42 protein-coding genes and 1 tRNA gene (2 of these 43 running past the window's edge) are annotated in these 57671 nt (G+C 65.8%); 21 read left to right on the forward strand and 22 right to left on the reverse strand.

The window, feature by feature from the left end; genetic code table 11:
- The 4 genes in view from tssM to tssA are tightly spaced (at most 51 nt apart) and all read left to right on the forward strand, a layout consistent with a single transcriptional unit that may run on beyond the window.
- Positions 1–1399: the end of a type VI secretion system membrane subunit TssM gene (tssM, locus tag YQ44_RS16740; RefSeq protein WP_071326566.1), read on the forward strand. It extends 2390 nt beyond the left edge of the window; 1399 of the gene's 3789 nt are visible here — the last part of the coding sequence; its start codon lies beyond the left edge, outside the window; it ends in the stop codon at positions 1397–1399.
- The gene (gene tagF, locus YQ44_RS16745; protein ID WP_071324361.1) at positions 1396–2376 is read left to right on the forward strand and encodes a type VI secretion system-associated protein TagF; all 981 of its coding nucleotides are present in this window, start codon (positions 1396–1398) and stop codon (positions 2374–2376) included. Before tssM ends, tagF begins: the two co-directional genes overlap by 4 nt.
- A 2-nt stretch (positions 2377–2378) precedes the next feature.
- Positions 2379–3191, forward strand: coding sequence for an OmpA family protein (locus tag YQ44_RS16750; RefSeq protein ID WP_071324362.1), 813 nt, complete (start codon positions 2379–2381; stop codon positions 3189–3191).
- Between the two features lie 51 nt (positions 3192–3242).
- Positions 3243–4280 carry a type VI secretion system protein TssA gene (gene tssA, locus YQ44_RS16755; protein WP_071324363.1) on the forward strand — a complete coding sequence of 346 codons (1038 nt, stop codon included), beginning with the start codon at positions 3243–3245 and terminating at the stop codon, positions 4278–4280.
- A gap of 35 nt (positions 4281–4315) precedes the next feature.
- Here tssA and tssH read toward each other — a convergent pair whose 3' ends face one another.
- The 8 genes from tssH to YQ44_RS16795 form a co-directional block, all read right to left on the reverse strand.
- Positions 4316–6994, reverse strand: a complete 2679-nt coding sequence (gene tssH / locus YQ44_RS16760; RefSeq protein WP_071324364.1) for a type VI secretion system ATPase TssH — start codon at positions 6992–6994, stop codon at positions 4316–4318.
- Between the two features lie 53 nt (positions 6995–7047).
- Positions 7048–8127, reverse strand: a complete 1080-nt coding sequence (tssG, locus tag YQ44_RS16765; protein WP_071324365.1) for a type VI secretion system baseplate subunit TssG — start codon at positions 8125–8127, stop codon at positions 7048–7050.
- The gene (tssF, locus tag YQ44_RS16770) at positions 8091–9935 is read right to left on the reverse strand and encodes a type VI secretion system baseplate subunit TssF (RefSeq protein ID WP_071324366.1); all 1845 of its coding nucleotides are present in this window, start codon (positions 9933–9935) and stop codon (positions 8091–8093) included. The genes tssG and tssF overlap by 37 nt, the downstream gene beginning before the upstream one ends.
- A gap of 2 nt (positions 9936–9937) precedes the next feature.
- A complete protein-coding gene (tssE, locus tag YQ44_RS16775; RefSeq protein ID WP_071324367.1) occupies positions 9938–10429 on the reverse strand; it encodes a type VI secretion system baseplate subunit TssE in 492 nt (163 codons plus the stop codon).
- Between the two features lie 101 nt (positions 10430–10530).
- On the reverse strand, positions 10531–11022 hold the full coding sequence (locus YQ44_RS16780; protein ID WP_071324368.1) for an Hcp family type VI secretion system effector: 492 nt from the start codon (positions 11020–11022) through the stop codon (positions 10531–10533).
- 33 nt (positions 11023–11055) lie between these two features.
- A complete protein-coding gene (gene tssC, locus YQ44_RS16785; protein WP_071324369.1) occupies positions 11056–12540 on the reverse strand; it encodes a type VI secretion system contractile sheath large subunit in 1485 nt (494 codons plus the stop codon).
- A gap of 1 nt (position 12541) precedes the next feature.
- Complete coding sequence (gene tssB, locus YQ44_RS16790) at positions 12542–13051, reverse strand: type VI secretion system contractile sheath small subunit (RefSeq protein WP_071326567.1); 510 nt, start codon at positions 13049–13051, stop codon at positions 12542–12544.
- A 73-nt stretch (positions 13052–13124) separates the two neighbouring features.
- Complete coding sequence (locus tag YQ44_RS16795; protein ID WP_232250925.1) at positions 13125–13649, reverse strand: tetratricopeptide repeat protein; 525 nt, start codon at positions 13647–13649, stop codon at positions 13125–13127.
- 396 nt (positions 13650–14045) lie between these two features.
- Here YQ44_RS16795 and tssK point away from each other — a divergent pair, with 396 nt between their 5' ends.
- From tssK to YQ44_RS16815, 4 genes are read left to right on the forward strand one after another with little or no spacing between them, the layout of a single operon-like run.
- Positions 14046–15392 (forward strand): type VI secretion system baseplate subunit TssK, encoded by a 1347-nt coding sequence (gene tssK / locus YQ44_RS16800; RefSeq protein ID WP_071324371.1) that lies wholly within the window; start codon positions 14046–14048, stop codon positions 15390–15392.
- Positions 15393–15407: 15 nt separating this feature from the next.
- The gene (gene icmH / locus YQ44_RS16805) at positions 15408–16190 is read left to right on the forward strand and encodes a type IVB secretion system protein IcmH/DotU (protein ID WP_071324372.1); all 783 of its coding nucleotides are present in this window, start codon (positions 15408–15410) and stop codon (positions 16188–16190) included.
- Positions 16190–20035, forward strand: coding sequence for a type VI secretion system Vgr family protein (gene tssI / locus YQ44_RS16810; RefSeq protein ID WP_083411908.1), 3846 nt, complete (start codon positions 16190–16192; stop codon positions 20033–20035). The genes icmH and tssI overlap by 1 nt, the downstream gene beginning before the upstream one ends.
- A gap of 41 nt (positions 20036–20076) precedes the next feature.
- The gene (locus YQ44_RS16815; RefSeq protein WP_071324373.1) at positions 20077–20532 is read left to right on the forward strand and encodes a hypothetical protein; all 456 of its coding nucleotides are present in this window, start codon (positions 20077–20079) and stop codon (positions 20530–20532) included.
- 5 nt (positions 20533–20537) lie between these two features.
- Here the strand turns inward: YQ44_RS16815 and YQ44_RS16820 are convergent, their stop codons facing one another.
- The 11 genes from YQ44_RS16820 to cysS form a co-directional block, all read right to left on the reverse strand.
- The gene (locus YQ44_RS16820) at positions 20538–21734 is read right to left on the reverse strand and encodes a tryptophan 7-halogenase (protein ID WP_083411909.1); all 1197 of its coding nucleotides are present in this window, start codon (positions 21732–21734) and stop codon (positions 20538–20540) included.
- A complete protein-coding gene (locus YQ44_RS16825) occupies positions 21734–23920 on the reverse strand; it encodes a LodA/GoxA family CTQ-dependent oxidase (RefSeq protein WP_071324374.1) in 2187 nt (728 codons plus the stop codon). The genes YQ44_RS16820 and YQ44_RS16825 overlap by 1 nt, the downstream gene beginning before the upstream one ends.
- Positions 23921–23967: 47 nt before the next feature.
- Positions 23968–24327, reverse strand: a complete 360-nt coding sequence (locus tag YQ44_RS16830) for a hypothetical protein (protein ID WP_071324375.1) — start codon at positions 24325–24327, stop codon at positions 23968–23970.
- Positions 24324–26024, reverse strand: coding sequence for a tyrosinase family protein (locus tag YQ44_RS16835; RefSeq protein ID WP_071324376.1), 1701 nt, complete (start codon positions 26022–26024; stop codon positions 24324–24326). The genes YQ44_RS16830 and YQ44_RS16835 overlap by 4 nt, the downstream gene beginning before the upstream one ends.
- A 73-nt stretch (positions 26025–26097) precedes the next feature.
- A complete protein-coding gene (locus YQ44_RS16840) occupies positions 26098–28164 on the reverse strand; it encodes a multicopper oxidase family protein (protein WP_198043732.1) in 2067 nt (688 codons plus the stop codon).
- Positions 28165–28612: 448 nt separating this feature from the next.
- Positions 28613–28705: transfer RNA gene (locus YQ44_RS16845), tRNA-Ser, on the reverse strand.
- Positions 28706–28815: 110 nt separating this feature from the next.
- Positions 28816–30063, reverse strand: a complete 1248-nt coding sequence (locus YQ44_RS16850) for an aspartate kinase (protein WP_071324377.1) — start codon at positions 30061–30063, stop codon at positions 28816–28818.
- Between the two features lie 196 nt (positions 30064–30259).
- On the reverse strand, positions 30260–31678 hold the full coding sequence (gene tilS, locus YQ44_RS16855; protein ID WP_071324378.1) for a tRNA lysidine(34) synthetase TilS: 1419 nt from the start codon (positions 31676–31678) through the stop codon (positions 30260–30262).
- A gap of 155 nt (positions 31679–31833) precedes the next feature.
- Complete coding sequence (locus YQ44_RS16860; protein ID WP_034756951.1) at positions 31834–32808, reverse strand: acetyl-CoA carboxylase carboxyltransferase subunit alpha; 975 nt, start codon at positions 32806–32808, stop codon at positions 31834–31836.
- 54 nt (positions 32809–32862) lie between these two features.
- Positions 32863–33573, reverse strand: a complete 711-nt coding sequence (locus YQ44_RS16865) for a DNA-3-methyladenine glycosylase family protein (RefSeq protein ID WP_071326570.1) — start codon at positions 33571–33573, stop codon at positions 32863–32865.
- Positions 33573–34967 (reverse strand): cysteine--tRNA ligase, encoded by a 1395-nt coding sequence (gene cysS / locus YQ44_RS16870; protein WP_071324379.1) that lies wholly within the window; start codon positions 34965–34967, stop codon positions 33573–33575. The genes YQ44_RS16865 and cysS overlap by 1 nt, the downstream gene beginning before the upstream one ends.
- 278 nt (positions 34968–35245) lie before the next feature.
- Between cysS and YQ44_RS16875 the strand changes: the two genes are divergently transcribed.
- From YQ44_RS16875 to YQ44_RS16890, 4 genes are all read left to right on the forward strand, one after another.
- Positions 35246–35884, forward strand: a complete 639-nt coding sequence (locus tag YQ44_RS16875; RefSeq protein ID WP_071324380.1) for a peptidylprolyl isomerase — start codon at positions 35246–35248, stop codon at positions 35882–35884.
- 83 nt (positions 35885–35967) lie between these two features.
- Positions 35968–36459: a peptidylprolyl isomerase gene (locus YQ44_RS16880; RefSeq protein WP_071326571.1), complete on the forward strand. Its 492-nt coding sequence runs from the start codon at positions 35968–35970 to the stop codon at positions 36457–36459.
- 86 nt (positions 36460–36545) lie between these two features.
- The gene (locus YQ44_RS16885) at positions 36546–37301 is read left to right on the forward strand and encodes a UDP-2,3-diacylglucosamine diphosphatase (RefSeq protein WP_083411912.1); all 756 of its coding nucleotides are present in this window, start codon (positions 36546–36548) and stop codon (positions 37299–37301) included.
- 69 nt (positions 37302–37370) lie between these two features.
- Entirely contained in the window at positions 37371–38120 is a 750-nt protein-coding gene (locus tag YQ44_RS16890; RefSeq protein WP_071324382.1) for a DUF72 domain-containing protein, read from the forward strand.
- Here YQ44_RS16890 and YQ44_RS16895 read toward each other — a convergent pair.
- The gene (locus YQ44_RS16895) at positions 38117–40399 is read right to left on the reverse strand and encodes a hypothetical protein (RefSeq protein ID WP_156894888.1); all 2283 of its coding nucleotides are present in this window, start codon (positions 40397–40399) and stop codon (positions 38117–38119) included. The two genes, YQ44_RS16890 and YQ44_RS16895, sit on opposite strands and share 4 nt — an antisense overlap.
- 215 nt (positions 40400–40614) lie before the next feature.
- Between YQ44_RS16895 and YQ44_RS16900 the strand changes: the two genes are divergently transcribed.
- The 9 genes from YQ44_RS16900 to YQ44_RS16935 all read left to right on the forward strand — a co-directional run bounded on the left by YQ44_RS16900 (position 40615) and on the right by YQ44_RS16935 (position 56823).
- Positions 40615–40995: a GntR family transcriptional regulator gene (locus YQ44_RS16900; protein ID WP_071324384.1), complete on the forward strand. Its 381-nt coding sequence runs from the start codon at positions 40615–40617 to the stop codon at positions 40993–40995.
- Positions 40992–41864, forward strand: coding sequence for an ABC transporter ATP-binding protein (locus tag YQ44_RS16905; RefSeq protein ID WP_071324385.1), 873 nt, complete (start codon positions 40992–40994; stop codon positions 41862–41864). Before YQ44_RS16900 ends, YQ44_RS16905 begins: the two co-directional genes overlap by 4 nt.
- An 11-nt stretch (positions 41865–41875) precedes the next feature.
- Positions 41876–42862 (forward strand): hypothetical protein, encoded by a 987-nt coding sequence (locus YQ44_RS16910; RefSeq protein WP_071324386.1) that lies wholly within the window; start codon positions 41876–41878, stop codon positions 42860–42862.
- 376 nt (positions 42863–43238) lie between these two features.
- Positions 43239–43388, forward strand: a complete 150-nt coding sequence (locus YQ44_RS29040; protein ID WP_156894889.1) for a hypothetical protein — start codon at positions 43239–43241, stop codon at positions 43386–43388.
- Between the two features lie 235 nt (positions 43389–43623).
- A complete protein-coding gene (locus tag YQ44_RS29045) occupies positions 43624–50640 on the forward strand; it encodes a hypothetical protein (RefSeq protein WP_071324387.1) in 7017 nt (2338 codons plus the stop codon).
- A gap of 215 nt (positions 50641–50855) precedes the next feature.
- Positions 50856–52079 (forward strand): TolC family protein, encoded by a 1224-nt coding sequence (locus tag YQ44_RS16920; RefSeq protein WP_071324388.1) that lies wholly within the window; start codon positions 50856–50858, stop codon positions 52077–52079.
- A gap of 28 nt (positions 52080–52107) precedes the next feature.
- Entirely contained in the window at positions 52108–54255 is a 2148-nt protein-coding gene (locus tag YQ44_RS16925) for an ATP-binding cassette domain-containing protein (protein WP_198043736.1), read from the forward strand.
- Positions 54252–55421: an HlyD family type I secretion periplasmic adaptor subunit gene (locus YQ44_RS16930; RefSeq protein ID WP_071324389.1), complete on the forward strand. Its 1170-nt coding sequence runs from the start codon at positions 54252–54254 to the stop codon at positions 55419–55421. The genes YQ44_RS16925 and YQ44_RS16930 overlap by 4 nt, the downstream gene beginning before the upstream one ends.
- Positions 55422–55674: 253 nt before the next feature.
- On the forward strand, positions 55675–56823 hold the full coding sequence (locus tag YQ44_RS16935; RefSeq protein ID WP_071324390.1) for a GGDEF domain-containing protein: 1149 nt from the start codon (positions 55675–55677) through the stop codon (positions 56821–56823).
- 65 nt (positions 56824–56888) lie between these two features.
- Here YQ44_RS16935 and YQ44_RS16940 read toward each other — a convergent pair whose 3' ends face one another.
- Positions 56889–57392, reverse strand: coding sequence for a DUF2199 domain-containing protein (locus YQ44_RS16940; protein ID WP_071324391.1), 504 nt, complete (start codon positions 57390–57392; stop codon positions 56889–56891).
- A 13-nt stretch (positions 57393–57405) separates the two neighbouring features.
- A protein-coding gene (locus tag YQ44_RS16945) for a YceH family protein (protein ID WP_071324392.1) crosses the window boundary here: on the reverse strand, positions 57406–57671 show its end. It continues 433 nt past the right edge of the window; 266 of the gene's 699 nt are visible here — the last part of the coding sequence; its start codon lies off the right edge, out of view — the gene reads right to left on this strand; the stop codon is at positions 57406–57408.

A 57671-nucleotide genomic window follows, 5' to 3' on the forward strand; every position in this document is an offset into this window, starting at 1 on the left:
CGTCGAACTGTACAAGAACGACTATGCGAAGGAATGGCAGAAATTCCTCCAGGGCGTCAGCATCCGCGAATTGAACGGCTTCGACAACGCGGCGCAGGCCATGAACCGCCTGGGCGACCCGCAATCGTCGCCCATCAACAAGCTGATCGAGACGGTGTACCAGGAAACCTCGTGGGACAATCCTTCGCTGCTGGGCCAGGGCTTGCAGCGGGCGCAGCGCGGGGTGATGGACTGGTTCAAGGAAACGGTGCTGCGCCAGAAACCGGCCGTGGCCGGCGGCCAGGCCGGCAGCGCCCTGCCGATGGGGCCCGTCGGCCGCGAATTTTCCGGCGTGGCCCGCCTCGTCGTCGCCCGGGACAAGGATGCCTCGCCGATGCGCGGCTACCTGGCCACGCTGTCCAAGCTGCGCGTGCGCCTCAACCAGATCAAGAACCAGGGCGACACGGGGCCGGGCGCCAAGCAGCTGATGCAGCAAACGCTCGACGGCAACGGTTCGGAACTGGCCGATGCCCTGAAATATGTCGACGAACAGATGCTGACGGGCATGAGCGATCCGCAAAAACAGGCCATCCGGCCGCTGCTGGTGCGCCCGCTGATGCAAACCTTCGCCGTCATCGTCAAGCCCACCGAAACGGAAATCAACAAGGTCTGGCTGGCGCAGGTGCTCGAACCGTTCCAGAAAACGCTGGCGGCGAAATACCCGTTCGCGCCCGATTCGCGCACCGAGGCGAGCAACGCCGACATCGGCCAGGTCTTCGGCCCGGAAGGCGCCATCGCCAAGTTCTTCAATACCGCCATCGGGCCGCTGGTGGTGCGCCGCGGCGACAGCATCAGCGCCAGGACGTGGGCATCGATGGGCATCAGCCTGGCGCCGCCCGTGGTGGCCAGCCTGCCGGGCTGGATCGCGCCGCTCAGCGCGAACGGCGTGGCGACGGCGGCCGGCGCCGCCGAAGCGCAGACGCGCTTCGACTTGCAGGCGCTGAGCGCGCCCGGCGCCAGCGAATACACGATCGAGATCGATGGCCAGGCGCTGCGCTGGCGCGGCCAGCCGCAGCCGTGGATACACATGGTCTGGCCCAACCCGGAAGGCGTGCCCGGTTCGCGCATCAGCGCCATCACGCCGGAAGGGCGCAACGTGGTGCTGCTGAATGAGCCCGGCCATTTCGGCCTGAAGAAAATGATCGATTCGGCCAAGCGCACGCGCAAGGAAGGCGGCGTATTCGAACTGAGCTGGGAAAACAGCGGCGTCACCGTGACGGCCAACCTGAAGATCGTCACCACGCCGGCACCGGCGGCGGCCCCCGCCGGCGGCCAGGGTTTCCGCGGCCTGAAGCTGCCGGAAACGGTGGTCAACAGCGTCCCCGACACGGGCGCCGCACTCGCGGGGAACACGCCATGAGCCGCCCGACACCCACCGCGATCGGCTATTTCGGCAAGATCCCCAGCCGTGGCGACTTCGTCAAGAGCGGCGACAATCCCGCGCTGCTGAAGATGCTCGACGACTGGCTCGCCAACGCCATGGACCTGATGAGCGCCGACGCCCGCTGGAAGCTCACGTATGACGCGCTGGCGCCGCTGCATTTCGCCTTCATCGGCCCGCGCCGCGGACGCGCCATCGCCGGCCACATCGCCGCCAGCAGCGACGCCTCGTCGCGCCGTTTCCCGTTCCTGATGATGAGCGCGATGGAAGTGGGCAACCCGGCCGGCTTCGTGCCCACCAGCCCGCTGGTGCTGTCGCGCCTGTGGAACCGGCTCGATGCGCTCAGCGGCGGCCTGCGCGGCGCCGAAGCGGCTGCCGCGCTGCAGGCGGCAGCCAGCGCCAGCATCGAGCTGGACTTGCGCAGCAGCGCCTATGACGCCGCCTTCGACGACTTCCTCGACCTGCAGACGGTCGGCGCCCTCGACGCGCTGCTGGCGCCGACGGGCTTTGGCGGCTCGGTGCGGCAAGTCCTGCTGGCATTGGGCATGCTGCTGCAGCCCGTCATGGCCAGCAGTTCCAGCCGGCTGGAAAAAAGCCTGGAACTGCCGCTGCCGGACGACCCGCTGTACCGCAACCTGGTGGCGGCGTTCTGGATGCACCTGATCGCGCCCTTCCTGGCGCGCGCCGATTTCGAACTGGCGCTGTTCCTCACCCGCATCCGCGGCCGCCACGCGCTGGTGCTGGGCTTTTGCGGCGCCTCGGCACAGACGCTGCACGCCATCATGGAGCCGCAGGCGGCGCTGGAGCACCACATCGCCTTCGACGACCTGGCCTGGGTCGAGGAACACGTGGGCGCCGACTACGCCATCAAGAAGGTTTCAACCTACCTCGCGCAGGCAAACCTGTCACTCAAATCGGCGCACGACTCGTTTCGCGCCGCCTTCATCGGGACCTGATCATGCGCCAACTCCGGATTGCCCTCCTCGCCTGCCTGGCGCTTGCCGCGTCCGGCGCCCGCGCCCAGGCGGCCGCCGCCCCTGCCGCCATGCCCGCGATACCGGCGGCCGCCACGCCGCAGCCTGGCCAGGTGCTGGCCAGCGGCACGGTGCCCGACGAGGCGTCCAAGGCCGCCGTGCTGGCCCGCCTGCGCGACCTGTATGGCGCCGACAAGGTGGTCGACCAGATCGCCGTCGGCCAGGTCGCGCTGCCGGCCAACTGGAACGCCTACGTGCAAAAACTGCTGACGCCCGACCTGAAGCAGATCCGCCGTGGCCAGCTGACGATCGACGGCAGCGTCGTCAGCGTGCGCGGCGAAGTGGCCAACGAGGCGCAGCGGCAAAAGATCGCCAGCGATATCGCCACCAGCCTCAATCCCACCTACACCGTCAACAATGGCTTGCGCGTCTCCGCGGCGGACCAGAATATCCTCGACAGCACGCTGGCCAACCGCACCATCGAGTTCGAAAGCGGCAAGACCACGCTGACGCCGTCCGGCCGCGCCATCCTCGACGAAATGGGCGCGGCGCTGCAAAAGCTGGCGGGACGCAAGGTCGACATCATCGGCCACACGGACAACCAGGGGCTGCGCGCCAGCAATCAGCACCTGAGCCAGGCGCGCGCCGAGGCGGTCAAGGCCTATCTGGCGGCCAAGGGCATCGATGGCGACTTGCTGAGTGCCTCGGGCCAGGGGCCGGACCGGCCCATCGCCAGCAACGACAGCATCGACGGCCGCGCGCGCAACCGCCGCATCGAATTTCGCATGGTCCAGTAAGACCTGGCCGCCACACCCGCCAAGCCATCCGCCACCATTTTCGGGAATACCATGATTTCAGCCGACCAGCTTCTCCTTCCCATCAGCGCCGTACAACCGTGCGGCATCGACCTCTCCTTTTCCGCCGACCTCGATGCGATCAGCCAGGCGCGCAAGTTCGACGATCCCTCGCTCGACCAGGGCGAATGGGTCACCGACCTGAAGGAAGCCGACTGGGATTTCGTGCAGCGCCGCTGCGCCGCGCTGCTGGCCGAAAAAAGCAAGGACTTGCGGCTGGCCGCCTGGCTGGCCGAAGCGAGCGCCAGGCAAGACCATTTGCAGGGGCTGGGCCAGGGCTACCGCCTGCTGGCCGGCCTGTGCCGGCAATACTGGGACCTGGGCCTGTATCCGCAAGCCGATGACGGCGACCACGAGCAGCGCATCGGCAACCTGAGCTGGATTCTCGCGCGCACGCCCGCCCTGGTGCGCGCCATGGCCTTGACGGACAGGCAGTCCGGCGGCTGGTCGAGCATCGACTTCGACGCGGCGCGCAAGCGGGCCGCCAGCAACCAGGATGGCGTCAACGGCGTGAAACTGGCGGACATGGAGGCTGCGCGGCGCAACAATTCGGCGCAGTTCCGCGCCGCCTTCGCCGCCGACGCCCAGTTCTGCCTGGACGCGCTGGCGGAACTCGAGCAGGCCGCCGATGCGCGCCTGGGCCGGGACAGTCCCGGCTTTTCGCTGGCACGCGAAGCGCTGCAAGCCATGCAGCGCGCGCTGCCCCCGGCCGCCGTCGCTGCCCCGGGCGCGGCAGCGGCCGTGCCTCCTGCCAGCGTCCAGGTGCCTGGCGCCGGCATGCCGCCGCTGCCGCTGCCTGCGGCGGCGCCGGGCGAGATCCACAGCCGCGCCCAGGCCCTGGCGCAGCTGCGCCAGGTGGCGCTGTACTTCCGCCAGACGGAACCCCACAGCCCCGTCTCGTATTTCGCCGACAAGGCGGCCGACGCCGGCGAGCAGACGCTGCACGAATGGCTGCGCGGCGTGGTCAAGGACAGCGCCTCGCTCGCGCATATCGAGGAACTGCTGGGCGTTGCGCCGCCCGCCGGCCAGTAAGCACCCAGGGCCAGCAGGCGGCGGCCCGCTGGGGCCTACCTGATCGTGTACTTGAACTGACCCTGCTTGCCCGCGCTGACCTTGATCTTGCTGATCGCCAGCCCCTCCGCCATCCTCGCCAGCACGGATTCGGCAATTTCCGGCAGCAGGCTGCCGTTGAGGATATGGTCGACGTTGCGCGCCCCCGAATCGACTTCGGTGCAGCGCGCCAGCACGGCCTCCACCAGCGTCTCATCGTAGCTGAATTCGGCCTGGTGGTTGGCGCTGACGCGCGCGGCGATCCTGCGCAGCTTGAGATCGATGATCCTGGCCAGCACGTCGTCGCCGATCGGATAGTAGGGAATCACCTTCAGGCGCCCCAGGAAAGCCGGCTTGAACACCTTCAGCAGCTGCGGGCGGATGGCCAGTTCCAGCTGCTCCGGCGTGGGCACATCCTCGGACGCCAGGTTCAGGCATGCCTGCATCATGGTGGCCGACGCCACGTTCGAGGTGAGGATGATGATGGTATTCTTGAAATCGATCTCGCGCCCCTCGGCATCGTCCATCACGCCCTTGTCGAACACCTGGAAGAACAGCTCCATGACGTCGGGATGCGCCTTTTCCACTTCGTCGAGCAGCAGCACGCTGTACGGATTGCGCCGCACGGCCTCGGTCAGCACCCCGCCTTCGCCATAGCCGACATAGCCGGGCGGCGAGCCTTTCAGGCCGGACACGCTGTGCGCCTCCTGGTACTCGCTCATGTTGATGGTGATGAGCTTGCGCTCGCCGCCATACAGGGCGTCGGCCAGCGCCAGCGCCGTTTCCGTCTTGCCGATGCCGGACGGACCGACGAACAGGAACACGCCCTTGGGCTTGTCGGGATCGTCGAGGTTGGCGCGCGAGGTCCGCACGCGCTGCGCCACCGCCTCGATCGCATGGGGCTGGCCCAGCACGCGCTCTTCCAGCAGGTCCTTCAGCTTCAACACGGTACGGATGTCATCCTTGACCATTTTCCCCAGCGGGATGCCGGTCCAGCCGGCGACGATTTCCGCCACCACGTGGCCATCGACCTGCACCGGCACCATCGGCGTCTCGCCCTGCAATGCGCGCAATTGCTGCAGCAGCGCCTGCAGGTCGCCGGCCTGGCTGGCGTCCGGCCTGGTCTCCGGCCTGGCCGCACCGGCGTCCTCGAGCTCCTGGCGCGCCGCCCGCACTTTTTCGCTGAGCGCCTTTTCCGTTTCCCAGCGCGCCGCCAGCGCCCCGTGTTCGCCGGCGGCGGCGCCGCGCGCCGCGCGCAACGCCTTCAGGCGCGCCGCATGGCTGGCGCCGCCGCTTTCCTCGCGCGCCAGGGCCGACGCTTCCGCATCGATGCGTTCGAGCTGGCGCGCCAGGCTGTCGAGCAGCACCGGCGTGGCGCGCTGTCCCAGCGCCACCCTGGCGCAGGCCGTATCGAGCACGCTGATCGCCTTGTCCGGCAGCTGGCGTCCCATGATGTAGCGGTGCGACAGGCGCACGGCCTCGGTGATCGCCTCGTCGAAGATGCGCACGTTGAAATGCTTTTCCATCAGCGGCGCCATGCCGCGCAACATCGCGCACGCCAGTTCCTCGCTCGGTTCCTCGATCTTGACCACCTGGAAACGGCGCGCCAGCGCGGCATCCTTCTCAAAATATTTCTTGTACTCGCCCCAGGTGGTGGCGGCGATGGTGCGCAGCTCGCCCCGCGCCAGCGCCGGTTTCAGCAGGTTGGCGGCGTCGTTCTGCCCGGCGCTGCCGCCCGCGCCTATCATCGTGTGCGCCTCGTCGATGAAGAGGATGATCGCATGCGGGCTTTTACTCACTTCGCCGATGACGTTTTTCAGGCGGTTCTCGAACTCGCCCTTGACGCTGGCGCCGGCCTGCAGCAGTCCCATGTCCAGCGTGTGGATTTCCACGCCCTGCAGGATGTCCGGCACGTCGCCCTGCACGATGCGCAGCGCCAGCCCTTCGACCACCGCCGTCTTGCCGACGCCCGCCTCGCCCGTCAGGATCGGGTTGTTCTGGCGCCGCCGCATCAGGATGTCGATGGCCTGGCGAATTTCCAGGTCGCGCCCGATCACCGGATCGATCTTGCCGTCGCGCGCGCGCGCCGTCAGGTTCACCGTGAACTGGTCCAGCGCCGGCGTCTTCGATGCCGCCGCGCGGCCTTGCAGTTCGCCCACAGGGTCGCCGCCCGCGCCGTCGGCTACCGTTTCGCCAGCAGCGGCCCCCGCAAGCTCCTGCGAACCCTCGGTCAGCGACTCCAGCTTGTGTTTGAGCTCGTCGAGCTTGAACTGCTGGAACAGGGCCGAGCCGCGGTACGCGAGCTGCGCCAGTTCCGGCTCGGTCAGCAGTGCCTGCAGCAGGTGCGCGCTGCGGATGCTTGCCTGGTATCCGGCCCGCAAGTCGAGCGAGGCGATCAGCCAGGCATGTTCGAACAGTTTCGGCAGCCGCGGCGAAAACACGGGCGTGCGCGCGTTCCCCGTCTGCAGCCGGCCTACCTCGGCCCGCAGGTCCGCTTCCAGCATGCCGACGCTGATGCCGCTGCGGCGCGCGATCAGCACGAAATCGCTGCGCGGCTGTTCCAGCAAGGCCAGGAATACGTGCTCCAGGTCGACCTCGTACTGTCCCAGGCCGACGCAGATACTGGCGGCGCGCGTGGCGGCAATGCGGCAGGTGTCATTCAGCTTGCTGATCAGCGTCTTCAGGTTGATGCTCATGGGGAAGCGGTCCTTGTGTCGGGTTGGAAGGGAGGCGGAATCGGTGTTACGGTTCAGGCAAGCGCGTGCAATTCGTAGCGGACGTCGGCGCGGTCCTGCGCTTCGCCGCCCGTGATGAGGAAACTGTCCCAGCCCAGCCTGCCGCCGCCGCGCGGCTCGTCCAGGCGCACGCCCTGCACGTCGCTGGCGCGCAGCACCAGCTGCACCTCGTACTCGAGGCACAGGCTGGTGAACATGGCGAGCATTTTCTCCAGCGCCCGCGCGGCCGCGCCGCCGGGCAGGAAGGCGTCGAAATGCGCGCGCGCCAGCGGGCCGATGGTCAGCCGCATGCGCAGGTCGCGCTGCCACACGCGCCCGCCCACCAGCGCGGTGGCGCCCAGCACGGCGTTATTCGCGCCCAGGGTGCTTTGCTGCTCGCGCGGCACGTCGTACCAGCAGCCGATGAACTGGCTGACCGTGACGCGCTGGCCGAAATATTCGGACAGCACCTGGCCCATCATCACGGCCGAAGGCGGCCGGTGGCGCATGGCGGCGGCAAAAAAACCCACCGATTCGTCCAGCACGCCATCGCCGGACAGGCGCTCGCGCAGCGAAGCGTGGCCCAGCCCCGCCAGCGACAGCAGCAGCGGCAGGAACTGGTCCTTGCCGTCCAGCTGGTACTTCAGCTCGAGCCGGTACTTGCGCCAGGCTTCGTAAAACAGGGCCAGGGCGCGGTTCGAAAACGTGTCGAGGAAGGCGCGCGGCCCCTCGTCCCTGGACTCGAACTGGTGGCTGGCGATGCGTTCCGTGTAGTGCGCCGGCAGCGCGCCGGCGACGCCGAGAAAACCCATGAAGGCGGGCGTGATGCGCACATACTTGAGCTGCGCACTGCGCAGCGCCGCGCCCAGCGCGTCGGCATCGGTCGCCAGCCCGCGCGGCTCCGGCCGCAACGCTTCGATCTGGCTGGGGGCGAAGTCGAGCGAGACGGAATTCTGGAAGCGCAGGAAGTTGGCCACCGCGCCTTCGTGCGGCATGCCGTTGCGCCGCAGCCAGAGCTCCAGCAGCCGTACCGCCTGGAAGTACTGGAAGCGGTACGGTTGCGCAAACAGGCGCTCGATTACACTAGGCTCGAATCGCCGCTTCGTGGTTTGCATCGCAACAGCTCCTCTCCCGATTTCTTCGCCACCAGCACCAGTTGCGTGAAGCTGTTCGCATGCACATACAGTCCCAGGAAACAGTCGATGACCTGGGCGAAGGCATGGATGCCGCTGCCGACGAACGCCTCCTCGTCCAGCGTCAGCCGCACTTCGATGCCGCGCACCAGGCAGGCGAAGGGATTGCCGGGCAGCCAGGCATTGACGGCCTTGTGGGCGATCGCCGTCAGGCCGCGGATCTGCCGCTGCGAGGTCGGCGAGCGCGGCAAGTCATACAGGGCCAGCATCTCCTGGAAGGCTTCCAGGCCGCTGCCGGCCAGCGACAGGTGGTTCAGCGACAGGTGCGAGATCAGGCGCCAGTGGGCGCCCCGCCCCCGTTCGAATCGGTGCGACTCGGTGGGCTTGCGCAGCAGGCTGATGCTGCGCACGCTGGAGCCGCCCTCGAGGAACAGGTCGCCGCCGTGCAAGCCATAGGTCAGCTGCGCCGGCAGGTCGCGGTTGGTGCAGCTCAGTTCCAGGCTGAGCGTATCCGTTTCCACGGCGGCCGGATCGAAGTCGATATCGACGATCGAGATCTCCGTTTCATGGCCGGGACTCTTGTGGGCGATCACTTCGTCGCGCCGCATCACCCAGTAATGTCCGTCCCTGGCCGGCGTTTCGCCGTGGCGCAGCGAGTAAAACGGCCGGAATTCGACCACCGACTCGCCTTGCGGCGTCTGCCGCACCAGCTTGACCGCCTCGATGGCGTGCACCTCGAACGCATACGCGCGGCGCGCATCGGCCAGCACCGGGTAGCTGGCGGCCGTATGCGTGATGCGTATCGGCTCGCCGCGCTGGCGGAACAAATTGACCACCGGCGTGCAGCCGAGCAGCAGGTTATGCGTCGCCATGGTGCCCAGCAGGCGCGCCGTATTCGAGTCGGTGCGCAAGCCGCTCAGGGCCAGGTGCAGGGTAACGCGGCGGCATCCGGCCGGCAGCACGGCGCACAGCGCGCCCAGGTCGATGTCGAAGAAATTGAATTTTTCGGGAAAACAGAAATACTCGGTCAGCAGCCGGTACGCCGGATGCGAGCGGGCCGCGAACGGGATCAGCGCATCGTCTTCGGCGAAACCGGCGCTGCTGACGGGATTGACGGCCAGCGCGATCCAGCGGCCGCTGTCGTCCGCCTCGGCGTACGCCTGCACGGTGCGCATGAACAGCGCATCGCGCAGCGCGGCGCAAAACGAGGGCTGGCCGTCGATGAAGACGCGCAGCGATGGCAGGCCCAGCTGGGCCAGCGAGATCTGCCCGGCAGTCGATTCGAGGCGCATGCTCACGCCCGAGGTGGCGCCGGATGGCAGCTGCGCCTGCTCCGGCGCGGCGATGATGGGGGAAAACGCCGCATGCGTGAGCGCCAGCGGCGCCACGGTGACGGCATACGCGGTGCGGAAGGTGCAGGCCACGCCCTTCACGGGACGCGTCGTCAGTTCCGTGCCGCGGGCGATTTCGGTGGCCGCCGTCAGCTGCGCCGCCGCGGCCGCATAATCCATGCGGGCGATCGAACAGCTGGGGAAAGGCCGCAGATAATGCGGATACAGCACCTCGAACAGGGCTTCGGTGAATTCGGGGTAGTCGTCGTCGAGGCGCTTCGAGATACGCGAATTGAGCAGCGCGAAGGACTGGATCATGCGCTCGATATGCGGGTCTTCGCACACTTCGCCGCCCATTAGCAAACGCCCGGCGATCTTCGGGTAGCGTTCGGAAAACTCGCGCGAATAGCGGCGCAGGAATCCCAGCTCCCGCTCGTAGTACGGTAACAGTTCTTCCAAGGTCAGGCTCCCGTCTGCGCCGCGCGGCGCCCCTTGCTGATGGTGTAGTGCAGGCTGGAAGGCTGCAGGATGGCGTCGAAATTGACGGGTTCGTGCGCCGCGTGCACCACTAGCAGCGCGCTGATGGCGAAATTGAGGCGGTTGATCGAACCTTCCTGGATTTCCAGCGAAGCGCGCACATTGCGCAGGCGCGGCTCGTGGCGGGCGATGGCCTTTTCCAGGCACTGGCAAATATGCGCGCGGTCATCGGTGCTCGACAGGCTCAGGCCGGCGAAATCGTTCAAGCCATAGGTGATGATGGACTTACCGCATTCGGGGAACTTTTTCAGCAGCGCCTCGGGCAGCACCGTGCGCGTGTTGAGCAGCGCCTCCAGGTCGCGCGCCACGGTATCCTTCAGGTCCTCGAGCGAAAGGCGCGAGATGGTGCCGCTGGAAGCCCCATGGATGGGCGTGTCCATCAGGCGGTCGAACAGGCCCGGCGTAAAACCTTTCATAGGCATCCCGCATCAAGAGGTGGGAAGGGCCCGCAACCCGCGGCCTGGACAGCCAGCGGCGGGTACGGCAGGCATGCGCGCGAGCGCGCGGTACGGCGCTGTCAGACGGTCTTGTTGGCCGACAGGTCCCAGCCGCCGGAGGTATTGCCGCCCGAACCGCCGCCGACTTTTTGCTGCGTGTATTTCCACTTGACCTTGGAATACTTGAGCGACAAGTCTTCGCCGAGAATGTCGCCGGCGGCCACCGAGGGAGCCACGCTGCTGATCATCACGTTCTCGAGTTCGATTTCAAAGTACTTGATGCGCTCGCCCTGGCCATCGGCGCGCAGAAACTCGAGCTTGGCTTTCGGTATGGTTTTGCCTGAGGAGCAGGTCTGCAGCAGCAAGGGACTGGCCAGGTCGGCCATCTTGGCGATGACGATGTCCTTGTGCTCCGTGCGTTCGGCCGTATGGCCGCCGCCCGTCGATGCCGTCGCCGACTTCGGTTGCAATACCTGCCACTGGACCGACTTGCATTCGATCCAATCTTTATGGCTGTTGTCCGTAGATTCGCCTTTGATGCCGTCAATTTGCAAGTAAACGTCGATTGCCATGTTATTCCTTTCAAGGGTAGGAAGAAAAATGCCTTACGATTTGGTCGACTGCGGAAGCTCCGCGACCAAACGGAGTGAAACGGATAATTCGTCGAGCTGGAAATGCGGGCGCAGGAAGGACACGGCGCGGTACACGCCGGGACGGCCCGGCACTTCGGCCACCTGCACGGACGCTTCGCGCAGCGGGAACTGGGCTTTCTGTTCCTGGCTGGCGTTATCGTCGAGCAACACATACTGCATCAGCCAGCGGTTCAGGAAATCCTCGACGTTGGAAGCGGCGGCAAAGCTGCCGATCTTGTCGCGCATCATGGCCTTCATGTAGTGGGCGATGCGCGACACGGCAAAGATGTATTGCAGCTGGGCCGACAGCACCGCGTTCGCATTGGCCGAATCGGTGTTGTATTTTTTCGCCTTCTGCGCCGATTGGGCGCCGAAGAACGCGGCGTAGTCCGTGTTCTTGCAATGCACGAGCGAGATGAAGCCCAGGTCGCTCAATTCCTTTTCGCGGCGGTCCGTGATGGCGATCTCGGCCGGGCATTTCAAGGCCACTTCCCCTTCATCCGTCTTGAAGGTATGCGTCGGCAAGTCTTCCACCAGCCCGCCGCCCTCCACGCCCCGGATGGCCGCGCACCAGCCGTAATCCTCGAAGGCGGCCGTGAGCTTGGTGCCGAAGGCATAGGCGGCGTTGCACCACAGGTACTTCTGGTGGTCGGTGCCGTCCACGTCCTCGACGAAATTGAAGCCTTCCACGGTGGCGCCATCGGCCGGGTTGAATGGCAGGCGCCCCAGGAAACGGGGCAAGGTCAGGCCCACATAGCGGGCATCTTCCGATTCGCGCAGCGATTTCCACTTCGCGTATTCGACCGTGTCGAAGACCTTGGCCAGGTCGCGCGGCTTGCCCAGGTCGCTGTAGCTTTCCAGGCCAAACAGTTCCGGCGAGGCGGCCGAGATAAACGGCGCGTGGGCGGCGGCGGCCACGTGCGACATCTGCTCGATGAAATACATGTCTTCCGGCTGCCGGCTGAATTCGAAGTCGCCCAGCAAGGTGCCGAACGGGGCGCCGCCAAACGTGCCGAATTCCTCTTCGTACACTTTCTTGAACATGGTCGACTGGTCGAATTCCAGCGCGCTCTGGAAATCCTTGACCAGCTCGCGCTTGGTCGCGTTCATCATCTTGATCTTCAGGTTCGTGCCGGTCGACGTGTTCTTGACCAGGTAATGCAGGCCGGTCCAGCTGCTTTCCAGCTTCTGGAATTCGGGCGCATGCATGATCGCGCTCAGCTGCTGGGAAATCAGCTGGTCCAGCTCGGCCACGCGGGCATCGATGGTCGCCGCCAGGTTGTTCGACACCACCACCGTGCCGTCCATGACCTGGCTGACCAGTTCGGAAATGAGGTCCTTGGCGCGGGCATGCTCGACGCTGGACTTGGCCACCTTGCTCTGTTCCACGATCTGGTCGAGCAAGTCGATCTCGGTGCTGGCGGAGGCGGTCAATGAGGGAGTCATCTGTGCGGACATATCAGTCTTTCCTGACGTGGGAGTGTTGTTCCAGCTGGGCCAGCTTCTCGGTACTGTTGAGCACATCGTTGAGGATGTCTTCCAGCTTGTCGTTGCCGGCCAGCTTGTTGCGCAGGTCGGCCAGCTTGGTGCGCGCCTCGAGCAGCTTGCGCAGCGGCTCCACCTGCTCCACCACCGCCTCGGGACGGAAGTCGCTCATCGAATGAAACTTGAGCTCGATGCCGAACTGGCCGCCAGCGTCGCTCAGCTCGTTGGGCACGCGGAAGGTCGCGCGCGGTTCGATGCCCTTCAGCACGGCATCGAAGTTGTCGCGGTCGATGTCGACGAACTTGCGGTCCTTCAGGCGCTTCTGTTCCAGTTCGGAATTGCCGCCGAAGTCGCCCACCACGCCGACCACGAAGGGCAGCTCCTTGTTTTCAATCGCGTCGCCGATCTCGACGTCATACGTCATCTGCACGCGCGGCGGGCGTACCTTTTGCAGGCGCTTCTGGACACTATCTTTCTTCGACATGACATCCCCTTCGAAAAGAATCGGCAACATCGGCGATGCGCCTGTTGAACTGCGGCGTTTGGCTAGTCACTGCTCACTTGAGCGCATTGAATGGATTGGCGCTGCCCTCGTCGGCGCTGCGCTTGCCTTGCTGCTTGCGCGCCGGACGCGCCGGCGCCTTTTCCGGCGGCGGCACGAGGACGCTTTCGCCCAGGCTCTCGCGCAGCAGCTTGGCCAGGTCCTGCGATTCCGCACGCAACGGGCCGGACAGGTTGTTCTGGCGGCTCAAGTCGGCCAGCGCCCGCGTCGACAGGCGCAGCCCGCTGATGGCGATCACGCTGTTGGCCAGCTTGTCGGCCGGATCGCGCACCAGCACTTCCTGCGCATTCAGGATGGCCTCGCCATACTGGCCCGCCTCGTAGCGCGTCTGCGCCATGCGCACCCACGGCTGCTTGTCGGCCGGGAAAGCGACGGCGGCCTGTTGCCACAGCCCCAAGGCCGCCTCGTTACTGCCGCTACTGGCCGCCTGCGCCGCCTTGGACATCATCTCGTCCATCGTGGGCGGCGCCATGACGGCCGGCTTGGCCGCGGGCGTGGTGTCGCAGGCACTCAGTGTCAAGGCACATGCAATTGCTGCGAGCAGCGAAACCGATCGTGTCATATGGTGCTTTCCCTCACAAAAAAGACGCGTTGACGATCAAAATAAAGTTGTAATTTATAGTTGCTAATTATTTATTTTTCGGAGCCTAACATGATTTGAATATTTATCGCGCTCAATAGAAAATACGCGAAAACTCACTATTCATGCGGCTTTCCGGGCAGCGTGCGCTATGGAAACGTACCGTACGCGCCCTTCCTCAAGATAATGTTATGGTGCTTTCAGTTGCGAAAAAAGCACCACCTTGTGCGATGCAAAGGGTGGATGATTTCAGCGGCAAGAACACGGTAGCGGCATGCCGGCGCGGACGGGTCAACCGGTCTCCACGCCTCACTTGGTCAGGCAAAAGGGCAATCCATGAGCGTTGCAAACAAATTGTTGTGGGGCGAAGGCCTGTTCTTGCGGCCCCAGCATTTTCAGCAGCAAGACCAGTATCACGAACACCGCCTGCATGAGAGCGTCAAGGCGCTGCATCCATACGCATGGGGCGTGAGCCAGCTGCAGATAGACCGCGATGCGCTCGGCAACCATACCTTGCGGCTGCTGGAGCTGTCGCTGATCTTCCAGGACGGAGAAATCTACAACGCGGCCGGCGCCGACGAGCTGCCCGAGGCCATCGACCTTGGCAACCTGCCGCCGTCGCAGCAGTCGGTGACCTTTTACGCCGCCCTGCCCGCATTCAAGCAATTCGGCGGCAACTTTGCCTCGGCCGGCCAGCCCAACAGCGCGGCACGCTACGGCCAGGCCAATCTCAGCACGCCGGACCTGTACACGCAGGCCGCGCAGGCCGAACTCACCTACCTGAAGAAATCGCTGCGCCTGGTGGCGGAATCGGATCCGCGCGACTCCTACGTGAGCTTCCCGCTGCTGCGCCTGCGGCGCCTGTCGACGGGCGGCTTCGAGCAGGACCCGGCCTTCGTGCCGCCCAGCCTGTCGATCCGCAGCGCACCGCTGCTGTTCCTGCAGCTGCGCCGCCTGATCGACGCGCTGCAAGCCAAGGTCAATGCCCTGTATGGCCACCATCGCGAGCCGAGCAAGAGCGTGATCGAGTTCCGCTCCGGCGACATGTCCTCGTTCTGGCTGCTGCATACGGCCAGTTCGGCCTTTGCCTCGCTCAGTCATTACTTCCACCATCCGGCCCTGCATCCCGAGCGCCTGTACGAGCAGTTGCTGGGCCTGGCCGGCGCGCTGATGACGTTTTCGAAAACCCATGCGCTGGCCGACCTGCCGGCGTACCGGCACGCCGATCCCGGGCCGCCGTTTGCGCAGCTGCACGCGATCATCCGCGAATTGCTCGACACGGTGATCTCGTCGAAGTATTTTGCGATCGCGCTCAGCGAAACCAAGCCGTCCTACCATCACGGCAAGCTCGATTCGGAAAAAATCGACGGCAAGACGGCGTTTTACCTGGGCGTCTCGGCCGACATGCCGGGCATGGAGCTGGTCGACGTGGTGCCGCTGCGCTTCAAGGTGGGCGCGCCCGACGACGTGGAAAAGTTCGTGCTGTCGGCCTTGCCCGGCGTGCGCCTGCAGCATGCGCCGCAGGTGCCGGCCGCCGTGCCCGTCCGTCCGGATGCGTACTACTTCACCATCGAGGCCAAGGGCCAGATGTACGAGCGCATGCTGCAGGCGCAATCGGTCCTGATTTATGTCCCCTCCGGCATGCGCGACCTGAAGCTCGAGCTGGTCGCCGTCACCTCCTGACATAGAAATGACACGATGAACCTCTCCGCTCCCCCTTCCCTGATGTCCGGCAGCCAGGCTGCCTATTCGGCCAGCGTGCTTGCCGGTCCCGGCACCGAACACACGCTGATGGACCTGATGTACGACGGCTTTTACGCGCTGTTCATGCTGAAGAACGGCAGCGGCCCGCAGGACAATGCCGATTTCATCGCCAAGATGACGCAGTTCCTGGACGAATTCGGCCGCGGCGCAAAGAAACAGGGTGCCTCGGCCGACGATATCGACGCGGCCAAGTACGCGTTCTGCGCGGCCGTCGACGAAATCATCCTGCGTTCGCCCTACAGCATCCGCGACGAATGGGCGCGGCGCCCCTTGCAGCTGGTGCTGTTCGGCGACCAGCTGGCCGGCGAGAATTTCTTCATCCGCCTCGAAGCGCTGCGCGCGCGCGGCAGCGCCCACCTGCAGGCGCTCGAAGTGTTCCACATGTGCCTGCTATTGGGTTTCCAGGGCCGCTACATCCTCGAAGGCCCGGAAAAGCTCAATTACCTGACGGCGCGCCTGGGCGATGAAATCGCCCAGATGAAAGGCAAGAAGACAGGCTTCGCGCCGCATGCGGAACGGCCGGACCAGATCATCCACAAGCTGCGCAACAATGTGCCGCTGTGGGTGCTGTGCTCCGTGTTCGCGCTGATCTGCGCGCTCGGCTACCTGGGCTTGCGCACCACGCTGGCGAAAAATACCGAGGAGCAGATGCATGCCTACCAGGATATCGTCAAACTGGCGCCGCGCGTGGCCAACCTGAGCATCACCTTGCCGTGATGGGCGACACGCCACAGGGCGACGGCGGCGCGCCGCAGGGACAGTTCGGCACCGGCTTGAGCCAGCATGCGCGGCTGATCGCGCTGGCGACGGCCCAGCCATCGGAGCAGGCGCAATCGCTGATGGCGGAGCAGTTCGACGGCCGCGAAGCCGTCAACGAACTGTTCCGCTTCGATGTCGACGCCCTCAGCACCGCGGCGTCGCTCGACCTGGCCTCGTTCATCGGCGAGGAAATGACGCTCACCCTGCTGCAGCCCGACGGCAGCCAGCGCGCCTGGCACGGCCTGTGCACGGATTGCGCCTGGCTCGGCGCCGATGGCGGCGTGGCGCGCTACCGGCTGCGCCTGGAACCGGCGCTGGCCCTGCTGCACCTGCGCCGCGACTGCTATATTTTCCAGGACAAGAACGCGCGCGACATCGTCAGCGAGCTGCTGGCCGACTATCCGCAAGCGCGCTACCGCTTCGACATCAGCCAGCCGCTGGCCACGCGCGCCGTCTGGACCCAGTACCGCGAAAGCGACTTCGCTTTCCTGGCGCGGGTACTGGCCTTCGAAGGCTTGAACTGGCGCTTCGAGCATGAGCAGCCGGGCGGCGCGCAGGACGGCGGCGCAGGCCAGGGACAGTCCAGGCACACGCTGGTGATCTTCGACAGCAAGGCCGGCGCGCCCGACACGCCTGGCGGGGCCGAGCTGCGCTTTCACGGCGTGCGCGCCAGCGACAGCGATGACGCCATCGACATCTTCGGCGCGCGCCGCCAGGTGCAATCGAACGCCGTCGGCATCAGCAGCTGGGACCCGCAGCAAGTGACGGCGCCGGCCGCCGAACACGCCTCCAGCCTCGATGCGGGCACGCTGCCGCAGCTGGCCGTGTATGACGGCGCCGGCGAGCGGCGCCATGCCGACCGGGCCGCGGCCAGTCCGCACGGCGCACGCATGCTGCAGGCGCTGGAGCTGGAAAACAAGCAGTTTGACGGCGCCGGCGCCGTGCGCCGGCTGGCCGCCGGCCACGCCTTCCGCCTGCTGCAGCACGCACAGTACGCCGATGGCGCCAACCAGTTCAGCGTGCTGTGGGTGGAGCACCAGGCGCGCAACACTGCCGGCCCGGCCGGCGACGGCTTGACGGGCGCGCTGTCGCGCCTGGCCAGGGTCGCCAGCCTCGATGGCGTGGCCGACTGGATCGCCGGCCAGGTCGAGGCCGGCACCTACCGCAACCGCTTCGGCTGCGTGCGCAGCAGCGTGGCCATCGTGCCGCGCGCCACGGCGGAAAGAGCGCAAGCCGTGGCGCTGGGGCCGCAGACGGCGCTGGTGGTCGGCCTGGCCGACAGCGTGGCCACCACGGGCCGCGACCACCAGGTGCGCATCCAGTTTGCCTGGCAGCGCGGCGCCGCCGCCAATCCGGGCGGCCTGGCGCACAACACGGACCGGCAAGGCAACGCGCCGGGCAATGAAGCGTCCGGCACCTGGGTGCGCGTGGCCGAGGCGCTGGCCGGCCCGAACTGGGGCTCGCAATTCACGCCGCGCATCGGCACGGAAGTGCTGGTCGACTTCATCGAAGGCGACATGGACCGCCCGCTGGTGGTGGCCCAGCTGTACACGGGCAGCGACACGCCGCCCTACGCGGCCGGCGTCGACGCCGATGTCAACCATGCCGGCGTGCTGTCGGGTATCCACAGCAGCAACTTCGACGGTGCCGGCTACAACCAGTGGGTGCTCGACGATACGCCGGGCCAGCTGCGCACCCGGCTGGCGTCGAGCAGCGCCGCCACCGAACTCAATCTGGGCTACCTGGTCCAGCAAGGCGCCGCATCGGCGCAACGGGGCGCCTATCGCGGCCACGGCTTCGAATTGCGCACGGATGCGTGGGCCATGCTGCGCGCCGGCGAAGGCTTGCTGCTCTCGGCCACGGCGCGCGCGCGGCAGGGCAGCGGCGTCGCATCGACCCAGCTCGACACCCGGGAAGCGCTGGACCTGCTGCGCGGCGCCTGTGAGCTGAGCAAGGCAACGGCCGCGGCGGCGGACCAGCAGCATGCGCTGGTGAGCAAGGATGCCAACCAGGCGCAGCTGGACCTGGCCAGCCAGATCGACCCGAAACAGGATGGCAAATACCAGGGCAGCGTGGGCGGCCACGAAGCCTTCAAGGCCGGCAACGGCGCCCGCGCGCCTGACACCGCCCAGCCCGTGGAACGCTACGCCAAGCCGCTGGTGCTGATGGAAGGACCGAACAGCATCAACTGGGCCACGCCCGCCTCGACCGTGCTGTTCGCGGGCCAGCACCTGCATGCGACGGCGCAGACGGACCTGCACCTGGCGGCCGGCCATACCGTGGCTTCGGTGGCGGCCAATGCCGCCACCCTGTTCAGCCAGGACGGCGGCATCTCGGCCATCGCGGGCAACGGCCCCGTCTCGCTGCAAGCCCATACCGACCAGCTGGAGATTTTGGCCGACAAGGCCATCACGGTGATCTCCGTGAGCGACGTCATCGAGATCAAGGCCAACCAGAAAATCACTGTGCAGGCGGGACAATCGTCGATCACGCTCGAAGGCGGCGACATCACCTTCAAGTGCCCGGGCAACTTCACCGTCAAGGGTGGCCAGCATCTCTTCAACGGCGGCGCCAGCGCGGCCGCCGGCCTGCCGCCGCTGCCGGACAGCCGCTTGAAACTGTTCGACGAAGGCTTCGTGCTGAAGGACCGCGACACGGGCGAACTGATGCCGCGCCAGCCCTACCGCGTGAAGCGCGCCGACGGCACGTACGAAACGGGCATGACGGACGCCAGGGGCTTGACGCACGTGGTCGCCGCAGCCGCCGTCGAGGCGCTGGTGATCGAATTGCTGAAATCGCCGGGCCAGGCGCCCGAGGCGGCGGGAGATCCCGCGCCGGCGCCGCCCGCCCCGGCGAAAACGCCGGCCGGCCGCGCCCCCGCGCCAGGCACGACGGGCAAGGCGCCGCAGCGCGTCCCGCCGGCCAGACCCGAACCGAAATTCAAGGATAGCGCCACGTCGAGCACCAGCCCGGTCGACAACAAGCAGCGCAAGGAAGTGCTGATCAAGCGGCCCGCCTGCTGGATCGCGGACTATGAAAAGGAGATCGACGTCTCCAGCGTCCCGCGCTACAACAACACCTTCGGCGCCAGCGGGGCGCCGCATAACTATTTCGACACCGTGCGCTACAAGATCTACGTGCCCGTGAAATCGAACACCAGCATCATCGCCGAATTGCGCGTCAAGGTGATCACGGTGCTCGAGCCGGCCGACCAGGCGCTGGAAGACCGCGAGCGGGGCACCGAGCAGGCCGCAACGCGGGCCAAACAGCGCGCCGCCGTCATCAAGTACGTCAAGGGCATCGCCACTGCGGGCCTGGAAGCCCACTGGAACAATAAATTCCAGATGGAAATCAGCGACCCCGAATGCGGCACGCGCATCCTGCCCATCGTCTACCGCGTCGTCTATGTGGAGAGCAACGAGCATTACATCATGCAGATCCACAAGCGCTACGACCGCGAGGGCGTGACGGGCACCGTGATCGACGTATCGGCGTCGACCAATGGCCAGGTACACGCGCATGAATTCGGCCACTGCTATGGCTTGCCGGACGAATACTCGTACGTGGCGGGCGACGACGAAACCGTCAAGTACAAGAAACCGGACGGCACCTGGGACGCGCCCGTGCCCTCGCTGTCGGACGATGAGGAACCGGAACCGGCCGCTGCCAACATCATGAACTCGGCCGGCTCCATCATCCTGCGCCCCCGGCACGCCTGGCAACTCGCCATCGAAGTGCAGGAGCTGCTGCGGACGAAAATAGGACGGAAGATCAAATGCGATATCATCCTGAACGGCTCCTAATCGCACTGCTCGCAGTGTCCCTACAACTCCCAGGAAACGCCATGCCGAACGACGTCCTCTCCATCAGCGCCCGCTGCATCGACAATCCGGCCTGCATTTTCACGGGCGGTGACATGCGCGTCGAGGTGCTCATCCAGAATACCGGCAACGGGGAAGTCGGCTATCCGCTCGAATACATGCAACTGCGGGGACCCAACATGCGCCTCATCGACAACGCCAGCGAACAAAGCCAGGTATTGAAGACGGGCCTGGCAAACCATGCCCTGAAGCGCGCCTTCACCAGAATCGCGCCGGGCCAGTCGGTTGCGCTGCAAAGCATCATCAAGAACACGGAACTGCTCATGTTCCGCAAGGAATTCGTCGACGTGACGGCCGAAATCGGCGTCTCGACCAATATCCAGGCCGGCGACAGCGAGGAATTGCTGCCATTCAAGGGCAGCGCCAGCCTGAAAATCATCGGCAAGGACACGCTGGAGCGCGAGGCGCAGCGGCGATAAGACCGCTATCGCGCCGGGACAGGGCCGCTGGCGCGGACCTGGGCGGCCGGCGCCTCCGCGCCGGCGTGCAACTGGCGCCAGAACGGCGCGTCGGGCCAGCGCTGCTCCCAGCTGTAATATTGCCGGCGCTGCGCCAGGTACTGCCCGTAGCGCTGCGTCACCGTGTGCGCAACATCGCCCAGCGTGGACTGGCCGGCGACGGCGCCGGCCGCCGCCATGCCGTTGGCGAGCGCCTTGACGATGCCCTGCGACGTGACGGGATCGTAAGCCGAGGCGGCGTCGCCGATGGCCAGCCAGCCTTCGCCATGCAGCTGGTCGAGACAGTACGATGGCGCGGGAAAGCTTTGCACGCCGCCCGCCAGCGGCACCATGCCGCGGGCCAGGGCAGCCGTGTTGGGCGCGGCCGCCAGCCATGCCAGCCAATGGCCGACTTGCTGCAGGCGCTGCGCCTTGACGGTGGCCGCATCGCCGTAAAACGCCAGCAGCAAGGTGGCGTCGGGCAGATGGGCGCCATACCACCAGCCATGTTCGACCGCTTCCAGGTGCGTCAGGCCGGTATCGGCGTGCCCGCCGCCGCCGGCGGGCGGAGCGAAGCGCATGGCCAGGCACACCAGCGGCAGGCTGTCGACCTTGCGGCTGCCGCGCTGGCGCGCGAAGACGGCGCGCGTGCCGCTGGCGTCGACCACCAGGTCGGCATGGATGCTGGCCTGGCGCAAGGACCCGGGCGCACCGAGCGCCAGTTCCAGTCCATGGCCGCCGCCAGGCACCGGTGCCGAAGCGGCCAGGCTGGCGTGCATCAGCACTTCCGCCCCGCGCAAGCGGGCCTGCCGCGCCAGGAACTGGTTGAAGCGGGTCCGCTCCAGGTGCCAGCCGTGGCCCAGTGGATTCATCAGTGCATCGTTGTAGCCGCGCTTCTCGCTGCCCCAGTAAGAACAGCTGCCATGGCAAGGCGCGTGCGCTTCCGCAAAAAAATCCCGAGCGATACCCAGCGCCTGGAACAGGCGGTTCGCCTCGGGCGGGATGCTTTCGCCGATGCGGAACTGCGTGTAGTCGCCGGCCTCGATGACGATCACCTCATGCACGCCAAGCTGCGCCAGCGCCAGCGCGCAGGCGCAGCCGGCCGGGCCGCCGCCGATGATGGCGACCCGGTAGCGCTGCCTGGCCGGCGCAGCCGAAGCGGAATGCGGCGCTGTCACCAGCATCAGGATTTCGGCTTCGGCCGCGGATTGGGCCGGTACACCTTGTCGATGGCCGTGTTGCGCCAATACTCGACCAGGTTGCTTTCGTCGCCGTCGAACAGGCTCGCCACTTCCAGGTAGTAGTCCTTGCAGATGGCCTTTTCGCCGTCCTTGCGCGCAATCGCCGTGCCTTGCACGACCACGCCGATGCGGTGCCAGTTCAGCAGGAACTGCGCGCGGTCCTGGTAGCGCCCCACATGCATGGCGGGCCGGTCGATCTCCGCATTGTCCGGCGTCGTCGATGGCACGCCATCGGCCCGCGTGCCCTGGCCGCGCACGGAATAGCGCGGCGTCGCCAGTTCGCCGCCGTTGGCGACGACGTCGTCATAGGTGTAGACGGCCACGGGCCGCTGCGCCGGCCAGGACGAATACAGCAAGGTATTGTAGCCATTGCCCTTGATCGCCGTGGCCGCATCGATCGCCTGCTGGTTATTGCGCACCGTGCCGCCGGGATTCGGATCCGGCAAATGCGTGGCGCAGGAGTTGTAATCGGTATGCCAGGGCAAGGCCATGAACTTCGACAGGTCGCCGGGCTGCACCTCGCCGCCGCGCAGCGGCACATAGCCGGCGCCAAGAAAGGGCTGGTCCTTGACGGCGGCCTGGTAATCGAGCCGCTGCCCATTGATGCGGAACGGGCCGCCGCCGTCATGGCGCCGCCATCCCTGCCGGTACAGGCCGGGGTCGCGCACGATGAAGCCCATCTCGATGCCGGGGCTGTAGCGGCCGCCCAGGCAGTTGAACAGGACGGTGCGGTCCAGCGCTTCGCCGGCGCCCAGCAGGAAACTGCCGCTGTCGGGCACGTAACGGCCATGCGCCCATTGGTCCATGAAAAAATACTGGGCGCGAGTCAGGGTCAGCAGGCTGCTGCCCGCGTCGCCCAGCGACAGCGGCATTTGCGGCCGCAGCGACGGCGCGCCCGTCTGGTCCGGATGGCGGATGAAATTCATGATCGGATAAGTCAGGCCATCCGCCTTCATCTTGCCCAGCAAGTCGTGCTGCTTGATCGCCCTGGGCGGCAGGCTGGTCGTCCACCGCTGCAGCGAGGCCGCGCGCAGGATGGGCTGGACATCGGTGCTGAAATCGCTGCGGTAGCCGGTTTGATAGGCGCCGTCCGCATAGACGGCGGGCCGCAGCGCCATCTTTTCCAGCCAGGTGCAATACAGGTCGTCCCACAAGGACACGACGTTCGCCGTTTGCGGCGCATATGACGGGTCGCTGGACACCACCCAGGCGCTGCCCTCGACGGCGCGCGCCGTGCCGTCGGCAAAGAGCAGCATGGCCGTCACGGGGCCATCGGCCACGTCGTCGAACCAGTTGTCGTTGTTGACATTGTCATCAAGGGGCGCGGCGGGCGCATAATTGCCTTGCGCATCAAAGCCGCAGGCCTTGCCATAGCCGCCCAGCACCAGCAGGCGGCCATTCTTTTCCGTGCTGATGGCGCCCAGCGAGGCGATGATGGCGCCAGGCGCGTGCGCCGGTGCGCCAGGCTGCCCGCCGCGCGGGAACGAGACGGGATAGTCGGGCAGGCTGCGCACGGCGCCGCTGGCCGCATCCGCGCACGACGGCGGCGTGGCGGCGTCGAACTGCTGCACGGACTGGCGCGATGCCTGCACGGTGCGCGGTCCGGCGTCGATGACCAGCAGCTTCAGGCGCAGCGGGTCGGCCGGCGTGCCGAAATGCGGCGAGTCGCTCTCGCCGAAGCGCGGATTGCGCAGGGGCGGCGCGCGCCTGTTTTCGAACGGCGCCACGCCGTCCCCGCCCTTCCAGCTATTGGCTTTCTTGTTGGCCAGGTGCACGGTCCAGACGATGTCCTTGACGATCTTGCCATCGACCATGCTGCCGATGGCCACTTCGGCCGCCGCCCCCCGCCGGCCGAGCGGATAGGTTTCCACGCCATCGGCTGCGTCGAACGCATACTGGTAAATCCGGAAGCGGGCGGCCTGCCGCTTGAGTTTTCCGCCGGCGTCGCGCAACTCGGTGCTGAGGATGGTCGTGTCTTCCGTGCCGGGCCGGATCGGCAAGCCGCCCGTACCCTCCTGGCCATCGAGCGGCATGCCGGCCAGGCTTTCCGGTCCCAGATAGTATTCTTCGCTGTTGCCGACGCGGGCGATGCCGATGGCCGGGTGAATTCTCAAACCTGTGTATGCCATGCTGAACTCCTGATCATCAAGGGTGTCTGTGCCGGTTGATCAACGCGTCACGGCGGCATGCCGTCCCTGACCCACTGGTCGAAGATATCGATGCCCTCCTGCGGCATCCTGCCGTCCGGCGGCATCGGGTGCGGCGCGGACATGACATACTGGCCTTCCCTGCCCCCCGGCTTGCGCAGGCGGTGCCCGGCCTCCACCAGCCATTTCTCATTGCGGCTGTCGTAGTCGTAACCGTGGATCGCCACCTGGATCTGCCAGGCAAACGCCTTCACGCTCGCATAGTCGTTCAGGTACAGCCGCTGCACGCCCGTCGATTCGGAGTTCGACAGCTTGACCTTGCTCATGTCGGCCACATAGCGCGAAAACAGGCCCTGCACATCGCGTTTGAAACTGGTCCGTTCGCTCATGGCTTGCTCTCCTCATACGTGGGTTCGGCCGGCTTGCGGCGGTCGACGATCCTGACCACCGGCGCGGAAAAATCTCCCTGCCGTATCAGGCCGCGGCCCTTGTCATTGGTGGTGATGGCCGCCGTGATGCGCCAGGCCTGGTTGCGCTTTTTCGGGACCAGGCTGTCGACGATGCCGGTGACATCCGTTTCGATCGCATACTTGTCATGCTGGTGTGCGCCGGACAAGGCCCAATGGCTGCTGCTGGTGACCAGGTAGCGGTCGCGGAACGATTTTTCGCCGATACGCGCGACCACGCTGGCGGGATGCAAATAGATATCGGCCTGAAAACTGTAATCTTCGTCGGCATGCGCGCGGTCCAGCACCATGTTGGCCCGCTTGTCGCCTGCGACCCGCCGCGCCGGTATCCTATAGGCGCTGGTCACGGTGAGGTCGGGCCTGGCGACCGTGCCATCGGCCGCATCGTCGCTGAGCAAGGCGGCGAACAGGCTTTTCTGGTTGTTGCCGAAGACAAAACCCGCCTGCTGGTGCCGGTCGATCAGGGCCTGGATGTCCTTCTTGCGGGCAAACTCGCCGCCATAGCGCGGCTGGAAGCCATAGCCCTGCCGGATGGTGTCGAAGTACAGATCCGCCCGGCCCATGTTGGCCGCGTAGTCGCCCGAATCGCTGCGCTGCTCATCGCCGCTGCCGGCGCTCCAGCCGACGGGCCGGGGCAGGCTGGCATCCTGCTCGCTGCGCATGTAGCTGGTGCGCCCGCTGCCGCGTATGCCGGCGTCCCCATGCTCGTCGAGCCACTTCTCGAAACTGTAATCGAGGAAATTATGGAAGGCATAGAACAACGGATCCAGGCCGGCCGTGACGTTGTCGCCCATATTGCCACCCATGTAGGTGGCGTGCATGTGATTGTGGATCTTCGTCTCCAGGTTGCCGCCGCCCAGGCTGCCGTATTCGTCGCCGCCGAAATCGGCCCAATCCATGTAGTAGATCTGGTAGGCCAGCAAGTTGGGCGAGGCCGTGGCCAGCGAGCTATCGAGCCCCTCTTTCTTGCGGGTCGCATCGTACAAGGGCGAGTCGACATCCTCGAAGGCTTGCGGATAGCGCACGCCGCTGGGCTTGCGGGTGAAATTCCAGTACGGCAGCGCGACATCGCGCGTGCTCGGCCCCCGTTCGCCGTTCGGGTCGGCGGCCTGCAGGGCTTGCTCATAAAAGTACAGCTGCGCCCGGTGCCATTGCAGGAAGGTGTTCTTCTGGTGCTCGCACTCGCCCGGGAATTCCTCATGGGCGTTGTCCTCGGTCGCCACCTTGTCGAGGAAGTAGGCAATGTCGCAGCTGTTGCGCGTCGGATCGCCCAGCAGCTGCTTCAGCCTGTCCCCTGGCAAAGCCGCCTGGCGGTCATTGAAGACGTCGACGGAAGTGCAGTTGTGCACCCAGGCTTGCCACAGGAAGCCGCGCCGGTCATACACGTTTTCCTGGCTCTTGCGTTTCATCTCGCTCACCGCATGCTTGAAGGCGTCGAGCTCGGCTGGGGTCAGTTCGTCGATATTCTTGCGGTAGCGCACGACGCGCGCGCCGCCCTGCTCCAGCTGGGCCCGCGCTTCAGGGGCGCAGCGGGCGACAGCCAGGGCGCCCGTCTCGGCGCCGGCAACGGCGCCAGAGCACAGCAGGCAGGCCAGTATGGGAAGGATAGAGGTTTTCATGCGTGACATGCGCCAGGCTCCAGGGACAGGTTGGGAAAGGCGGGAACGCGGCCGGCGCTCCCGCCAGGAACGGTCAGTGTCCGTGTCCGCCGGCGTCGCCGCCACCCTTGCCATCGGGCAGCACGACCTTGACGTTTTGCATCATGCCCTGGTCTTCATGCTCGAGGATGTGGCAATGCAGTACGTACTCGCCGATGTAGCGCTGATAGCGCGTGGCGATCTCGATCTTGTGCTTGGGAATCACCAGCAAGGTGTCCTTCCACGTGCCGACCAGGTCCTTGTATTGCGGATCGACCGGCGGCGGAGCCTCGCTGCCCTCGACCTTGTCGGTCCTCACGATGCTGATGATCTGGAAGGGATTGACGTGGATATGGAAGGGGTGGCTGCCATTCTTGGAAGCGAGTTCCCATATCTGCTGCGTGCCCAGCACCAGCGTGTGGTCGATGCGGTGCGGATGATAGACATACTTCAGGTCGGGCGTCGGCGAATCTTCCGGCTTGCCCTCCACCATGAAGCGGTACTCGTCCTTCACCTTCGCAATATTGAAGGTCACATACTCCTTCTTGTCGCTGCGCATGGCTTCCTGCTCCTTGTCGCTGAAAGCCTTGTGCGGGACAAATTTCGTGAGCTTGAGCCCATTGTTCAGGTCATTGAGGATGTCGGTCTTGAGGTTGCTCGGCAACTGCGCGCTGGGCAGGCGCTTGACGGCGCTGCGCAACTCGGCCAGCAGAAAGTCGCGCGGCGACTCGCCCGCCTTGGCGCGGGCGGCGGCCCTGGTGCTGGTCTCGGCGGCGATCACGCTGATCAGGCGCGTGTTGTTCACGTCATGCATCTGCGTCAAGTTGTTGAGATTGGTTTCCGCATACACGCAATACGCGCCCGCCTTCGGCAGGGAGAACAGGATATCGCTGCGGTAGCCCGGCTGCAGGTAGTTGAGGGTCTTGGCAATGATCCTGTCGTGCGTCAAGCCATCGCTGGCCACCTCGAATTGCGTGATGTCCTCGCCATCGCACAACTCCATCACGTCCTTGTCCTGGTTGGCCACGCTGAGCGCCTGGAGCAGCTTTTGCGGATCATTGGCGCGCCGGATGCGCAATACGACGGAAGCCTGGAAGCCCGTGTCGATCAGGCGCCAGCGGTACAGCCGCTGCGTATCCATCTTCAGTACCGGCTGCACCTTGCCATTGACGGAGGTATAGCGGCCCGACATCAACCAGGCATCCGGGTCTTCGACCTGGCCGAAATCCTCGAGCACGCCCACCGCATCCTTGTCGCACGGCTTCGTTGGCGCCAGGCTGTTGCTGGGGCAGTCATACGGGATTTGCTGCAACAGCATCACTTCTCCGGCGCTGCCGCTGCCATCGTCGGGCTGGAATTGCTTCAGCATGACGTCGAGGTCGCCCTGTGCGGTGGCGGTCGGATAACGGTCGCCTTCGACCACCAGCGCGCCGGCCATGCCGCTGGCAACCTGCATGGCCGTCGCGCCATGCTGATGCGGGTGATACCAGAACGTGCCGGCAGGATGGTCGATGGGAATATTGTATTCATACTCGAAATCCACGTCAGGCTTGATCGAGATCAGCACATTGTCGCTATTGCCCGAGGGCGAGACCCACAAGCCATGCGAATGCAGGTTGGTGTCGTTGAAGCAGCCGCGCGGACGCGGCGCGTTGATATCACTCGTCGCGCACTGCTCGGCTGGCAGCACCGGCAACTGGTTGTGCAGCTTGAAGCGCACGGTCTGTCCCGGCGCCATCACCACGGTGGGCGCCATGAAGGTGGCCGCATTCTCGTCGCGACCGTCGAGCGCCAGGCCGCTCGTCTGCTGGTACGAGCGCAGGCGCACCTTGTCATGCTTTGCCGTGGTCGGGTTATAGATGGTGCCGTTGGCATAGCGGATGTACAGGTCGTACGACTTCTCGTACTCGTCGCGCTTGCTCGCCGCGCGGCTGACAGGCCTGGCCCGCGCCTTCAGCTTTGGCGGTTCCTGCAGCAGGCGCAGCTCGAGGTCCGGCACGGACTTCAGGCTGCGATCGAGTGTGAGGTTGACCTTGGTTTCCGCGGCGAACGCGGCACTGCAAGCGAACGGCATGGCGGCAAGACACAGCAACACGTACTTGCTGGGAAGACGATGGGACATGGCAACTCCTCGATTGGACTCGGCAATGGAAGCATGGCTGGGCATGCATAGTTTTTATTAGTAACATTGCCATTATGCATAATGACAAAGAGTCAATACTCACACTAAATCACATGTTGTATTTATGGGTGGGGGGATTACGGGCTGGGGCGGCGGAGCTAGTTGCCAGCGCCGGATGCGAGGGGACGGCGCTGCGGACTGGAGGCTGAGGCTGAGGCTGAGGCTGATGGGGCGCTGGCCACTAGTGCCGGAGATGAGGGGACGGCGTTGGCCGCCACGCGGCCAACGTGCGCGCGCAGCGCGGCAGCATGAGGATACGGGGAGCCTTGCGCGAGTACGCGCAAGGCTTCGCATCCCACGCGCAAAGCGCGCAGGCGCTTTGCTCGTCTCCGCAAGGCGGAAATGAAAAAACCCGCTGCTTCTTTCGAAGCAGCGGGTTTTATTGTACTGGCGGAGACGGTGGGATTCGAACCCACGATACAGGTATAAGCCGTATGCATCCTTAGCAGGGATGTGCCTTCGGCCACTCGGCCACGTCTCCTAGCTGATTACTCAACTATGTCTCTGTAGCTAACTGCGCTGCAGCGACGAACGTCATAATATCGACTGCCCCCCCTTTGGTCAAGGGCGTGGGGCAATATTTTTACATTTTTAAGCTTTTTCCAGCTCGAACGCTTTATGCAGCGCGCGCACGGCCAGCTCCATGTACTTTTCATCGATCAGGACGGAAATCTTGATCTCCGAAGTCGAGATCATCATGATGTTGATGCCCTCTTCCGACAGGGTGCGGAACATCTGCGATGCGACGCCCACGTGGCTGCGCATGCCGACGCCGACGACGGACAGTTTCGACACTTTGGCGTCGCCCGTGATGCTGGCCGCGCCCAGCGATTCGCGGTTCGCTTCCAGCACGGCCAGCGCGCGTGCATACTCGCCGCGCGAGACGGTGAAGGTGAAGTCCGTTTTACCGTCGACCGACTGATTCTGTATGATCATGTCGACTTCGATATTCGCGTCCGCCACCGGTCCCAGGATGTGGTACGCCACGCCTGGACGGTCGGGCACGCCGAGCACGGTGATTTTGGCTTCATCGCGGTTGAAGGCGATGCCGGAGATGACTGCTTGTTCCATGTTTGTATCTTCCTCAAACGAAATCAGGGTGCCTGAATTGGCTTCTATTTCCAGCGGCAACATCGGGTCGGTCAGCGACGACAGCACGCGCGTGGGCACGCGGTAGTTGCCGGCAAATTCCACCGAACGCGTTTGAAGCACTTTGGAACCCAGCGAAGCCAGTTCCAGCATTTCTTCAAAGGTGATGGTCTTCAGGCGGCGCGCCTCGGAAACCACGCGCGGGTCGGTCGTGTAGACGCCATCGACGTCCGTGAAGATCAGGCATTCGGACGCCTTCATGGCGGCGGCGATCGCCACGGCCGAGGTGTCGGAACCGCCGCGGCCCAGGGTCGCGATATTGTCGTTCTCGTCGACGCCCTGGAAACCGGTAATGATGACGATCTTGCCCGCATCGAGGTCGCGTTTGACTTTTTCGTCATCGATCGACTGGATGCGTGCCTTGGTAAAGGCGGAATCGGTCTTGATCGCGACTTGCCAGCCAGCATAGGATACGGCTTGTTTGCCGATCGCCAGCAGTGCCATCGACAATAGGCCGACGGACACTTGTTCGCCTGTCGAGGCGATCATGTCAAGTTCACGGGGATCGGGTTGATCCATGATTTCCTTGGCCAGTCCAATCAGGCGGTTCGTTTCGCCCGACATGGCGGATGGCACCACCACGATTTGATGCCCAGCGTCGTGCCACTTGGCAACGCGCTTGGCGACATTCTTGATACGGTCAGTCGAGCCCATCGACGTACCGCCATATTTGTGGACGATTAAAGCCATAAGAGTGAAGTTTCCGCTCAAGAAGAATAAAAAAGGAGGGCTTTACTCTACATGCCGCAATGCAAAATAACAAGCTAAAAAGCGCATTAGCTCATACCAATTACACATATGGAAATAACCAATCCATGCAGTCCAGCTGGCTTGAACAGCCACTTGCCGGCCACCCCGGGAGTGGCCGTGGCAGCCGTCCCTGCGCTCAGCAGGACTGCCAGCGCAAGGTCACGCGTGGACGATCCAGCAGACTCAGGCAATGGCAATCGAGGCCAATACCAGCTGCATACAGCAATTGTTGCGCCGCACAGACAAGGGGCAGGCGTTCGCGCTCCCAGGCCGGCACGTCGAAGGCCTGGTAATGGTATTTCAAGCTCTTGGTGGGACGGTTCAGCGCCAGCTTCAGCCGCTCGCCGCCCTGGCGGAAATCGATGGTCAAGGCTTGAGTTTGCAGCCAGGCAATATCGATGCCCTGGCCACCCTCCGCCACGGCATCGAAATGCAGCACGCCGCCGTAGGCAGGAAACGCCAGGCTGGCCTCGCCGCGCCACGCAAATTGCTGGCTGGCTTTTTCCAGGCCCGGGATATTCGCGTCGCTCCTGTCGCGCATGCCCGCGAGGTCGTCGAGCTTCGGCGTCAAATACAGGCGGTCGCGGTGACGCCGCACATGGCATTCGGGATGCGTGACGAGCAATTGCGCATCGGGCCGCGCCTCGAGCAGTTGCGCCAGCATTTCCGCCAGCCACGCCGTCGACGGCATGCGCAAGCCGCGCGTGCCGAACCAGTGGCGCAGCAGGTTGTAGCAGCGGTCCATGCTCAGCGCGCGCAATTTCGCCAGTTCGATGCAATCGCCATCGAGGCAATCTGACAAGTCCTGCGTCGCCAGCTCCGTCAACAGGCGCTGCGCCGATTGCGCATGCTGGGCGCTGCGGGCGAAGCGTTCCTGGAAACCGGGAAACGCCTGCGCCAGCACGGGCATCACCTGATGCCGCAGGGCATTGCGGGCGAAACGCGGATCGTCATTCGATTCGTCGTGGATGTGCGCGATCGCATGTTTCGCCACGTACGTTTCGAGTTGCCGGCGCGACACGGAGAGCAAAGGACGCGCCATCACCAGGTCCGGATTGCCCAGCAGTTCGGGCGCGCTGTTGGCGCCGTCCATGCCGGACAAGCCCGCCGTGCCCGAGCCGCGCAGCAATTGCAGCAGCACCGTTTCAGCCTGGTCATCCTGGTGGTGGGCCGTCAGCAGCAGGCGCACGCCATGCGTGGCGCACAGCTCGCCCAGGGCTGCGTAGCGGCGCTTGCGGGCCGCCTCTTCCGTGCCCGTCTTCGCATTCTTTTCCAGCGCGACCTTGCGTGCCTCGAAGGCGATGCCCATGCCGGCGCACGCATGTTCGCAGTGGGCCAGCCAGGCATCCGCGTTCGGGCTCAGGCCGTGGTGCACGTGGAAGGCATGCAGGATTGCGCCCTGCTCCTGCGCCCAGGCATGCGCCAGGTGCAGCAAGGCCGCGGAATCGAGGCCGCCGCTCAGGGCAATGCCAACGGGACTGCCCGCTGGCAGCGCACAGGCGTCCAGCGCACGGGCGAAGATATCGGGCACGGTGGCGGTTTGTTGCTTTTTCAATTCGGACTCCGGGAATGCAAAGAGGGACAGGTGGATAGCCGAGTGTGTTCGGCTACCTGCCTGTCCCTGGTGTTTTACTGTCTTGTCGACTTACGTCTTGTCGGCTTACGCTGCGCTAAGCCGACCTACGCCAACCTACGCCGACCTGCGACGGCTTACTCGCTCGGCGTGGTTTCCTTGAACTTGCCGTAGCTCAGCAACTTCTCGTGGCGCGCGGCCAGCAGGTCCTTGGTTTTCATGCCGTGGAACTGGCGCAGGGTATCGGCCAGTGCGCGTTTCAGCAAGGTGGCCATCTGTTTCGGATCGCGGTGGGCGCCGCCCAGCGGTTCGTTGATGATCTTGTCGATCAGGCCCATGGCTTTCAGGCGGTGCGCCGTCAGGCCCAGCGCTTCGGCCGCGTCGGACGCGCGTTCGGCGCTCTTCCACAGGATCGAGGCGCAGCCTTCCGGCGAAATCACGGCATAGGTCGAGTACTGCAGCATCAGCACGGCATCGCCCACGGCAATGGCCAGTGCGCCGCCGGAACCGCCTTCACCGATGATGGTGGCGATCAGCGGCACTTTCAGTTCCGCCATCACGTACAGGTTGTGGCCGATCGCTTCCGACTGGCCGCGCTCTTCCGCGTCGATGCCGGGGAAGGCGCCTGGCGTGTCGACAAACGTGAAAATCGGCAAGTTGAACTTTTCAGCCACTTTCATCAGGCGCATGGCCTTGCGGTAGCCTTCCGGTTTCGGCATGCCGAAATTGCGCATGGCGCGCTCTTTCGTGTCGCGGCCCTTTTGATGACCGATGACCATGCATGGCTGGCCGTTGAAGCGGGCCAGGCCGCCGACGACGGACAGGTCGTCCGCGTAACTGCGGTCGCCATGCAATTCGTGGAAATCGGTAAAGATTTCATTCACGTAATCCATGGTGTAGGGGCGCTGCGGGTGGCGCGCGATCTGCGCCACTTGCCAAGGCGTCAGCTTGGCGTAGATATCCTTGGTCAGCTGCTGGCTCTTCTTGGCCAGGCGGTCGATCTCTTCCGAGATGTCGACGGCCGAATCGTCTTGCACGAAGCGCAACTCTTCGATCTTGGAATCGAGTTCCGCGATCGGCTGTTCAAAATTGAGGAAAGTCGTTTTAGTCATTGTACCTCCAGGTTTTACCGGCCACGGCGCCAGGGCGCGCGGCGTCATCTATGTTTATTTTACCGTACCGGCTGGTGCGCCGGGGGCTGTATCGGATGCGGCAGGGGCGGCTGCAGGGTCGAGACTGCGCCACAGATACCACGTCGCCACGGTGCGCCACGGCTCCCAATTGGCGGAAACTTCGCGCGCATCGCTGCGGGAAACAGGTTCGCCGGAGAAATAATTGACGCTGATACCCTGGATCAGACCAGGATCGTCGAGCGGCAAGACATTCGGTCGCAGCAAATTAAATATCAAAAACATCTCGGCGGTCCAGCGGCCGATGCCGCGGATCTGCACCAGCTCGGCGATGACGGCTTCGTCATCCATCTGGTCCCACTGGCTGGCGTGCACGCGCTTGGCCTTGAAATGGTCGGCCAGGTCGAGGATGTATTCGGTCTTGCGTTTGGACAAGCCACAGGCAGCCAGTTGCTCGGCGCCTGCCTTCAGCACTTGCGAGGGCGTGCATTTCGGGCAGGCCAGCAGCAGTTTTTTCCAGGCGGCATCCGCCGCCTTGGGCGTGATCTGCTGCCCGACCAAGGAACGGGCCAGGGTGGTAAACGGGTCGCTATGGCCGACCAGGTGCAGGTCGCCAAATTGCGGGATGAGCTTTTTCATGATGCGGTCGCGCTTCATCAGCTCGATCTTCGCCTCTTCCCAGTAGTGCGGCACCTGGATCACCTGCGCCGCTACCGGGGCTTCCCCGTTGTCCCTGGACGTTGGCATCATGCGCGGCGCCAGTTGGTCGAGCCGTCAGGCTTGTCTTCGAGAATGATGCCCGCAGCCAACAGATCGGCGCGGATCTTGTCCGATGCGGCAAAGTCGCGCGCCTTTTTCGCCGCGCTGCGCGCCGCGATGGCCGCTTCGATGCCTGCCGCCTCGTCCTGGCCGCCGGCGGCGCCGACGGTGGCTTGCAGGAATTGCTGCGGCGTGCGCTCCAGCAAGCCCAGCACGCCCGCCAAGCCTTTCAGCTGGCGCGCCAGGGTCGGCGACTTGCTCTTGTTCACTTCCGTTGCCAGGTCGAACAGGGCCGCCACGGCCAGCGGCGTGTTGAAATCGTCATCCATCGCTTCGCGCACGCGCACGGCGTGCGCTTCGCTCCAGTCGATCGCGCCCTCTTCCACCGCCACGTCGGCCAGCGCCGTGTACAGGCGCGTCAGCGACAGACGCGCATCGTCCAGGTGCACGTCCGAATAATTGAGGGGGCTGCGGTAATGCGCGCGCAGGATGAAGAAGCGGATCACTTCGGCGTCGTACTTTTGCAGCACTTCGCGGATGGTGAAGAAGTTGCCGAGCGACTTGGACATTTTTTCATTGTCCAGGCGCACGAATCCGTTATGTATCCAGTAATTGACGCTGGTATGGCCGAACGCGCCTTCGGATTGGGCGATCTCGTTTTCGTGGTGCGGGAATTGCAAGTCCGCGCCGCCGCCGTGGATGTCGAATTGTTCACCGAGCAAGGCACACGACATGGCCGAGCACTCGATATGCCAGCCCGGGCGGCCCTTGCCCCACTTCGAATCCCATTTGACTTCTTCCGGCTCGGATTCCTTCGACGACTTCCACAGCACGAAATCGAGCGGATCGCGCTTGCCCGTGTTGACGTCGACACGCTCGCCCGCGCGCAGGTCGTCGAGCGACTTGCCCGACAGCTTGCCGTAGTGGGGGAAATTGCGCACGGCGTAATTGACATCGCCGTCAACGCCCTGGTAGGCGAGGTTTTTCGCTTCCAGCTGCTCGATCAGGCTCAGCATCTGCGGCACGTATTCGGTGGCGCGCGGCGTATGGTCGGGCGTCAAGATGCCCAGCGCGGCCGTGTCTTCATCCATGTAGCGGGTGAACCGCGTCGTCAGCTGCGAGATCGTCTCGCCGTTTTCCACGGCGCGGCGGATGATCTTATCGTCGATGTCCGTAATGTTGCGCACATAGGTGACGTCGAAATCGGACGCCTTCAGCCAGCGGTAGATGACGTCGAAGGCCATCATCATGCGCGCATGGCCGATATGGCAATAATCGTAGATGGTCATGCCGCAGACGTACATGCGTACCTTGCCCGCTTCCATCGGGACGAATACCTGCTTCTCGCGAGCCAGGGTGTTGTAAATCTTTAGATTGCTCATCGTACTTTGCAAGTGGAGCGGCCGCCAGCCAGGCAAAACGACAGACAGGCGCGGACACCAGGGGTGCCGCGCCACTGAACTGCCGTGTGCGCCGAGACTGTACGACCCGCTATATTGTTGTTCTTGTTTGTTAGAATTAGGGCGTTAGCGGTCAAGTATAACATTGATAAAAACCATACTGGCCCGATATGAATCAGGTTTTTACGATGTTCAACCGAATTTTCACTTCTTTACAATTAAAGCAAGTTTAGAGAAAAATAACGATTAAGGACGCCTCCATGCAAGAAACCAAATCGAAACGCCTGCCATTCCTGGCCCGCTTCTGCACCCTGTTCGCCAGCCTGACCCTGGGCGGCGCCGTCGTCGCGGCCACGCCTGCAACGCCGTCGGCAGCCCTCGATCCCACGCCGCACGTGGCCCTGAAAACCAGCATGGGCGAGATCGTGCTGGAACTGGACCAGGAAAAAGCGCCGAAAAGCGTGGCCAACTTCTTGCAGTATGTCAAAAGCGGATACTACAAGGGAACCGTGTTTCACCGCGTCATCGATGGCTTCATGATACAGGGCGGCGGCTTCGACAAGAACATGAAACAGAAAGCCACCAAGGCGCCGATCAAGAACGAGGCGCAAAACGGCTTGCAAAACGTCACCTACAGCATCGCCATGGCGCGTACGGGCGACCCGCATTCGGCCACGGCGCAATTTTTCATCAACGTCAACGACAACGGCGCGCTCGACTATCCTGGCCGCGACGGCTTCGGCTATACGGTGTTCGGCAAAGTCGTCAGCGGCATGGACGTGGTCGACAAGATCAAGGCCGTGCCCGTGGCCGACAAGGGACCGCACCAGAACGTGCCCGTCACCCCCGTGCTGATCGAATCGGCGACTTTACTCAAGACAGCGCCCGCAAAACTGTAAAATAGCGTTTTTGCGGTCTCCGCATGCCGCCGTGGCATGCCACGGCCCAAATCAACTTTTCATCCAATTTATTAAGGATCATCATGACCTCCGTCATCATCACCACCAATCTGGGCAAGATCACCGCTGAACTGGACGCCGAAAAAGCGCCGAAAACGGTTGCCAACTTCCTGGCCTACATGAAAGCCGGTCACTACGACAACACGATTTTCCACCGCGTCATCGACGGCTTCATGATCCAGGGCGGCGGTTTCGAACCAGGCATGAAACAGAAGCCTGCCGACACCACCGTCGAAAACGAAGCCAAGAACGGCCTGAAAAACGATACCTACACGCTGGCCATGGCCCGCACGTCGGATCCGCACTCGGCATCGGCCCAGTTCTTCATCAACATCAAGAACAACAGCTTCCTCGACTACCCAGGCCAGGACGGCTGGGGCTATGCCGTGTTCGGCAAAGTCACCGATGGCAAGGAAGTCGTCGACGCCATCCGCGCCGTGAAAACCTCGCGCGCCGGCATGTTCGCCGACGTGCCGGTGACCGACGTGATCATCGAGAAGGTAGAAGCCGCTTAATTCGGCTCTGGCACCATGAATAACAGGCATTGCAGCGTTTGCGCCTCTCCATGTACATCACTTTTTGGGAGCGTTGAACGATGACAATGCCTGCCGCACTCTTTATTTCCGACCTGCACCTGCAGAGCTCGCACCCGCGCACCAGCGCCGCCTTTCTTTCCTTCCTGGAACACCATGCGCAATATGCGCAAGCGCTGTACCTATTAGGCGACCTGTTCGAATACTGGGCCGGCGACGATGACCTGGAAGACCCGTTCAATGCGCGCATGACGGCTGCCATCCGCGCCGTCAGCGATGCTGGCGTACACGTGTACTGGATCGCCGGCAACCGCGATTTCCTCGTCGGCTCCGGCTTTGCCGCCGCGGCCGGCGCCACCCTGCTCAGCGAACCGCACGTGGCCACCATTGCCGGCCGGCGCATCGTCCTGCTGCATGGCGACGCCGAATGCACGAAAGACGTCAAGTACATGGAGTTTCGCGCCATGGTGCGCCAGCCGGCCTGGCAAAAACAGTTTTTATCCATGCCGCTGGCGCAGCGCAAGACCATCATCGACGGCTTGCGCCAGAGCAGCCGCGAGCACAATGGCGAAAAATCCATGGACATCATGGATGTCACGCCCGATGCCGTGGCGCAAGTATTTGCCGAACACGCGAGTACCGTGATGATCCACGGCCATACGCACCGCCCTGCCCTGCATAAAGTCGACGACACCTTGCGCTATGTGCTGCCCGACTGGGAATGCGACGTGACGCCGCCGGAAGGGCCGCGCGGCGGCTGGATCGCCATCGATGCGCGCGGCAACATCACGCGCCACGACCTCAATGGCGACATCATCGACTAGGCGACCGCTGACCGCGCCACGGGCGTTTGTCCGATAGCCGCGCCCGCCCGGCCCTGCTGTAATGGCGCCATGCACACGCATTACATCGGCACGGCCGGCTGGAGCATCTCCAGTGCCGCCGCCAGCCACTTCCCCTCCGCAGGCAGCCACCTGCAGCGCTACGCCCGCGCCCTGTCCTGCGTGGAAATCAACAGCTCGTTCTATCGCCCGCACCAGCCCGCCACCTACGCGCGCTGGGCCGACGGCGTGCCCGACCATTTCCGCTTCAGCGTGAAATTGCCGCGCAGCATCACGCACGAACGGCGCTTGCGCGATGGCGCGGCGGAACTGGATCGCTTTACGGGGGAAGTGTTGCAACTGGGAACAAAACTGGGCTGCGTACTGGTGCAGCTGCCGCCCAGCCTGCAATTCGATACGGCCGTGGCCGCCGCATTTTTCAGTGCGCTGCGCCAGCGCTTCAGCGGCATGCTCGCGTGCGAAGCGCGCCACCCCAGCTGGTTCGAGGAAGGCGCGACCGGGCTGTTAACGCTGCAGCGCATCACGCGCGTGCAGGCCGATCCGCCCGCCGGCCAGCCTGGCCCGCACGTGCCGACGACGGAAGTGGCCTATTTGCGCCTGCACGGCAGCCCGACAATCTACTACTCCGACTACCCGCCTGCGTACCTGGCAAGCCTGGCTGCCTGCCTGCGCGAACCGGCGCAGGCAGGCAGCTGGTGCATCTTCGACAATACGGCCGCCGGGGCCGCCCTGTTCAATGCGCTGGACTTGCAGGCGCGGCTGACGGACTTGCCAGCCGCGCCTGCCCATAGCCGGGCCTAAGGCAAAGGCGTCTGGACGATGGCACGGGCGGTATAGCCGTACAGCGTGCCATTGCCAAAAGCTACGATGTCCACGATGGGATTGCCCCATGCCAGCTGCGGTGTGGAAATAACCCCAGCCGGGTTGATTTTGCGCACGCCATCCTGGCCGCTGACGTACAGGTTGTCGGCCTTGTCGATGGCCAGGCTGGGCATGCCCGCAAATGACAGGCTGCCCACGCCAGGCGCACCGTCGATATTTTTACTCGAGTACAAGGTGCCGGCAAACACGGTCACGCTGCCGGAACGATTCGCCTTGAATATCACCTGATGATAGTAGTCATCAAAATACATCTCCCCTGTGCTGTCAAACACAATGCTGTAGGGGAGGACAGATTGGGGGCCGGGATCGCGATCGCCGAGGGCGCGCGTGAGCGCGTCAAAGGACACGAACAAGGAAAATACGCCGCCGGGCGGGCGCCGGTAAATGCCCTCGCCGAAGATCTCCATCCATGTAATATAGCCATCCTTGTCAATCGCCAGGATATACTGCTGAAGGCTATTGGTGTCAGCCGGCAATTGCTCGATGGTCGACATGACCCCGTCGCTATTGATCTTACGTAAATTAAACGCAGGCGCATCCGGCGCCCTGTCGGCAACATACACGGCCCCATCCGCACCGCAAGCGATCGCCACGGGGCTGGCCATGGTCGCGCTGAGCCGCGCGCCGTCGTCGCTGCCGGCGCGGCCGGCAATCCCCGCATACAGCTCGAGCTTGCCATTTGGCGCCAGCCGGCGCAGCACCTTGCCGACCGCATCGAGCAGATAGACATTCCCCGCGGGGTCGCTGCACATGGTCGATGCCCTGACATTGCCCACGCGAGCTGCAGCGCCCACGCCGTCCGCCGATCCGGCATCGCTCAGCATGACAGGCACGGTCGCAATCCTGTTGCCGGCATCCACCCGGTTCAGCCGTTGCAGGCTGGAATCGAAGACCAGCATGGCGCCTGAATCCTCGCTCGATATCAGCGCCAGATTTTTCCAGTCGAGAGATTTCCCTGTCGCGTCGGGCACCACGCGCCCCGCCACCGTCGTCACCTCGCCATCGGGTGTCATGCGGCGGATGGCGTCTCGGTCGGCCAGCAACAAATTGCCGCTGCGCTCGAACATCATGCTGCGCACGCCCCGGAAGCTGGCATTCGCCCCCTTGCCATCATAGCCAGTCGTTCTCGCATTTCCAGCAACCAGGGTCGCCACGCCACGATCGAAGCGGTAGACCTTGCTGCCGCCACTGTTGCTCAAGTAAATGACGCCGTTGGCATCGACCGCTATCTGCCCCGCTAGTCCTGCCCTTGGCAGGCCATTCGGCTCGGCAAACAGGACATTGATGGAACTGACCACGCCAGCTGGCGTCACCCGGCGAACCGGCGCCGATCCGTCATCGACGAGCAGCACATCATCGTTGCGGTCCATGGCCATGCTGGTGATCCATCCGAACCGCGCCTGCGTCCCCGCGCCATCGGCGTATGCAGTATCGCCATCCTGCCCCTCCTGCGGCCCGCTGCAATTGGCGCGGCGCTTCCCGGCCAATGTACTGACCACCCCGGCAGGCGTAATTTTTCGCACCAGGCCATTGCAGCTGTCGGCCACGTACAGATTCGCCTTGCCGTCGATCGCCAGCGGTGCGCGACCGCCGCTCATGTAGAAGGTCGCGCTGGCGGCAGGCCCGTCGACGGCACCCGTCTTGCCCGGCATGCCAGCGTAAATACTGAGGCTGCCGTCGGGGGCAAGCTTGTGGATCACCTGCGTGGACGAATCGGAGAAGTAAGAATTGCCCGCAGCATCCTGCACCATGCCATCGATACGCTGGATACGCTCCTGCACGCCGGCCAGCACGATGGGCAGGCAACGCACGGCAAGCGTGCTGACATCCGCACTGCCCATCGTCGCCGCGCCTTGCGCGATGCTGCAGCCCAGGCCAGCGGAGGCGCTGTCGACCTTGCCATCGTAACTGGCACCCGCCGCCAGCTTGCCGGCAAAGCTGAACGCGCCGTTGGCCGTGACGGTCACCTTATCCGTGCCGTTCGCCAGCACGACGCTGGCGCCGGGCAGCAGGCCGCTGACCGTGCCGCCCAGCAGGTAGCGCGGCGTGTCGACCGGCGGTACAGGCGGCGGCGTGGCCGTGCCACCGCCGGAACCGCCGCCACAGGCGCTCAGTACGGCCAACAGGGCGACGCCGCAGCCGGCGCGCCTGAACAGTTTATGCAACTCGTCATATCGATTGATCATTGCTGCTTTCATGGTGACTGGCGATGATATTCGCCAGAAGTTATCAAGTAAGATTCTCAAAGACGCAACATTATAGTTTCCTCATGGATAGAAAAACATGATTTTGTTGACATTTGAATTTTCACTGTTATAGTTAACTACAACACCAACTCAATAAATCACGGAGCTTCGATGCCTACAGCACTTTTTACGCGCCGTCCCGCCCCGCCCTTGTCGGAGCGCATCCCATGAGCGCGGAATGGAATGACAATAGTCCCATCTACCGCCAGCTCAAGGCCAGGGTAGTGGGCATGATGCTCGATGGCGTGCTGCAGTCCGGCGACGCCTTGCCTTCGGTGCGCCAGGTGGCGGCCGACTATCAATTGAATCCCATTACGGTCTCGCGCGCCTATCAGGAACTGGTCGACGATGCCCTGGTGGAAAAACGCAGAGGACTCGGTATGTATGTCTTGGAAGGCGCCCGCGACAAATTGCTGGCCAGTGAACGCGAGCGCTTCATGCGCGAAGAATGGCCGGCCATGCTGGAACGCATTACGCAACTGGGCCTGAATCTGGAACAACTGCTGCTGGCCAGCCGCCAGGACGGCGTCAAGGGAGAAGGCGCATGAATGCATTGAACAACGACAGCGTCATCAGCGCGCGCGGCTTGCGCAAGCAGTACGGCAAGCAGGTGGCCGTCGACGGCATCAGCTTCGATATCGCGCCGGGACGCATCGTCGGCCTGATCGGGCCTAACGGCTCGGGCAAGACCACCACCCTGAAAGCCATCCTGGGCCTGACGGGCTTCGATGGCGAGCTGTCGGTGCTGGGGCGCGATCCGCGCCTGCAGCGAGACGCGCTGATGGACGATGTCTGCTTCATCGCCGACGTCGCCATCCTGCCGGGCTGGCTGCGTGTGCGCGACGCCATCGACTTTGTCGCCGGCGTGCATCCGCGCTTCGACCGCAGCAAGGCCGAGCGCTACCTGGCGCATACCAAGCTGGCGCCGAAGATGAAGGTCAAGGCCATGTCGAAGGGTATGATCGTGCAGCTGCACCTGGCGCTGGTGATGGCCATCGACGCCAGGCTGCTGGTGCTCGACGAGCCGACCCTGGGCCTGGACATCCTGTACCGCAAGCAGTTCTACCAGAACCTGCTGGAAGACTATTTCGATGAAAACAAGACCATCGTCATCACCACCCACCAGATCGAGGAGGTGGAACACATCCTCAGCGACCTGATGTTCATTCGCGACGGCAAGATCGTGCTGGCCTCGACGATGGAAGAAGTGGGCGAACGCTATGTCGAGGTGATGGTGGGCCCGCAGCACGTCAACCCGGCGCGCGCCCTGCAGCCGATCAGCGAGCGCAGCGTGTTCGGCAAGTCCGTGATGCTGTTCGATGGCGTCGCCCGCACCCAGCTGGCCGCCCTCGGCGAATTGCGCACTCCCAGCCTGGCTGACCTGTTTGTCGCGACCATGAAAGGATCGTACCAATGAGCATTTCCCCCATGAAAAAAATGCAATGGCTGCTGCGGCGCGAGCTGTGGGAGCACAAGGGCATGCTGCTGTGGACGCCAGCCGTGATCGGCATCGTCATGACCTTGCTGGGCGCCTTGATGACGATCGGCACCATCGCCAAGACCAAGACGCGCACGGCGCTGACCATCAATGGCGAGGAAGTGTCCTGGAGCGCCATCTTCAATACCCGCACCTTCGGGCCGCGCCGCACGGAAATCATCGACGCCGTCGCCAACAACTACACGTACGCGGCCGCGCCCCTGTTCCTGGCGCTGGGTTTCCTCGTGTTTTTCTATTGCCTGAGCGCTCTGCATGACGACCGCCGCGACCGCAGCGTGCTGTTCTGGAAGTCGCTGCCCATCTCGGATACGCAGACGGTGCTGTCGAAAGCCATCATCGCCCTGCTGGTGGCGCCGGTAATCGTCGCCGCCGCCGCCAGCATCACCTCGCTGGCGCTGGTGCTGATACTGAGCGGCGTGCTGGCCGCCAACGGCATCCACGTGTTTGCCGACCTGGCCAGCTCGCCCGGCCTGTATCTGGGACCGCTGCGCGTGTTCGGCTTGCTGCCCGTGTATTGCCTGTGGGCCTTGCCCACCGTGGGCTGGTTGCTGATGGTATCGAGCTGGGCCAAGTCCAAGGTCTTCCTGTGGGCTGTCGGCGTGCCGCTGCTGCTGCTGATCTTGACGGTCTGGGCCGGCAAGATGACGCTGACGGAAAGCGACGTCAGCTGGATACAGATGAATGTCATCGGACGCGCCCTGCTGGGCACCCTGCCCGGCAGCTGGTATCTGTTCGAACCGGAACTGCTGCCGCAAATGCGCGCCCTGGCAGAAGGCGGCTCGCACATGACACGCCTCGGCGTGTTCAGCAATTCCTGGTCCAGCCTGGCCCTGCCAGCCGTCTGGCTGGGTGCCGCGGTCGGCGCGGCACTGCTGTACGCCGCCATCCGCCTGCGCCGCTGGCGCGAGGAAGGCTGACCGCCCCCTCCCCTGCGCCGCAAAAACGCCCCGCCCGCCGGGGCGTTTTCTATTTCATCCCTCCCTCCTGCCCGTCGGCGTATCTCACTACGCTTCCGATAGTGATTATCAAGAATTTCCCTTCGCAAATAAAGACTATTGATTCGATAGCAATTATTCGATATTGAAATTACAAATAATTATTTCTATCGCATTTTATTGGCGATCAAATTTAATAATCACCAACCAAAAAACAACAACTACCAATTTGATAGCGAGACGGTTTTTCAAGGAAAGTCGCGAAAATAATGGAACCTGGCAGCGGATTCAACTGAAAAGCTCCGTTTCGTGACAATCCGTGATTGTTTCCTTCAGCAAAGCTTGAAAGAATAGAGCCATGGCGAATGATCAAAATGAAATTGAATGTTTCAAAATTGAAACTAACATCAGAGTGACAGCAAGAGCGGAGATAGAAAAACATCCGCATCCCGACAGTGGATATCGCCAGGCAAGCCAGTCCCCGGTGCCGCGCAAAACGGGAAAATGAAGGAGCCGAAAAACAAATGCAAAAATAACATTTTTATTATTTTGAAATAGCCGCACTTTTCTCCCAGCGGTTTTTATTCAAATATGTTTTACTTGCCACCATACGCATCAGCAGTACCCAAGATCGATCACGGCCCAAGCCACGCCGGAGAAACCATGGAAACAAATTATATTTATTAATTTTTTAATATCTTAAAAAATTTAACGAACACATAACCTATTCCGGAGATTTTCAAATGGCCACCGCACAAAATCCAGCACAAGTTCCCGTCAATGCCGAAGCCGCCGGCGCCAAGCTCGCCACGCCCGTCAAAAAAGCCGCGAATGCCAAGAATGGCGAGCGCAAACAATACGACGAGGAAGAGCTGGCGCGAGGCGCCGTGGCCGACCAGACCATGCCGCCAGAGAACGTCGTCGAAGTCACCGGCAGCGCCGACAGCAATGGCACGGCCGGCGCCCTGGGCGCCGCGGCGGCCGTGGCAGCCGCGGCGGCGGCAGCCGGTGGTGGTGGCGCCGCAGCGGGCCAGGCAGGCGGCACGGGAACGGCCAATACGGGCACGCCACAAAGCGACAACAATGGCGGCGCTGCGGGTGCAGGCGCGGGAGCCGGGGCCGGAGCGGGCGCCATTCCTAGCGGCAGCGTCGTCGACGTCGCCGGCGCATCGGCTGGCGCTGGCGCAGGTGCAGGCGCCGGTGCGGGCGCTGCTGGCGGCCTGGGCGGACTCGGCGCCCTGGGCGCGATTGGCGGCCTGGGCCTGGTTGCCGCCGCAGCCGGCGGTGGCGGTGGCGGCGGCGCCGCCGCTGGCGGTTCCGGCACGGGCGGCACGGGTACGGGAGGTACGGGCGGTACGGGCGGTACGGGCGGCTCGACCGGCGGCCAGGGCGGCACGGGGAATCAATCCACCACCACCACCGTCACCGATGCAGCCATCCTGGCCGCCGCCGCCGCTCTCGCCGCCGCCAACGCCGCGCTGGCCGACGACGCCAATGCGGCCACGGCCGCGGCCACGGCTGCCGCTTCGCAAGCCGCGGCCAACGCCGCCCTCCTCGCCGACCAGCTGGCGGCGCAGGCAGCGGCAGCGGCGGCGGCGGCACTGGCTGCCGCCAATACGGCCACCAACGACGACGCGCTCGCCATCAGCACGGCCGCCGTCCTTCCCGGCATCCAGGCGGCCGCCAGCGCCGCCACGAATGACGACAGCGCTGCCGCGGCCGCCAACGCCACGGCCGCCGCCTCGCTGGCCGCCACGACGGCCGCTCAGAACGCCGATGCGGCCGCCATCACGGCCGCCGCCAATGCCGCCGCCGCACAGGCCGCTGCAGACGCGGCACAAACGCAGGCCGACCAGACCAACGCGCCAGCACTGCAATTGATCGCCGATGCGGCCGATGTCGTCGCCGCCGCCGCCAACACGCAAGCGGCGCTGACGGACGCCGCGGCGCTGGGAGCGATCTCGGCCAACGACGCCGCCGCTGCCGCTGCCGCCACGGCCCTGGCCAATGCCACGGATGCCGCCGCGCTGGACGTGGCGGCAACCGCCGCCGCCAACGCCGCCGTCGCGGCCGGCATACAAGCGAGCCTGACCGACGCCGCCACCCTGTCCCTCACTTCAGATGCGGATGCAGCCGCCGCAGCGGCCGCAGCCAGCGTGGCCAACGCCACCGACGCCGCCGCGCTGACGGCCGCCTCGAACGCCGCCGCCACGGCGGCAGCGAATGCGGCCACGGCCGCCAATGCCAGCGATGCGGCGGCGCTGGGCGTGGCCGCAAGCAACGCCGCCACGGCCGCCACGGCCGCCGCCAACCAGGCGGGCCTGACCGATGCCGTGGCCCTGACGATGGCCTCGGACGCCGCTGCCGGCGTCGCCGCCTGGGATGCGTCGATCGCCAATGCCACCGATGCCGTGGCCCTGCAGGCAGCCGCCAACGCGGCCGCCACGAACGCGGCGAATGCCCAGACACAGGCCAACATGACGGACGCCCCCACGCTGGGGCTGATCGCCGACGCCGCCACCCTGGCGTCGGACGCGGCGCAGGTGCAGGCCGACCTGACCGACGCGGCCGCGCTGGCCCTGATTTCCAGCGCCGACGCCGCCACGGCGGCAGCGGCGGCCGCCCTGGCCAACAACACGGATGCCGCCGCGCTCGACCTCGCCGCCGCCGCTGCCGCCACCGCGGCTGCCAATGCCGTGGTGACCGCCAACCTGAGCGATGCCGCCGCCCTGCAGATCACGGCCGATGCCGCCGCCAGCACGTCCGCCAGCGCCGCCGCGCAGGCGGCCCTGACCGACGCGGCCGCGCTGCAAGTGATTTCCGATAACGACGCCGCCGCCGCGCTGGCGGCGCAAACCACGGCCAACCAGACAGACGCGGCCGCCCTGGCCGCTGCCGATGCCGCCGCCGCGAACGATGCCGCCAATGCCCAGGCCGTGGCCGACCAGACCGATGTGGTTGCTCTGCAGCAAGCAGCCGACCAGGCCGACGCCGATGCAGCGGCCGCCAATGCGCAAGCCAGCCTGCTGGACGTCAACGTCGCCCTGAATGCCTTCAATCTCGCCAACCTCGCCGCCCTGGCCGCCAATGTCACGGCCGGCCAGACCAGCGTGATCGACCTGACGGCCACCGTCAACGCCTTGCAGCTCGATGCCGATGGCGCCGATGCCGATGCCAACCTGACGGATGCCCTCATCCTTGCCGGCATCTCGACCGCCGATGCGCTGACGGCGGCCGGCTTGCAAGTCACCGCCAACCTGACCGACGCCGGAGCGCTCATCAGCGCAGCCGCCGCTGCCGTCTCGGCGGCGGAAACGGCCGCCCTGCTGGGCGGCATCGATATCTCGGCCGTCAGCGCCGCCGCTGCGGCCCAGGCCGCCGCCACGGCCGCAGCGGCCACGGCCGCACTGACCGATGCCGGCGCGCTGGGCCTTGTCTCCACCGCCGATGCCGCCGCCGAACTTGCCGCCCAGGCCGCCGTCACCACCCTGACGGCCGCCAATACGCTGGCGCAAAACGCCCTGACCACGGCGCAATTGCTTGCCAATCAAACCGATGCCGTGGCCCTGGGCCTCGCCTCGTCGGTCGCCGATGCGGCCGCCGCTGCCGCCGTCACGACGGCTGGCCAGACGGACGCCATCGCGCTGAGCCTCATTTCCACGGCCGATGGGCTGGCTGCCGCCTCGGCCGCCAGCCTGGCCGCCCTGACGGACGCCGCCGCGCTGGGACTCACCTCCACCGCCGACGCCGCCACCGCCGCCGCCTTGCAGGCGACGGCCAACCTGACGGACGCGGTCGCCCTGGGCCTGGCCGCCACCGTCGCGGCGGGCGCCGCCAATACGGCGACGAATGTTGCCAACCTGACCGATGCGGTTGCCCTCGGCACGCTCTCGGCCGCCGCCGCCACGGTAGCCAGCACCACTGCCGGCACCGCCGCCCTGACGGACGCCGTGGCCCTGGGCCTGGTCGCCACCGCCGATGCGGCACTCGCCGCCACGGCCCAGACGACGGCCAACCTGACCGATGCCGTGGCACTGGGCCTCGTCTCGACGGCCGCCAACACGGCCGCCGGCCTGGCTGCCGCCACCGCCAACCTGACGGATGCCGTGGCGCTGGGCACCGTCTCGACGGCCGCCACCGCCGCCGCCAATGCGGCCGCCGCCACCGCCGCGCTGACCGATGCCGTCGCCCTGGGCCTGACGGCAACCGTCGATGCGGCGGCCGCCACCGCCGCGCAAACGACGGCCAACCTGACGGACGCCGTCGCCCTGGGCCTGGTGGCGACGGTGAATGCCACGGCCTCGACCCTGGCCGCCACCACGGCCGGCCTGACCGATGCCGTCCTGCTGGGCACCGCCCACACGCTCGACGTCACGGCCGCCACCGTGGCCGCCACCAAGGCCGCCCTGACGGATGCCGCCGCGCTGACCACCATCGCCAATAACGACGCGGCGAATGCCGCCGCCCTGGCCGCCTATTCGGCAGCCCATCCGCTCGACCTGGTGGCCGCGCTGGCCGCCACCGTGGCCGCCACGACGGCCGGCCTGTCGCACACGGCGGCGCTGGCGGCGCAAGCCGACGATGCCGCTGCCGCCTCGACCGCCGCCACGGCGGCCGCCTCGCTGGTCACGCTGAACAATGCGATCGCCGCCGACAATGCCGCCACCGCCGCCGCCACGCTGGCCCTGACCTCGCAGGCCGCCGCCACGGCCGCGCAGCTGGACGACACCCTCGCGGCGACCGCCGCCGGCGTGGCCGCCACCTCGCTGGCAGCGGCCCAGGCGGCGCAAGCGGCCGACGCCGCCGCCGCCGCGACAGCCGCCACGGCCGCCAATGCCCTGGCCGCCCTGAACGCCGCCCTGCAGGCCGACGCGAATGCCGCCGCCACGGCCGCCGCCGCCGTGACGGCCAGCGCCGCCGCTGCAGCCGCCGTCGCCGACGACCTCGCCGCCGCCACGGCCGCGACCATCGCCAGCACCTCGCTGGCCGCCGCACAAGCGGCACAGGCAGCCGACAACGCCGCCGCCAGCGCCGCCACCATCGCCGCCAACGCACTGGCCGCGCTGAACCAGGCCCTGGCCGACGATGCCGCCGCCGCCGCGGCCATCCTCAACTCCACCAACGCCACGGCCGCCGCTGCGGCCGCCACCGCCGCCGATACGGCTGCCGCCGCTGCCGCCGCCATCGCCGCCATCTCGGCCGCCGCCACGCAGCACGCGCAGGCGGACGATGCCGCAGCAGCGGCAGCCGCCCTCACGGCGGCCATCTCGCTGGCCGCCACGCAGGCCGCGCAGGCGGCCGACCTGGCCGTCGGCACGACGGCGGCGACGGCAGCCAGCGCGCTGGCCGCGCTGAACCAGGCCCTGAACGACGACAGCCTCGCCGCAGCAGCGGCCACGGCGGCCAACAATGCGCAAGCGGCCCTGAATGCGGCCACGACGGCGCTGAACGCGGCAATCCTGACGGCCAGCGCCTCGCTCGCCGCCACCAATGCCGCCCTGGGCGCCGACGCCACGGCGGCAAGCACGGCAGCCGCCGCCGCGGCCGCGCAGGTCATTGCCGACGCCGCGCTGCTGGCCGACGCCGGCCTGGCCGCCCTCGCCACGGCGGCCAACAATGCACTGGCCGCGGCCAGCGCCGCACTGGCCGCCGACGATGCCGCCGCCAGCGCCGCGCACACGGCGGCCCTGTCGGCAGCGGCCACGCTGGCGGCGCAACTGGCCGACACGGCGGCCATCAATGCCCATGCCGCGCTCAACGCAGCCATCGCCAACCTGAACGCGGCGGTAACGGCCGATACCAACGCCCTGGACGCCGACAATGACAAGACGCTCAAGCTGAACCTCCTCATCTCCGCGCAGAATGCGTCCGATGCGGCAGCGCAGGCCAATGCGAATGCGGCAGCGGCCCATGCGGCGCTGGCGGCGGCCCAGGCCGACGATGCGGCGGCGGCCACCGCTGCCGCAAACGCGGCGTCGGCGCATGCGGCAGCGGTGGCAGCGCAGAATGCCGATGCCGCCGCCGCAACGGCGGCGGCCCAGGCGGCAATCTCGCTGGCCAACACGCTCAATGCCCAGGCCGACGACGCCACGGCGGCAGCGGCCGCCACGGCCGCCGCGAATGCGCAGCTGGCATTGAACGCGGCCATCGCCGCCGACGCCAATGTCGCCGCCACCGCGGCGGCAGCAGCCGCTGCCCAGCTGGCGGCGCAAAATGCGCACGCCGACGATGCCGCGGCAGCAGCGGCGGCAGCGGCGGCAGCCATTTCCCTGGCCGCCACGCAAGCGGCCCAGGCCAGCGATGCGGCCGCCGCCGTGGCGGCCGCCAATGCCGCCAACGCCCAGGCGGCGCATGACCAGGCCGTCGCCGACGACCAGGCAGCGGCCGACGCCGCAGCAGCCGCATCGGTGGCGCAAGCGGCCGCCACGGCGGCGGCAGCAGCCGACGCGGCAGCCACGGCCAGCGCAGCGGCCGCAGCGGCGGCTCTGATCGCCGCCCAGGCAGCGCAGGCCGACGACGCTGCCGCCAACCTGGCAGCGGCCAATGCCGCCGCCTCCGCCGCCGCGCACACGGCAGCCATCGCCGCCGACGCCCTGGCCGCCAGCACGGCAGCAACGGCGGCCACGGCCCTGGCGGCGGCCACGGCGGCCCAGAATGACGACGACGCGGCGGCAGCAGCAGCCGCCCAGGCCGCCATCTCGCTGGCCATCACGCAGGCGGCGCAGGCGGACGATGCGGCAGCGGCGGCCGCCACGCTGAATGCGAACAACGCGGCGGCGGCGGCGCTGGCCGCCCATGCCGCCGATGCCGCCGCGCCACTGGCGCAAGCGCAGGCCGCAGCCTCCCTGCTGGCCTTCCAGGCGGCCCAGGCTGACGACGCGGCGGCTGCAGCGGCGGCCGCCAATGCCGCCACGGCGCACGCCAACGCCAACGCCGCGTTTGCCGACGATGCGGCCGCGGCCCAGGCCCACGCCGATGCGCAGGCGGCCGACGCGGCGCTGGTGCAAGCCAATGCCGTGGCGGCGCAAACGGATGCCGCGGCGCTGGCCCTCATCTCGGATGCGGACGCCGCCCACGCCGCCGCCGTGCAAGCCATCGCCGACCAGACCGATGCCGTGGCACTCACGCAGGCTGCCGACGCGGCGGCGGCGGCGGCAGCGGCGGCAACGCTGGCGGCCAGCCTGACCGACGCCAACGCCCTGCACCTGGCAGCCGATGCGGCAGCGGCAGCGGCCCTGCAAGCGCAGGCACAGGCAGACCTGACGGATGCCGCGTCGCTGACGGTGGCGGCGAATGCCGATGCCGCAGCCGCGGCCGCCGCCCAGGCCCAGGCCGACCTGACCGACGCCAGCCAGCTGTTCGTGCTGAGCCAGAATGCCCTGCACAATCCGCTGACGGTCGCCGACTTCAGCACCGGCCTGCCGGCTGCCGGCGGCGACGTCATCGACATGTCGGCCATCGCCCACCTGACGGCGTCGGTGGCGGTGGGCGTCAACCTGAGCACGGACTTTGGCAACGACAACCTGTTCATCTTCGACGGCACATCCGTGTCGATCGGCGCGGCGGCCAGCGCCATCGCGGCCGACAGCAGCGTGCTGTCGGGCCAGGGCTACATCGTCATCGCCGATGCGCAGAACAGCGGTGCCGTGACGGTGTATCACTCGAGCGACCTGAGTAGCGCCAATGCCATCGACACGGCGCTGGTGCTGCTGAGCGGCGTGAATATCACGCAATTGACGGCGGCCAATTTCCATGTCTGAAACCATCGCCATGCAAGGCTAGCTGAAACGGGTACGGGAGCGCGGCGGTTCTGCCGCCGCACTCCCGCTATCCAGTGATACCGAATGCAGATCTGCAGGCCGCACGGCCGGAAAAACACGGGATGAGATCACGCAGTTTCCCAGCAATACCCCTCCGCCGGGCCCTCTGGCCCGGCATCCTGCCCTGCATCGCGGCCGTACTGGCGGCCGTTGCCATGGCAACGGCCGCACCAGATGCCAGCGCCCAGAGCAGTACGGCGTGGAATTTCGACCAGGTCTTGCAGCAGGCGCTGCAAAGCCATCCGGCGGTACAGGGCAAACGCTCGGCGCAGGCGGCCGCGCGGGCCGACCTCGATGGTGCCCAATGGCAGCGCTTTCCCAGCCTGTCGGCCGAAGTCCCCACCGGTTCGCAGGAAACGGGCGGCGTGGTGCGCATCGAGCAGCCGTTGTGGAGCGGCGGGCGCATCGACGCCGGCATCGACGCGGCCGGCAGCCGGGTCGATGCGGCCGGCGCGGCCATTGAGGAAGAACGCCTGAGCCTGTCGCTGCGCGTGATCGCCGCCTACACGGAAGCGCTGCGCCAGACGGCGCGCGTGCGCTCGGCCGAAACGGGGCTGGCCGAGCACCAGCGCCTGCTGGACATGATCAAGCGCCGCGTGGCGCAGTCGGTCAGTTCGCAAACGGACCAGCGCCTGGCCGAGTCGCGCGCCTACCAGGCGGCCAACGACGTGTCGAGCGCGCGCCAGGCGCTGGAGAACGCGCTGGCGCAGCTGTCGCAGCTGGCCGGCAAGCCCGTGCGCCTCGTCAGCGCCACCGGGGTCGGCGTGGGCGAACCGCTGCCCGACGCCAGCCTGGAGCGCGTCATGCGCCAGGCCATCGCCTACTCGCCCACCCTGCAGCGCCTCGATTTCGAAGCGCAGGCGGCCGACTCGGAAATCACCATGCAGCGCTCGGCCTACATGCCGAAAGTCGTGCTGCGCATGGAAAAACCCACGGGCGGCATCAACGCCGACAACCGCACGCGCGCCATGCTGGTGCTGCAGGCGCAGCCGGGCGCCGGCCTGTCGGCGAAGGCCGGCGTGGATGCCGCCGTGGCCCGGCGCGAAGGCGCGCGCGCGGCGCACGACGTGGCCGAGCGCGAGGTGCGCGAACGCTTCACCCTCGACTGGAACGAGGCCGAAGCGAGCCGCCAGCGCCTGGGCAACGCGGGCGAGGCCAGCACCACCTCGACGCAGGTATTCGAATCGTATGCGCGCCAGTACGTGATCGGCCGCAAGAGCTGGAACGACGTGCTCAACGCCGTGCGCGAAGCAACGCAGGCGCAATTTTCACTGGAAGACACGCGCGCGCAGGCGATCGCCGCCAGCCTACGCCTGGCCGCGCAGACGGGCACCCTGGCCGGACGCACGGCGCCGGCCGGCACGGCGCGCGCGAATTGACACCGACATCATGCAAACAGGAGACAGCGTGGATACCTCCATCAAACATGGCTTGCTGACGCTCACCGAGCGCGCCGCGCGCCTGACGGGACAGCACCTGGCCGCCGCCCGCCTGGCCGACTTGCAGCGCCAGCTCGATGACATAAACGACGACGCCGGCCCCGGCGTGGCCCTCACTACCGTCTGGCAGGCGGCCGGGCTGGAAGGCGCGGCGCGCCTGCTGCACGAGCCGACGCCGGGCGAACTGCCGTTCGCCGTCTACAGCGCCAGCACGGGCTGGGGCTTGCTGCAAGCGCGCGGCGCCGATGGCGCCTGGAGTGGCGAAGGCATCGACGGGCGCCCCTTGCAACTGGCCTCGCTGGCCGGCCTGGCCTGCGTGGGACTGCCGCGGCGCGCGGAAAAAAGCGCGGCCCGCCCCGGCGCCCTGGGCCTCGTGCGCAATGCGCTGTGGCTGAAAAAGAGCGTGTTTGTCGACGCCGTGCTGGCCACGGCGCTGGTGACCCTGCTGACCATGGCCACCTCGCTGTTTTCCATGCAGGTGTACGACCGCGTGATCCCCAACCAGAGCTTCAGCACCCTGTGGGTGCTGGTAGTCGGCGTGGCGCTGTCGATCGGCCTCGAATTCATCCTCAAGCAGGTGCGCAGCCGCATCGTCGACCACTCGTGCAATGACGTCGACCACGAATTGTCCGAGTGGTTCTTCCAGCGCATGCTGGGCATCCGCATGGAGGCGCGTCCCGCTTCCGTCGGTACCCTGGCGGCGCAGGTGAAGGGGTTCGAGATGGTGCGCGGCGTGCTGACGTCGACGTCGCTGTTCGTGCTGACGGACGTGCCCTTCGCCCTGATCTTCCTCGCCATGATCACCATCATCGGCGGCTGGCTGGTGGTGGTGCCGCTGGTGGCGCTGCCGCTGGCCCTCGTGTGCGGCCTGATGTTCCAGCGCGCCATCCAGAACCACACGCGCAAGAACCTCAACGCCAGCAACCGCAAGGCCGGCTTGCTGGTGGAAGCCGTCGACGGCGTCGAGACGCTGAAAGGCAGCAGCGCCGAATGGATGATGCAGGCGCGCTGGGCCGAGCTGGTGGCCGAGACCAGCCACGCGGAGCAGAATATCCGCGACTATGCGGCCCTGTCGCAAAACATCACGGCCGCCTTCCAGCAGCTGACCAACGTCGCCCTCATTTCCATGGGCGCCTGGTTCGTCGCCGAAAACCAGATGACCATGGGCGCCCTGATGGCCTGCACCATCATCAGCAACCGCGCGCTGATGCCCATCGTGCAGCTGCCCGCCGTGATGGTGCAATGGGCGCATGCGCGCGCTTCGATCGACGGCCTGGAACAGGTCATCAGCCTGCCCAATGAAGCGGATAACGCGCAGTTCGCGCTGACGCCGCGCAGCCTCGATACGGGCCTGCGCTTCGAGCGCATCCGCTTTACCTACGGCGGCGCGCAAAAGGTGGCGCTGGAAGTGGACAACCTCGCCATCCGTCCCGGCGAACGGGTGGGCCTGGTGGGCGCCATCGGCTCGGGCAAGAGCACCCTGCTGAAACTGGCTTCGGGCCTGTACCAGCCGGCCGAAGGCAAGGCCTACCTGGGCGACGTCGACATGGCGCTGCTGGCGCCGCCCGTGGTGCGCGAAATGGTCGGCTACCTGCCGCAGGAAACGCGGCTGTTCAGCGGCACCCTGCGCGACAACCTGCTGCTGGGGCTGGCCGACCCGGGCGAGGAAGCCATCCTGGCGGCGGCCAGGCGCACGGGCTTGATCGAGCTGATACTGGGCCAGCCGCGCGGACTGGCGCTGGCCATCACGGAAGGCGGGCGCGGCGTGTCCGGCGGCCAGCGCCAGCTGATCGCCGTCACGCGCCTGCTGCTGGCCAGGCCGCGCATCTGGCTGCTGGACGAGCCGACGGGCGCCATGGATGCGAAGACGGAGGCGCGCATCGTCGGCCTGCTGGGCGAACTGGCGGCCGAAGGCGTGACCATGGTCGCCACCACGCACAAGAACGCCCTGCTGCCCCTGCTCGACCGGCTGGTGGTGCTGCAGGCGGGACGCGTGCTGCTCGATGGCCCGCGCGACGTTGTCCTGGCCAAGCTGTCGGGCAAGCCGCAAGCGGTTCCCGCTTCCGCGCCCGCGCCGATGGTCCAGCCGGCGGCAGCGCAAGGAGCCGTCGCATGAAACTGGCCAAAGTCGAAACGCGGGAAGAAGCCAAACGGGGCCGGCTGCTGATCTGGAGCTGCGCGGCGGCGCTGGCGGGCGTCATCGCCTGGGCCTCGTGGGCGGAGCTGGACCAGGTCACGCGCGCCAACGGCCAGGTGATCGCCAGCTCGCGCAACCAGATTATCCAGGTGGCCGACGGCGGCGTGCTGGCCGAGCTGCGCGTGCACGAAGGCAGCATCGTGAAAAAGGGCGAACTGCTGGCCCGCTTCGACCGCACGCGGGCCGAGACGAGCTACCTGGAAAGCACGGCCAAGGCGGCCGGCCTGAAGGCGGCCGTGGCGCGGCTGCAGGCGGAAGTATTTGGCGGCGCGCCGAAATTTCCGCCCGAATTGCAGGCGTTCCCGGAATTTCGCGCCAACCAGCTGGCCCTGTTCAGCAAGCGCCAGGGCGCCGTGCAGGCGGAAGTGAGCGCGCTGGAAAGCGCCATGAAGCTGATCAAGGAAGAGCTGGAAATGAACTTGCCGCTGCTGGAAACGGGCGACGTCAGCCGCGCCGAGGTGCTCAAGCTCCGGCGCCAGGTGGTCGATATCCAGGCGCAGATCACCAACCGGCGCAACAAGTATCTGCAGGATAGCCAGACGGACATGGTGAAAGCCCAGGAAGACCTGGCCGGCGTGCTGCAGACCGTGACCCAGCGCAAGGAGCAGCTGGGTTCGACCGACATTTACGCGCCCACCGACGGCATCGTGCGCAATGTGCGCCTCACTACGCTGGGCGGCGTGGCCAAGCCGGGCGAGGAAATCCTGCAGATCGTGCCCACCGACGACGACCTGATCATCGAAGCGAAAGTGAAACCGGCCGACATCGCCTTCATCAAGCCCGGCCTGCCCACGGCCGTGAAGCTGGACGCCTACGACTACGGCATCTACGGCCGCCTGCGCGGCACCGTCAGCTACATCAGCGCCGATACCTTGAGCGAGGACAACAAGGGCAACGAGCAGCCCTATTACCGCGTGCAGATCAAGACGAGCGGGCGCAAGCTGATCGGCAAGAACGGCGAACCGATTTTGATCCAGCCCGGCATGACGGCCACCGTGGAAATCAACACGGGCCGCAAGACGGTACTGCGCTACCTGACCAAACCGATCACCAAGACGTTTTCCGAGTCCATGGGGGAAAGGTGAAGCAGCGCGTAAGCTGGGCAAGGCTGGCTCCAGGCAGTAGCCGGCCTCGCCAGCCTCGCCCGTCCGGCTACCTGCTGCAACGGCCATGTCGTGACCAGTACCGAGTGGCAAGTCGCGGTCACTGATTCTGGATGGCAGTACATATTCGGTACTTTTGGTTAACAAAGATGAGCCAAACTTGCCTGGGAGGGCGCTAAAATAGCGTCCCTCCCTTCATCGGTTTATCCGGGCAATCTCACGTCCCTCCTGATTCATGGCACTCGATCCCTCCACCACCCTCATCCTCTCGACCGCGCTGGCCGCCGCCGCCGCGCTTTACCTGGCCGTGGAGTGGCGCGGCGTGCGCGAAAAATCGCTGCTGTTCTGGAGCGCGGGGTTCGCCGTCATCACCGTCGGCTGCGTCCTGGCCCTGCTGCGCACCAGCGGCTACCTGCTGATCGGGATCTGGTTTGCCAACGGCTTGCTGATCGCCGCCCACTGGCTGTTCCTGGCAGGCGTCGCCAGGTTCACGAACATGCGCCTGTCGCGCGCGTGGTATCTGCTGGGCCTTGCCTGGCTGGCCATGCTGCTGGTGCCCGGCGCGGCATGGTGGTCCAAGGTGATGTTCGTCATCCAATCGCTGCTCATTGCCGGCATCAGCCTGCGCGCCAGCTTCCTGCTGCGCCCCCATGGCGTTTCCCTGAGCGTGGGCGCCGTGCAGCTGCGCTACGTCCTGCTGCTGCACGGCCTCTTTTATTTTGCCAAGGCCGCATCCATCGTTGCACTCGATACCTTTGTCGACCTGGCTGCCTTCCGTGGCGAGGTCATCCAGGTTTCTCTGGTGGAAGGTGCCATGGCGATCATGCTGATCGCCTTGTCCATGACCGGCACGGAACGCCACCGCCGCGAAGAACGCATCGAGCAGCTGGCCGCGCGCGATCCCCTCACCGCCCTGTACAACCGCCGCGCCCTGGAGCAGCGCGCGCCCGGCCTGCTGGAACAGGCTACGCCGCACAGTCCCGGTGCCTTGCTGCTGATCGATATCGACAACTTCAAGCAGGTCAACGACCTGCACGGCCACAGCGCCGGCGACAAATTGCTGGTGGCCCTCAGTGAAATGATCTGCAATACGCTGCCGCAGGGCGCGCTTGCCGCCAGGCTGGGCGGGGATGAGTTCGTGATCCTGCTGCGCGGCGCCAGCAGCGACAGCGTGATCACGCTGGGCAACGCCTTGCGCGGCTTGTTCGGACAGATGGCGCAACAGGCATTTTTCACGCCCAAGGCGGTCACCCTGAGCGTGGGCGGCACGCTGTTCGAGCGGCCGCCAGCGGGCCTGGAGGCGCTGCTGGAACTGGGCGACGCCGCCTTGTACGCGTCAAAGCGCGACGGGCGCAACAGCGTGCGGGTGGTGCGGGCCGCCTGATGCCAGGCGGCGTTTCCAGCTTGTCGGCCGCAACGACAGAGGCGCGCTCCGACGAGCCGATGCGCTCAGCCGCCGTGCATCAGCCGCGCATACAGCTCAGCCACGCGCTCGACCGTGATGCCGTCGCGCTGCTCGACGGCCAGCGGGTGCTCCGTCGGTTCCAGCTCGATGGAGGGACGCACGCCATCGTCGCGCAGGTGGACGCGGGTTTTCAGGTTCAGGGTATCGGGGTATACGCAGAGCGGCGTGCTGAGCCAGCCGAAGAAGGGACCGATGTGGGCACGTTTCGCGTCGTTGAAGCAGGCGTCCCAGGCGTCGAAACTGTCGCCGCTCAGCGATACCCACACGCCCCAGCTGAACGGTTCATCGTGGCCATGCACGGGGATGTCGATGGTGGCGCGCACGAAGCAGTGCTCCTCGTCGACGATGCAGGCGTCGCTGTCGAGCTGGCAGCGCGCCGCCCGTTCGGCCGGCGCCATCTGCTCGTACAGCCATGGCGCGTCCGCGCCGAAGCTGGGCATGCCCGTGTGGGTCTCGCCGCAGGAACGGCACAAAAAGGAAAAAGTCACGCGTGCAGGGCCCTTATTCGAACTGCTTGCGGAATGCCTCGAACTGCGCCGCCAGGCCATCGAAATCGCTGCGCAACTGCAGCACTTCCTGTTCCAGCTGGGCCACACGGCTGCCCTGCTGCGGCGCGCTGACGGCGCCCGCGTAGCCGGCGGCCGTCTCGTCGCGGGCCAGCGCTTCCTCGCCGCCCAGCAAGTGACCGTAGCGCGGTTCCTTGGCGCCAGGCGCGACGGCCAGTTTCGCCACCAGCGGCGGGTATTTGTCGATCAAAAATTGCAGGC

This window comes from Janthinobacterium sp. 1_2014MBL_MicDiv (assembly GCF_001865675.1).
Classification (GTDB): Bacteria; Pseudomonadota; Gammaproteobacteria; order Burkholderiales; family Burkholderiaceae_D; genus Janthinobacterium.

Excerpts from the sequence above, each read along its gene's own strand:
- tagF (WP_071324361.1), top strand. The coding sequence starts at position 1,396 with ATGAGCCGCCCGACACCCACCGCGATCGGCTATTTCGGCAAGATCCCC.
- YQ44_RS16750 (WP_071324362.1), top strand. The coding sequence starts at position 2,379 with ATGCGCCAACTCCGGATTGCCCTCCTCGCCTGCCTGGCGCTTGCCGCG.
- tssA (WP_071324363.1), top strand. The coding sequence starts at position 3,243 with ATGATTTCAGCCGACCAGCTTCTCCTTCCCATCAGCGCCGTACAACCG.
- tssH (WP_071324364.1), bottom strand. The coding sequence starts at position 6,994 with ATGAGCATCAACCTGAAGACGCTGATCAGCAAGCTGAATGACACCTGC.
- tssG (WP_071324365.1), bottom strand. The coding sequence starts at position 8,127 with ATGCAAACCACGAAGCGGCGATTCGAGCCTAGTGTAATCGAGCGCCTG.
- tssE (WP_071324367.1), bottom strand. The coding sequence starts at position 10,429 with ATGAAAGGTTTTACGCCGGGCCTGTTCGACCGCCTGATGGACACGCCC.
- YQ44_RS16780 (WP_071324368.1), bottom strand. The coding sequence starts at position 11,022 with ATGGCAATCGACGTTTACTTGCAAATTGACGGCATCAAAGGCGAATCT.
- tssC (WP_071324369.1), bottom strand. The coding sequence starts at position 12,540 with ATGTCCGCACAGATGACTCCCTCATTGACCGCCTCCGCCAGCACCGAG.
- tssB (WP_071326567.1), bottom strand. The coding sequence starts at position 13,051 with ATGTCGAAGAAAGATAGTGTCCAGAAGCGCCTGCAAAAGGTACGCCCG.
- tssK (WP_071324371.1), top strand. The coding sequence starts at position 14,046 with ATGAGCGTTGCAAACAAATTGTTGTGGGGCGAAGGCCTGTTCTTGCGG.
- icmH (WP_071324372.1), top strand. The coding sequence starts at position 15,408 with ATGAACCTCTCCGCTCCCCCTTCCCTGATGTCCGGCAGCCAGGCTGCC.
- tssI (WP_083411908.1), top strand. The coding sequence starts at position 16,190 with ATGGGCGACACGCCACAGGGCGACGGCGGCGCGCCGCAGGGACAGTTC.
- YQ44_RS16815 (WP_071324373.1), top strand. The coding sequence starts at position 20,077 with ATGCCGAACGACGTCCTCTCCATCAGCGCCCGCTGCATCGACAATCCG.
- YQ44_RS16820 (WP_083411909.1), bottom strand. The coding sequence starts at position 21,734 with ATGCTGGTGACAGCGCCGCATTCCGCTTCGGCTGCGCCGGCCAGGCAG.
- YQ44_RS16825 (WP_071324374.1), bottom strand. The coding sequence starts at position 23,920 with ATGGCATACACAGGTTTGAGAATTCACCCGGCCATCGGCATCGCCCGC.
- YQ44_RS16830 (WP_071324375.1), bottom strand. The coding sequence starts at position 24,327 with ATGAGCGAACGGACCAGTTTCAAACGCGATGTGCAGGGCCTGTTTTCG.
- YQ44_RS16835 (WP_071324376.1), bottom strand. The coding sequence starts at position 26,024 with ATGAAAACCTCTATCCTTCCCATACTGGCCTGCCTGCTGTGCTCTGGC.
- YQ44_RS16840 (WP_198043732.1), bottom strand. The coding sequence starts at position 28,164 with ATGTCCCATCGTCTTCCCAGCAAGTACGTGTTGCTGTGTCTTGCCGCC.
- YQ44_RS16850 (WP_071324377.1), bottom strand. The coding sequence starts at position 30,063 with ATGGCTTTAATCGTCCACAAATATGGCGGTACGTCGATGGGCTCGACT.
- YQ44_RS16860 (WP_034756951.1), bottom strand. The coding sequence starts at position 32,808 with ATGACTAAAACGACTTTCCTCAATTTTGAACAGCCGATCGCGGAACTC.
- YQ44_RS16865 (WP_071326570.1), bottom strand. The coding sequence starts at position 33,573 with ATGCCAACGTCCAGGGACAACGGGGAAGCCCCGGTAGCGGCGCAGGTG.
- cysS (WP_071324379.1), bottom strand. The coding sequence starts at position 34,967 with ATGAGCAATCTAAAGATTTACAACACCCTGGCTCGCGAGAAGCAGGTA.
- YQ44_RS16875 (WP_071324380.1), top strand. The coding sequence starts at position 35,246 with ATGCAAGAAACCAAATCGAAACGCCTGCCATTCCTGGCCCGCTTCTGC.
- YQ44_RS16880 (WP_071326571.1), top strand. The coding sequence starts at position 35,968 with ATGACCTCCGTCATCATCACCACCAATCTGGGCAAGATCACCGCTGAA.
- YQ44_RS16885 (WP_083411912.1), top strand. The coding sequence starts at position 36,546 with ATGCCTGCCGCACTCTTTATTTCCGACCTGCACCTGCAGAGCTCGCAC.
- YQ44_RS16890 (WP_071324382.1), top strand. The coding sequence starts at position 37,371 with ATGCACACGCATTACATCGGCACGGCCGGCTGGAGCATCTCCAGTGCC.
- YQ44_RS16895 (WP_156894888.1), bottom strand. The coding sequence starts at position 40,399 with ATGAAAGCAGCAATGATCAATCGATATGACGAGTTGCATAAACTGTTC.
- YQ44_RS16900 (WP_071324384.1), top strand. The coding sequence starts at position 40,615 with ATGAGCGCGGAATGGAATGACAATAGTCCCATCTACCGCCAGCTCAAG.
- YQ44_RS16905 (WP_071324385.1), top strand. The coding sequence starts at position 40,992 with ATGAATGCATTGAACAACGACAGCGTCATCAGCGCGCGCGGCTTGCGC.
- YQ44_RS16910 (WP_071324386.1), top strand. The coding sequence starts at position 41,876 with ATGAAAAAAATGCAATGGCTGCTGCGGCGCGAGCTGTGGGAGCACAAG.
- YQ44_RS29040 (WP_156894889.1), top strand. The coding sequence starts at position 43,239 with ATGGCGAATGATCAAAATGAAATTGAATGTTTCAAAATTGAAACTAAC.
- YQ44_RS29045 (WP_071324387.1), top strand. The coding sequence starts at position 43,624 with ATGGCCACCGCACAAAATCCAGCACAAGTTCCCGTCAATGCCGAAGCC.
- YQ44_RS16920 (WP_071324388.1), top strand. The coding sequence starts at position 50,856 with ATGGCAACGGCCGCACCAGATGCCAGCGCCCAGAGCAGTACGGCGTGG.
- YQ44_RS16930 (WP_071324389.1), top strand. The coding sequence starts at position 54,252 with ATGAAACTGGCCAAAGTCGAAACGCGGGAAGAAGCCAAACGGGGCCGG.
- YQ44_RS16935 (WP_071324390.1), top strand. The coding sequence starts at position 55,675 with ATGGCACTCGATCCCTCCACCACCCTCATCCTCTCGACCGCGCTGGCC.